Origin of the sequence: Chryseobacterium sp. PTM-20240506, from assembly GCF_048296755.1 — a bacterium.
GTDB lineage: Bacteria > Bacteroidota > Bacteroidia > Flavobacteriales > Weeksellaceae > Chryseobacterium > Chryseobacterium proteolyticum.
The window spans coordinates 2,823,070-2,880,740 of record NZ_CP182581.1; the positions used below are offsets into that span (position 1 = coordinate 2,823,070).

A 57,671-nucleotide genomic window follows, 5' to 3' on the forward strand; every position below is an offset into this window, starting at 1 on the left:
AGATGGGTGTCTCCCAACCTCTGCATATTATAAAAGAACAGCAACACTCAGAAATTAAATATATTTTAAAAACCGCTTCAGGTTTTGGAGGATGTAATGCTGCAATTGTTTTAGAAAAATGTTAAACCGGATAAGATGAAGAAAACAGCTGTTTGCACTATAGAAAACTCTACAATTACCATGAACGGGAATATGGTCTTCTCAAATAAGGAAACAACATTTCAGGAGTTTGCTAAAGAAGCCTACAAGAACCTTGATCTTAATTATCCTAAGTTCCATAAAATGGATCCGCTAAGCAAACTTGCTTTTTTAGCCGCAGAAATGCTTCTGAAAGATCAGGATAACAGCAAAACCGCTTTGGTTTTTGCCAATAAATCATCAAGCCTGGATACGGACTTTAAATATCAGGAAAGCATCAATTCCAACGAGAATTATTTTCCCAGCCCTGCGGTCTTTGTGTATACATTGCCTAACATTTGTGTAGGAGAAATAAGCATCCGACATAAAATGCAGACTGAAAATGCTTTTTTCATTTTAGACGAATTTGATGAAAATTTTTTAAACAATTATGCCCAGCAATTACTGAAGTCGGGAAAAGCAGAAAATGTATTGTGTGGCTGGGTGGAACTATATCAGGAAAGTTATAAAGCTTTTGTATATTTGCTCGCATTATAAAATATCATTGGTAATCTGGCACATTGTTATAGGGTTACCTTAAAATAATAATTATGGAAGATTTAAAATTAGAATTAAAACACAAAATTATAGAAGTTCTTAACCTTGAAGATGTAGCTGTTGAGGAAATCAAAGACACAGACCCGTTATTTGGTGGTGGTTTAGGATTAGACTCTATTGATGCGTTAGAACTGATTGTTCTTCTGGATAAGGATTATGGAATAAAATTAGCTGATCCAAAGAAAGGAAAAGAAATTTTTCAATCTATCGATACGATGGCAAAATTCATCGAAGAAAACAGAACAAAATAATTAATGGGTCATAAAATTGCCATAACAGGAATGGGCATCATTTCTTCCGTTGGCAACAACGTGGAAGAAAATTTTATTTCGCTGACAACAGGCCGGCATGGCATTTCGGACATCCAAATGTTTGAAACCCGCCATGCAGGATATATTAAAACAGGTGAAATAAAACAGTCTAATGAAGAACTTGTACAACACCTTCAGCTGAATGAAGACAACAATGTTACAAGAACCTCTTTATTGGGAATGATTGCTGCAAAAGAAGCTGTAGAAAATGCAGGAATTTCCGATATCAATGCCTTCAGAACAGGCCTGATTTCCTCGACTAGTGTCGGAGGAATGGATATTACTGAAAAGTATTTCTACAACTATGAAGACTTTCCTGAAAAGCAAAAATATATTGATGCTCATGATGCAGGAAACTCCTCTTTAGCCATTGCAGATTATCTGGGCTTAAAAGGAATGGTATCAACAATAAGTACCGCATGCTCATCGGCAGCGAATGCGATCATGATGGGAGCTAAGCTTATTAAAAATGGGGTGCTGGATCGTGTGATCGTAGGCGGAACAGATTCTTTATCCAAATTTACACTCAATGGGTTTAATACCCTAATGATTCTTACTGATTCTTATAATACTCCTTTCGACCAGAACAGAAAAGGATTGAATCTAGGTGAAGCAGCAGCTTTTCTGGTGCTGGAGTCTGATGAAGTTGTAAAAAAAGAGAATAAAAAGGTTCTTGCCTATCTTTCAGGTTATGGAAATGCAAATGATGCCCATCATCAAACCGCGTCGTCTGAAAACGGACAAGGTGCCTATCTTGCGATGCAGCAGGCATTAAAGGTTTCCGGAATCAACAAAGAGGAAATTAACTACATCAATGTTCATGGAACAGCCACTCCCAATAATGACCTGTCGGAAGGAATTGCAATGATCCGTATTTTCGGAGAAGGAAATGTTCCCGAATTCAGCTCCACCAAAGCTTTTACAGGACATACATTAGCCGCTGCGGCAGGAATAGAAGCAGTTTATTCCATTTTAGCCATTCAGCACGGCATTATATTTCCGAATTTGAATTTTAAAACTCCTATGGAAGAATTCAACCTGGTTCCGGTTACTGAACTTAGGAAAAAAAATATCAACCATGTCTTATCCAACTCATTCGGATTCGGAGGAAATTGTTCAACACTAATTTTCTCTAAGCCATGAGTTCAGTGTATATCAATGGAGCTTCATGTATTTCGGTACAGGATACATTAGCTGAAGATTTTTTTGGTCAGTTCAAACCTGAAAACTCTATACCAATTGTAAAGGCAATAGAACCGGCATATAAAGAATTCATTCCCGCAGCAATGATCAGGAGGATGTCTAAAACGGTAAAAATGAGCTCGGTCGCATCTCACTATGCCTTGAAAGAAGCTGGAATAGAAAAACCGGATGCCATTATTGTAGGAACCGGAATGGGCTGTTCTCAGGATTCTGAAAAATTCTTAAAAAATGTAATCGACAATCAGGAGGAGTTTTTAACTCCAACCTATTTTATTCAGTCGACGCACAATACCGTAGCCGGCCAGATTGCTTTGGCTCTACAATGCCACGCTTATAATTTTACTTATGTCAATACTTCTTCAGCTCTAGAGTTTTCCCTACTAGATGCCAAACTTCAGCTTACCGATGATGAGGCTGAAAATATACTTGTTGGCTGTACGGATGAACAGACCGAAAGAACAATGGAACTTTACCAACTCCGCCACATCATTAAAAAAACCGAACATTTTCCTGTTGATTTTTTAACATCAACAACAAAAGGTGTACTATGGGGTGAAGGTTCAAGCTTTTTTGTCATTGGAAAAAATAAGGCGGAAAATTCTTATGCCCAGATCAGGGACATTCAAATAACCAATAAACTTGAACAGCAGGAAACCGAAAGATTTATTGAAGCTTTTCTCGTGAAGAATAATCTTTCTCTTACCGATATTGATGCCGTAATTTTAGGATTCAGTGGCGATCAGGAATCGGATACGTATTATAAAACAGCAATGAACCTGTTTCCTGAATCAGCATTGCTATATTATAAACATTTAAGCGGAGAATACAATACGGCAAGTGGTTTTTCAACATTTATGGCATGTCATATTCTGAAAAATCAACAAATCCCGGAGATCATGATGATCAATTCTATAAAAAAGAATGCGATTAAAAATGTGCTTTTGTATAATCATCTTTTAGGAAATGATCATAGTTTGGTATTGTTAGAAAAGGTATGATAGGATAAAAGGACGGAATTTTTAATCTTTACATTTCAAAATCGTTAAATTGTAAGCGGGTAACATCTGGTATGTTCTCAATTTTTTAGATTTTTCGTTCTGCTGTGTCAAACCCCGGATGAAAAATTTTAGATTGGAAATTCAAAAAAACAATACAATGAAGCATTATTCAATGATCCTGTTTTATATATTCTGTAATGTATTTATTTATGCATTTCACGGGAGCTTTTGGGTATATGTATTCTGCTTTTTGCTTTTTTCGGCATTTGTGGTTTGGGGTTCCTTTGATATTAAGCTGGGCTATTTTGTGAATAGCATTACCCATAAAAAAACAAAAGTTAAAGAGGTTGCCCTTACTTTTGATGACGGACCGACTGAGTTTACACCTCAATTTTTAGATCTGCTTCAGGAACATCACATCAAAGCAACATTTTTTTGTATTGGAAAACAAATTGAGAAATATCCTGATACGTTCAAAAGGATTATTGCCGAAGGTCATAACATTGGAAACCATACGTATACCCATTCTAACTCAACGGGTTTTCTACCGACAGCAAAAATGACTGATGAAATAACAAAATGTGATGAAATAATTGCCTCTGTGGGAAACACCACAACCGTATTATACAGGCCTCCATTTGGAGTGACCAATCCTTCCATAGCTAAAGCAATTAAAAGAAGCGGAAAAATAAGTATCGGCTGGAATGTACGATCGCTGGACACCGTTATAGAAGATGAAAGGAAAATCTACAAAAGGATTACATCTAAAATAAAACCCGGCAGCATTGTGCTTCTCCATGACACTTCAGAAAAGACCTATCGTGTTTTGGTAGATTTATTGCTATTTTTGAAGAATAAAAAGTATTCTGCTTTTACTATTGATTCAATTATAAAATCAAATAAAAAATGATTAAAAATATTGCTTTCGGAGCATTTTTATTGGTTTCAGGTTTCTTTTTTGCTCAAAACACAGCAATGACAGGAAACGAGGCAAAGGCGTTTGTAATGAAGGTATCATCTGAAACACAACAAATCAAAACGTTGCAGAGCGACTTTACCCAAACCAAAAAAATGGATTTCCTGGATAAGAACATTGTCACCTATGGTAAGATGTCTCTTAAATCGCCCAATATGCTAAGCTGGAAATACACCAAGCCTTATCAATACAGCATTGTTTTTAAGGAAAATAAAATCTTTATCAATGATCAGGGGAAGAAATCCTCTGTTGATGCAAAAAGTAAAACATTTGAAAAAATTAACAAACTTATTGTAGGAAGCTCCAATGGAAAAATGTTTAGTGATCCCGAATTCATCGTCACCTACTTCAAAAGCTCTGCTTACAATATTGCAAAATTTACTCCTAAATCTGCTCAGCTCCTGAAGTACATCAAACAGATCGAGTTATATTTTCCTAAAAATGAATCCACCGTTGCCCAGGTCAATATGCTGGAAGCATCGGGAGATACGACGAATATAGTTTTCAAAAACACAAAGATCAATGCCCCGATTTCTGCATCAGAGTTTTCTTTATAGTACTCTTCTACTGTTTTTCTTATCCTGTAAGACCTATCAGCTTAATGATGTAAAACCTGCACCAGGAACTGAGAAATCTGTTGAGAACTTATATTTTTCTTCAAAAGAAGATTATGTGTATAAATGCCAGATCGATATTTATAAAAATCACGTGAGTGGAATTCTTATCATAAAAAGGATCAACGAAACGACACATCGCGTGGCATTGACATCAGATTTTGGGAATAAGCTTATTGATTTTGAAATTTCAGATCAAGATTTCAAAATCAATTATATCATTCCTGATCTCGATAAGAAAATCGTAAAAAACTTCCTGAAGAATGATTTTCAACATCTTCTGAAGCAGACCTATCCGGTACAGGAAAGTTTTGAAAATGATCAGTCAAAGATTTTTGTCTCTCAGGAAGACCACAACAAGTATTATCTGTTTTTTGATAAAAAGGACGGCTTGCTTCATCAGATCATGTATACAAGGAATAATAAAGCAAAAATCGATTTTAGTTTTGAAGCAAAAAAACATATATTCGCGGATAGTATCAATCTTCAACATAAAGATTTCAAGATCAATATAAAGTTAGTTCAAATAACAGAAACCGAGTAACAGATGCAAACCATTCTTACAGACTTTTATACTCTAAAATCGTACGACAAAGCGGAAAACGGAAGCTTCGTTGCCCATATCAGATTAAACAGTGATCACGAAATTTTTAAGGGACACTTCCCGGGAAATCCGGTTACGCCCGGAGTGTGCATGATGCAAATTGTAAAAGAACTTACAGAAGAGATCACCGGTTCAAAGTTGTTCTTAAAAACAGCTTCCAATGTGAAGTTTATGGCCATCATTAATCCTTTTGAAACACCCGACCTTACTGTACAGCTCGATATTAATGAAGGAGAAGATGAGATTAAAGTAAAGAACACGACTTTATTTGGCGAGACTATTGCATTAAAGATGTCTGTACATTATAAAAGATAGAAATTATGAAATTCATCTTATCGCTGGTAGCCGTATTTACATTTTTCTTTCAGTCCTCTGATCTGGAGTCATTGAGAAACAGCTATGCGAAAGCCAATCAATCGAACGCCAATACTCAGTCCTTTATCAATATCGCGGAAAAACAGTCTTCAACTGATCCCGTTATTTCCGGTTATAAAGCAGCTGCACAAATTATGGAAGCCAAGGTAACCACTGAAAAAGGAAAGAGAAAATCTTTTGTAAAAACAGGAGCAACAAGTCTTGAAAGTATTATTAAAAATAATCCTAACAATATTGAATTGAGAGTGATCCGCCTGAGCGTTCAGGAAAATATTCCTAAAATTGTAGGATACCATTCCAGTTTAAAAGATGATAAATTATTCATTCTGAACAATTACAGCAAGCAGAATCAGGCTTTAAAAAGCTATATTCAGAGATTTGCAGCGCAGTCTAAAACTTTTACTCCAGCAGACAAAGCTTCATTAAAATAAAACAATGACCCTTCCTGAAGTACAAAATACAATTTCCGAAAAGAAAATCTGTATTTTAATTCCCACCTACAACAATGAAAGAACACTGGCAAGAGTTATTGATGGTGTTTTAGAATATACTTCAAACATTATTGTGGTCAATGACGGATCCACGGATTCCACAGCTCAGATACTGAACGGCTATCCGCAAATTACAGTCATTACACTTCAGGAAAATAAAGGTAAAGGAAACGGCTTAAGAACAGGTTTCAGAAAAGCAAAAGAATCAGGATTTCATTATGCTATAACAATAGATTCTGATGGCCAGCATTACCCGGATGACATACCGGTTTTTACAGAAGCCCTTATCAAAGAAAAAGAAGATGTTTTGCTCATCGGTAACCGAAATATGTCTCAAGACGGAATTCCTAAGAAAAGCAGCTTTGGAAACAGGTTTTCTAATTTCTGGTTTTGGTTTGAAACTGGTATTAAATTAGAAGATACCCAATCTGGCTACCGTCTGTATCCATTACTAAAGATCCCCAAGAAATATTTTACCCCAAAATTTGAGTTTGAGATTGAAGTTATTGTAAGATCTGCATGGCGGCATATTCCTGTAAAGAATGTTCCTGTTAAGGTTCTATATGACCCTGCAGAAAGGGTTTCTCATTTCAGGCCATTTAAAGATTTTACCCGGATAAGTATCCTGAATACCATTCTTGTTACGATTACCCTTTTCTACATTATTCCAAGAAATTTTATTAATAATTTCCGTAAGAAAAGTCTCAAAAAGTTCATTAAAGAGGATGTGCTTGAAAGTGATGGCAGTAACAGAACGAAAGCTTTTTCCGTTGCATTAGGTGTATTTATCGGACTGTCACCTTTTTGGGGATTTCAGACACTGCTTGTTATTTCCTTATCAGTATTATTTAAATTAAATAAGGTGCTGGCTTTTGTCGCATCCAATATAAGCTTACCTCCCTTTATTCCTTTTATCATTGCAATCTCTTTATTTATCGGTGCTCCTTTCGTACATGGTGAAAGCAATGTTTTTAACCAGGAATTAAATTTCGATCTGGTAAAGAATAACCTCCTTCAATATGTTATCGGCAGTATGATCCTTGCAAGTATAACATCTGCTATTTCAGGTGCTGCAGTCTATCTTTTTCTTAATAAAGTAAATCCTGAATAATTAATTTATTTAAATACAACCCCTGAAAATAACAATAGGGTTAATATAACAGTGATAAATATCGAAACGATAACCAACACCATTTGAGCTGTTGCATAGGTCCTGGCTTTCTCGTCCTCTTTTATTTCAAAGGAAAAATTAATTTTATGAGGACTTTTGATAATCCACCAGATAAACAACAACAGGATCAGGTTAAGAATGATGGGAAAAAATAAAAACATTTTGCTGCCAAATCCATCTGTATTTTTCCCATATCCGTGGATAGGGATAATCTCGGGAATGGAATCATATACACTTATTAAATAACAAGTGTAGCACACAATAATAATAAAAGGAATACTAAATAAGATTTTAATCTTCTTCGAAATCATTGAATCGTTTTTACTTATACTCAGAATAATGTAATATTATTTTGAGCCTGCAATATAGTATTTTAAATAAAAAACTGCATAGCCTTTCGACTTTGCAGTTTGAAGTTATTAATTGATTGTAGTACTATTTTTTAGTTACTTTCTGCGAATATAATTTGCCATTCTTATCTAATAACACAAGAATATAAGTACCTGTGTTCAGCTGTTTAATCGATATTGTATTTCTTTCAACTTTTGTCTGCAAAGCTATTCTACCGCTTGCATCAAATAATCTGGCCTCCACCGGAACGAAATCGGCGTTGGATTTGAAATTTAAAAGGTCCGCACTCGGATTAGGATAAACTGTCAGCAGTTCTTGTGTATTTTGCACTTCCTTCACATCAAGATGTGTTCCTTCCACAACATGCAATGTTGTATCCGGGGTAACATTACTAATAACATCTACCAATCCGGAAGGCCATTTTACGACCACTTTTCCGATCGTTGTTGCTTGCCCGATTCCAAAATGAACATTAAGAGTATTCATATTCATAAAACCTACCCCACTTTGCACATCCCGAATCTGTTTACCCCATTCTCCGTAAATCTCAACTCTTGCCCCGATTCCATTTCTGTTACTCTGGGTTCCCCTCAATGTCACTTTTAACCAGTGATTAGAATTTCCGTCATTAATCATGATCGTTTGTCCACTTTGAATGTCCAGGAAACCATCGTTATTCAGATCACCTATTGGACGCTTGTTAAAGTCAAGACTATAAGGATTAAGGTTAGGAGTGAATTGGAAGTTTCCATTGCCAAACATAATTGTATTTCCAGCTCCCAATACATCTAGAAATCCGTCATTATCAAAATCATAGGCCACATATTCCCTGCTTAGATTGCTTATAATATCATATCCGGAGCCTACAGATACATCAGTAAAGGTACCGTTACCATTATTTTTCATGACTCTGCTCAACCCGTTTGAGGTAGAGTTTATCCCTATGATAGCATCCATCCAGCCATCGTTATTAAAATCCCCCCATGCAGAGGACCATGTCTGTGTAGGATTCGCCATATTAGCCGCCACTGCCACATTCGTAAACGTTCCATCACCATTATTCCGGTGCAGCTCATCTACGTTTCCTCCTGGCCCTGAACCTCCACCACTGCATTTTGCAATATAAAGATCCATATCTCCGTCATTATCATAATCAATCCAGATAGAACCATAATTACCTCCTGAAGGAAAATCTCCCAATCCTCCCTGGTTATGGTTCATATTAGTACCATCATTCAAATAGAACCGGTTCGGCGCATTATCATCACATACAAAAGCATCAAGCTTTCCATCTTTATTAATATCTATAAAATTGGTACGCTGTGTCAGGAATGTTTGGGGTTTTCTGTCAGAAGTGTACCCTGTTCCATCTGCATTGGCCTTTAAAAAACAAATGCCATTTCCCGAACCATATATCAGATCATTAAATCCGTTATTGTCATAGTCTCCAGCTGCTATGCTCCAGCTAGGGGTAACTGTGGTGTTGGGAACGTTATAGGTAACCGGATTAAAAGTTCCTCCCGGCTGCTGGTAGGAGATTGCAATCTGCGTGTTACTCAAAACCGATACAATATCATCCAGATAATCCCCGTTCATATCTACTACACAATTATTATAAGTACCATAAACATTACCGGACTGCGGGGTAAAAGACACCCTGTTGACAAGCGGAGCCGTTTCAGATACCGTGAAATTGAATCCTGAACTGGACCACTTATTATCAAAAACAATATAATATGTTGTGCCGGCCTGTGCTGTAAATGTTACCTGAGAAGCGTTTCCTAAAAAATCATCATTCGCCGTTACACAGGTCAATGCTCCGCAGGTGCCTTTAAATATAATCTCCCGGGTATCAACATTTTGTCCTGTAATGACTGTTGAGACGGTAACACTCCTATCCTGGGTCGCGGTATATTTGTACCATAACCCGGCCGTACCAGGCAGTCCGATATTACATGCCGTAGTAGCTGCAGTTCCGGTAATTACAGGTGCTGTATTTGTTCCCAGCACCACATTCAATGCAGAAGCACACGTTAATTGTGCAATTCCCCAGGTTATATTGAATAACAAAATAAAAAGGGATAAATTTTTTCTCATGTTTTCTTCAGGTTGTTTAGTTTTTAGGGACAGTTTTGGTTCAAAGAATTGATCCATTGATTTAAGAGGGCAACCCCTTCATCATGCACAATCGTTCTCCCCAGCAAAGGCATTCTCTTACTTTCATCTACAGAAGAAAGTCTGAAGCTCATCACTGATTTGTTATGATTTCCAGGTGTTATAATTCTTTCCAATGAGGCATCTATCGGTTCATCTGCCAGTACACAAACTCCCATATTGGTAAGGTTTGTAGTCTGGTTAAAGCTCAATCGGATAGCCCGATAATCACAACGTGCATTCTGCTGATGGCAGTGAGCACAATTAATATCCAGATAGGATCGTAACCGGATATCCACAGGTTTACTCGTATCTTTATAATTCACTGTAGAAACGATGTTTGCAGGATAGCTGACTAGGTAACCCTCGTCAACCAGTTTTTGCAATTGATTTTTAACTCCTCCAGGGTAATTGTATGTTGTATTTAAATTCTGGGGCTTTACCCCAATAGGGACAGGCTTATTGTCTAATTTGTGACATGCATAACATTCCGATTCCGATGGAATTCTGTAGTCAATATTCAGGATTTCATTATTTTCTTTTTTAAATGTAATATTTTTGGAGCTTCCGCTGGTAAAATCGTTTCCGGATACGAGGTTGGCTTCTGTCTGGTTATCATTCCATAAATATTCGGCAAATATCCATCCACTGGATTTTCTTATCATTAATCTCGTTTCCAGAATTTTCGTTGTATTACCGGGCTGTATGGTATTGTAATAAAAACTTTTTATCAATACAGTGCCAACAGGAAAGTCCAATGTTTTGCTATCACCATCAAAAGTAGCTTTTGTACCTTTCGGCATCCAGATAAATCTTTTCTTTAAAGCATAATCTGTAAAAAGCGAACTGGCAGGTTCATAAGGTATTACTTTGGGTGCCGGAACCAGGTTCTTCAATTCGCCGGTGAAAAAAGAATAAGTAGATAATTTTGCATAGGGAATAGCATTAATATCGAAATTAACACGGGGATTTTCAACGCCTATTCCTTCGATTCTCTCATCTTTACAGGAGTACATAATAAGAAAGGACAAAAGAAATAAAAAATAGATTTTCTTCATTCATTTATTAATTTTAAACAAACGAATATAATTAATAAATTCAAATGTTTTAAAATATTTTTCACTTAAAAGTAATTTTTAATTAAAATAATAAAACAAATTGCCCTAAATAAAACAAATTACTCAATAAAATAACTGAGAATACAAGCAATCCCACAAACACATATATTTTTATCCCCAATAAAAATCAGATAAAATATGATCACTAAATATTCAATAGTATTAAAGGGAATGGGAAGGTTTTAAATAGAACAGTCTTAATTCAATTTTCTATCGGATTTTCTCAGATATTTTTCAACTTTCCTTTTGTCCGGGACAGTTGTGATTTCTTTCGTCAGAGCTTTTTCGAAAGCTGCCTTTGCCTTATAAAAGTCTTTCTTACTGAGATAGTACTTCCCCGCCTGGTAATAAACAAGCCAGAAATCTGGGTTTAAGGATTGATAATGCCGGATCCAATCTTCTGACAGCATTTCTCCCGTACGTTCTGAAGCATCATCTATCTTGTTATGAAGCTTTTTGTATTCTTCATAATTTTTAAATTCCCGGGAGTCTAAGAAAGGATCTTTAGATATATTGAGGCTGGAAACAGCAAACTCTCCGGATTTCAAACGATCTGCGGAAAATATCCTGTTTAAATCATAACAAACAAATTCGCCCAACTGATAAGGATTAGAAGAAACCCAGACTAATTTCTTCTGAGGTGAAAATATAACGGCATGATGAGCCAGCAGCTGGTTAAGGGCTTTTTCATTTCCATATCCTATCTTTTCACCTTTTAAACCTGATCTGTCCCTGAGAATCGAAGCCATCTTTTCAGGATTTAATTTTTTGTTCTCCTGAAGAAGCTCCTGAAGTTTTTCATATCGATATCCTGAATGGCTTTCCAGAATATGTTTTCTGTTTTTCTTATCATCTTTATAAGACTCGGATTGAAAATGATTGGTACAAACAATACGACTTGAATTCTGAACCCGGTAAACTCCAAAGTTGTTGGGAGAAACTTCAATTATCACTGCATTTTTATCATTGGCGCTTCCTACCAATATAGATTCTGAAACGAAAACCTTTCTTTTCTTAGCAATAGCAATGGCTTCGTCAATATTTTTAGCATACTGCAAAATCTCCCTGGTTACAAGAGATATTGGGGTTTTTGCGGTTAAGGGAATTTTGGATTTCCCTGCGTTGATGGTCACCGTGATTCCTTCTTTATTCATTCCGGAAACCACCCCGATCATTCCGGGCCAGCTGACAGACATATAGGGAATACCTTCTTCAGGTTCTATAAATTCTACAAGCTTATTTTTTGCAAAATCGTCTCCAACATAAAAATCAAAATTTCTACCAATCAGCAGGTCTCCATCTTCCGTATTATCATTCCAAACTGCCAGGGAGCTGCATCCCACCAAAGCAAGATCCTGCATGGCGTGGCCAATATCATGAGCTCCATGAAGGTATAGGCTTCTTAAATACCTTGGAGCAATAAAGTTGTACTGATCAGAGGAATAACGGGACAATCCGTATAGTTCAGCCTGATAATCTTCCCTTACATTCAGGTACATCTTCCTGTTATACCATTTTAGAAATCCTCGTAGTAATTTTTGCTTAAAATTGGATGGTACAAATCCTTCTACCTTAGAGAAAAAAATGGCTTCCTGCTTCTGCATCAGGTCTTTCGTCAATGCACCATTATTGTATCCCAGCTGTAAAGGATTTCCCTTGATATACAATTCCCAAAGCTGCTGCCGGTTCTTCGTTAAATAATTCTGATTAAAACTAAAGGTAGAATCGTTAATCCTTTCAACTTTGGGAACTTCCAAAGCATATTGTTTTACTTCAGGAAGATGATGTATGGATTTTTGGATACCACATGAGACGAGCGTAATAGTGCATAAGAGCGAGCATACTATCTTACAGATATCAACAATACGTAAGATAGAAAAGGAAGATTGAAAACCCTCATTCCACTTTCTATCATCCCGAATTGAAAACCTGAAATTAACTCTCTTTGTCACTCTTTGTATCCATTTTTTTCAAACGATCATCAATAAGTCCTTTCCCTAAAATCTCGGCACAGGTATTAAAAGCACCTATGGTCACGCCTAAAATACCATGCATATTAACAGTCTGTCCGGTTAAAAAAAGATTATCAATTTTAGTCCTTGGTGAAACCATTGTTTTCAATGGGGTTTCAGAACTTTTTATATATCCGTACATATTTCCTTCAAAACTTCCTATATAATCACGATAAGAAAGCGGTGAAGAGGTGTATATATGTTTAATCGATTGTCTGAGATCCGGAATTTTCTTTTCCAGCGTATCAATCATCCTGTTGGCTTTTTCCTGCTTGAACTTTTCATATTCTTTCCCTCTTTCATGCTCATCCGTTACTGTATTGACTGTTTTCTCCCATTTTTTCACCTCATCAAAATCCATATAAGTAATTGCTGTCATACTTTCTGCAAATTCAGGATGATGCTTCGATGGCGTGGAGCTTAGCATATACGTCTCAGGCCAGGTTTCATTCTTATACTGATAAGCATTCCAAACCTGTTCACTGCAAGAATAATGGTAGATGTTGTGATTAAAATAGGATATAATTCCCGGCTTCAGAACAATATAGACACTGAAGCAGGAAGAAATAGGTTCCCAGCTTAAAACCCTGTTAAGAAAAGATTTTCTTAGTCTTTTCTCGTTGATCAGCTTTAGAGTAGAACGGATTTCCATGTTGGAAATAAACTTTTTAGCAGCATATTCCTTACCCGTTTTAGTCCTTACGGCTACCAAAACATCCTCATTAAAGATCATTTCAGAGACTTCAGAATGCTTGTGAACATCTGCACCATATTCCCGTAATTTGCGGATGAGCAACTTGGAGATCTGGCTTCCTCCTTTCACACATTTATAAGCACTCTGAATACAGGAATTAACGGTAAGTGCATGCACATAAAACGGGGTATTTTCAGAATCTCCGCCATACAGAAAATTAGACCCTAATAATATGGCCTGCAGCTTCTTATCAGAAGTAATTGATTCTATGAATCTCCGGGTATTGAGGTGAAGGATCTCCTCATTGTAATGATCTTTTCCAACCACATTATATCTGGGGAAATGATTACAGACGTATTGTACTCCCTCACAGTATCTTTCAAGGTTTTCTTTTTCATGAGGAAAGAAACGGGATAATTGAAAAACAAAGTTCTCATAACCCTGCGCATGAGGATATTCTGTATCATCTCCGTCAAAAGTTATTTTATCAAATCCGTTTAGATCCATTTGATGGATTTCCAGATCATCCATAATTTCCAGATAGGAAAAAAAACGGTTCAGGTTCTGGCCTTTTGAAAGCCCTCCAAGATAATGAACACCGGTATCGAAAATAAGTTTATTACGGGAAAAGGTCTGTAGATTACCTCCGTACTGATTGTTTTTCTCCAATACACATACCTTAAGACCTTCTTTCGCTAAAATCAAAGCCGAAACAAGACCTCCTAAACCGCTGCCGATTACAAGTATGTCATATTCTTTTTTCAAAAGTAGCGTCTCATTTCTTTAAAGCTAAGAAATTCAGAGGTTAAATTATTAAGCGGACGTATTTATTTTTGCTTCTTCCTTGCATTAAGATTATGCAAGGACAAAAACAAATACAGTAAGCTTCATTGATCTAAACTTCTAAAGAAATCTTAGCAGTTGGAGTTATTGTTAGTTTTTATGCCTTAAAAGTATAGAAAATTAATTAATATCATCCCAGAAATCAAAATAATTGAACCATTGCAGCGGATATTTTTTAATCATATTCTCCAGATTCTCGACATAAGAGTTTAATAACCCCTGAGCGTCCCGTTTTTTTACGTGTGCAACCCTTGCATATAAATGGTAATGGAGATTCTTTTCTTTCATAACATAAACGTACACCACAGGCACTCCTAACCTGGAAGCAATAAGAAACGGGCCTGCCGGAAACTTGGCACTTTTCCCCAGCAATTCGGTTTCCAGGAATTTAGAGCCTTCAAAGTAGCGATCTCCTGTAAAGCAAATCAACTCATTTTTAGATAAGGCGGTATTGATATCGAAAATATGGGACATATCATCTTTAACGTAAATAAATTTGATATTGCTTTTTTTAACAGCAATACTGTCCATATATTCTTTAATGGCTGTAACTTCCTGATCCGTAGTCACTAAATTAATCTGGCAATCGAAATCAATATCTGCAAAAAAATGTTCCGCGATTTCAAAATTTCCGATATGAGCACTGATAAGTACGCCGCCTTTTTTTTCATTAAGAAGGTCCTTAAGATTCTGGATCCCATCAAATTCGTAGGTAAACCGATCCCTTAAGCCAACCGATATGGCTGTCTTATCGATAAGAACCTTTCCAAAAGTAAAGTAACTTTTAAATACAGCGATTTTTGACTTCCAGAAATTATACTTTAATCTTTTGTTGAAGTAATAAAAGATATACTGATTACTCTTTCTTAGAAACAGAAAGTAATAGGTTGCTACAAAATAAAGCACAAAATATGAACTTCTGATGCCGATATTTCTAATACAGTAAACAAATATCTTATATCCTGATATTGTTCCTTTAGACTTACCTTTCCACTTGTTCATTTTTGATCTGCCTGATTTTTATAATAAAAAATAAAGTTCAGTCGATAGTTTATGCGTTTTTGTTAGCTATTTTGTTTTCAATAGTGTTGTAGAAGTCATCAAATGTGACCATCTTTTTAAAATCGGCTTCGCCTAACTTCACTCCGAAGTTAGCCTCAATAATGACAACCATGTCAATATAATCTAAACTGTCTAAACCTAAAGTTGTTTTAAGGTTAGCGTCTTTGTTTATCTCATCGCCATCTACCTCAAATTCATTTACTAAAAAATCATTAACGATAGCAACAATTTTTTCTCTTTCCATCTTTTTTAATCAAATTTTTTTACAATTAATGCCGAATTGGTTCCCCCAAACCCAAAAGAATTCGACAAAAATACGTCAATTTTTTGATTTTTTGTTTTAGATACCAAATTTATCCTTTTTGCCTCTTCATCGGGATTTTCAAGATTGATGTTCGGAGCTACAAAACCATTCTCCATCATCAGCATCGAATAAATCACTTCGCTGGCTCCCGCCATCCAACATTCATGTCCTGTCATTGATTTTGTAGAGCTTACCGGAACTTCGCTGCCAAAAATCTCGTAGATCGCACGTGCTTCATTAGCATCTCCTATCGGAGTAGATGTAGCGTGTGCATTGATATAGTCTATATCTTTAGCACTTAATCCAGATTGGTTTAGAGCTCTGTCCATTGCTAAAGCAGGACCATCTACATTAGGAGTAGAAATATGTCCCCCGTTTGAAGAAAAACCATATCCTATAATCTCGCCTAAAACAGGAACTCCCCTCCTTTGGGCAGATTCAAGGCTTTCGACGATTAAGGTCGCCGCTCCTCCACTCGGGATCAATCCGTCACGTGCAGAATCGAAAGGTCTTGATGCCTTTTCAGGTTCGTCTTCCTTTACAGAGAAAACACCCAGCCCATCAAAACTGGCCATTGAGTATTTATTGGTCTCCTGAGCTCCGCCGCAAACAATCATGTCTTGCAGACCGCTTTTGATCATCAGATAAGCAAGCCCCAGAGAATGTGATCCGCTTGCACAAGCTGCGCTGATGGTAAGGTTAATTCCTTTGAGTTTAAAAATCGTAGATAGGTTCATGGTCACCGTAGAGTTCATAGACTTGAAAATGGCACCTGATCCCATCAATGTAGTATCCTTCTTTTCCCTGGCAATATCAATCGCTTCCACTACAGCCTGAGATACGCTATCGTTCCCATACAAAATACCTACTTCATGATCTTCAAGAAAACTATCGCTGACCTGAGCCTGTTTTAAGGCGTCTACTGTAGCAAGATAAGCATATTCACTTTCTTCTCCCATGCTTACACGCTGTCTTCTGTTCAGAAGACCTTTAAGGTCCGGTTTAGGAACTTGTCCTGTTAACCCTGATCTGTATCCGAATTCCTTTCTTTCCTTTTCCAGAACGATCCCTGATTTGCCTTGATATAGGGACTCTTTCACCTCTTCTAAAGAAGTTCCGATGCAAGAATAAATTCCCATTCCGGTAATCACAACCCTATTTTCCATCTTTCTTATGCTATTGATTATGAATAAATACCACCATTAATATTAATCACTTCTCCTGTAATATAGGAGGATTTTCGTGAAGCCAGAAATGCAACCAGATCAGCCACTTCTTTAGCCTCCCCAAATCTGTTTGCAGGAATCATTGCCTTTAATTCATCTTCATTAAACTCCTGTGTCATATCTGTTCTTATAAATCCCGGAGCTACTGCATTTACCGTGATATTTCTTTTGGCAACCTCCTGCGCAAGTGCTTTTGTTGCACCCACTAAGGCTCCTTTTGCAGCGGAATAATTGGTTTGTCCGGCAGTTCCTTTAACACCGGAAACTGAAACCATATTTATAATCCTGCCATATTTGTTACGCAACAATTTCTGAATGAAAAAATTCGTAACATTGAAAAAACCATTTAAACTGGTATTAATTACACTATTCCAGTCTTCGTTCTTCATCCACATAAACAGACCGTCTCTGGTAATCCCTGCATTATTTACGATCACTTCAACCAATGCATCGGCATTACTTTCCTGCCAATCCCCTAAAACCTTAAGGGTTTCTTCGGCATTTCCCACATCAAACTTAAGAATTTCTCCAGTGGCTCCAAGTTCTTCAACTTTTGCCAATGTTTCCTTTGCTGCCTCTTCATTAGAAGTATAGTTGATCAGTATATGATAATTTTTCTCCTCAGCCAGTTTTATACAGATTGCCCTTCCTATACCTCTGGAACCACCTGTTACAATTGCACATTTCATCTCTTAGAATTAGTTTTAATTTTGAAAAAGTTCTGCATTATAAAACCATTTATTTCCCACCAGGGATCCTGTTTTATCAATAAAACCCCATTTTCCGGATTTCTTCACTCTGGAAACGCCTTCATTAAAACCTTTATTTTTTTCATTGAACCCAAAGCTTACTGAAATATCATAATCCATCGGAATAACAAGCTTACCGGAAGTATCAATGAATCCCCAATTCTTTCCTTTTACTGGAGCCAGGTTATCATTGCTAAAAACCTCAGCATCATTATATGCAGGTTCTACTACAAAGTTTCCTTTCATATCAATATATCCCCATTTTCCTCCTGAATATGCAGGAGCTAAATTTTGATTAAATGCCCTCGCCTTATCAAACTTAGGCTCTATCGCCCATTTTCCTGCTTTGTCCACAAATCCTATTTTTCCGTTTCTGCGGGCGTAGGTAATGGGCTGGTTTCCAAAATCCCAGATCTTATCCGCACCTTCAGCGATGGAAAAAATACTTCCATCAATAATACCATAAGCTTTTCCTTTCTGCGCCCAGGTTGCTCCGTTCTTATATTCTCCGATATCGTTATATTCCACAGGAACAATCACTTTTCCGGCTGTATCAATAATTCCCCATAATCCTTTCTGAGAAATCCTCGCATAACCATTTTGAAAGGGTTTGATAACATCATATTCTGCGGGTATTACAACCTTTCCGCCCGTATCAAATGCTCCGATTTTATTTGAAACTTTCATTAAGGCAAGTCCATTGTTAAAATCGTATAATTTATCCGAATACGGCATGTTTAGCTTTTCTCCATTCTTATTGATATAGAACCAAATTCCGTCACGTTCCACAGCACAAAGTCCATCATTGAAATCCCTCGCCTTCGTGAAGGAAGGTTCGATAGCCATTTTACCATCTTTCCCTACAAAACCCCACATATCTTTGATTTTCACAGCTGCTAATCCGTCAGAGAAACTTCTTGCTGTTTCATATGCAGGTTCAATTACGTAATTTCCCGATTTATCAATATATCCTATTTTCGCCTTTTCTTTTACCAATGCAAGCTGCTGAGCAAATATACTTTGCCCCAATACGATAAGAGAAAGAATCAACACTTTTTTCATCCTTTGTTGTTTTTAAAATATTGTTTCACCTCTTCCAGATAAGGGTACATCACCATATCGTCAGAGAATGCCGGGATGATTTTTCTGATATCATCATATAAGCTTTTTGTTGAAGAGGACACTTTATTCTGGAAGCCAAGATATTCGATTGCCTGAACAACTGTGATCGCTTCTATACTTAACACCTCAAAAGCATTTTCTATTACTTTTCTGCAAATAACCGCTGCATTCGTTCCCATACTTACAATATCCTGGTTATCATTATTGTTAGGAATACTGTGGACATACATAGAATTCGACAGCATCTGGCTTTCAGCAGTAGTAGAGGTAGCTGTAAATTGAACACCCTGCATTCCGAAGTTAAATCCTAATTTTCCTAAATTAACAAAAGGAGGTAAAATTTCATTGATCTTGGAGTTCAAAAGATAGTTCAATTGTCTTTCTGCAAGCATCGTTAATTTAGTTACGACCAGCTTTAGTTTATCCATCTCCAGCGAAATGTAATCACCATGGAAGTTTCCACCATGATATACATGTTTATCTTCAACGTTGATGATTGGATTATCATTTGCGGAATTGATCTCATTCTCAAGGACTTTCTCTGTGTATTCCAAAGTATCCAGTACAGGTCCCAAAATCTGAGGAACACATCTTAATGAATAATATTCCTGAACCTTTTCTTTAAATACTTTTTCCTGTTCTTCGAAGTGGGTATACAAATGATCTTCTCTTTTTCTGATCAGTTTACTGTCAGATAAATGGGCTCTCATTTTTTCAGCAATTTTCTGCTGTCCATAATGTCTTTTAGTCCCGTTTAAAACCTCTGAGAAATGATCATCATAAGCCTGAACAATCTCATTAATCGCGCAGGAAAGCTTTATGGATATTTCAGTAAGCTGGTTCGCTTTATAAGCATTTACAGCTCCGATACCAGACATTACAGAAGTTCCGTTCATTAAAGCTAATCCTTCCCTGATCTCAACTTTTATCGGCTCTAATCCTTCCGTTTCAAAAACTTTTTTTGTTGGTTGCCTATCTCCTTTATAAAATACTTCCCCTTCACCAATCAGAACCAATGCCAAATGGGCAAGCTGGACCAAATCCCCACTTGCTCCCACTCCTCCATGTTCAAAAACAAGAGGGATAACATCTCTGTTTATCAATTCTTTAAGTAAATAAACAACAGAACTATGAACACCGGAATTTCCCAAAGACAGAGTATTAAGTCTCGCCAACATACAAGCCTTAACTTCGGCTGCAGGAAGAGGATTCCCAATTCCTGAAGAATGGCTTCTGATCAGGTTATACTGAAGCTGATGGGTGTCTTCATCACTGATTTTAAATTGAGCCATTGGCCCAAAACCTGTGTTTACACCATATATTACTTTATTCTTTGAAAATTCTTTTAAAAACTGAAAGCTTTCTTCCACTCTTGTTAAAAGTGTATCATCCAGTTCTATTTTCTCATTTTCAATAATAATTTTTTGAAAATCCCTCAGTTCTAAAAAGTTGTCTATTTTCATTAATCAGAAGTAATAGTAGATAATTTTATAAAATATTAATTAATTGTCACTAATTTTGCGGCAAAGATAGAAGTTATTATTAAAATAAAAAATCAAAGATGGGTAAAGAGTTTGTAGACGTTCTTGTAATCGGTGCCGGACCTTCAGGATGTGTATCTTCCTCATACTTAAAGAAGAACAACATCAATGTAAAGGTTGTTGAGAAAGCCAGATTCCCAAGATTGGTCGTTGGCGAAAGCCTAATTCCCAGAGTAATGGATCACTTTGATGAAGCCGGACTTTTCCCTGCCCTGGACAAAATGAACTTTGAAAAAAAGCTGGGAGCCCGCTTTCTGAGAGGTAATGAAGTCTGCCTGTTTGATTTCAGTGACAAATTCGGAGAAGGTTGGGACTGGACCTGGCAGGTTCCCAGAGCTGATTTTGATAATACACTTGCCAACGAAGTCATCAATAAAGGAATTGACCTTGAATTTGAAACAGAAGTAATCGACATCAGGTTTGAAGGAACCGATTCTGTGACCACTGTAAAAAATAAGAATGGCGAGATGAAAGAGATTCATGCAAAATTCGTTATTGACTCCAGTGGTTATGGAAGGGTGTTGCCTCGTTTACTTGATCTGGAAAAACCTTCAAAACTATCTCCTCACTCCGCTATTTTTTCGCATGTTGAAGATATCAATAGAGAAACGGGAACGGAAGGAACCTTAATCTCTTTCGATATCATTGAAACTGAAGTATGGCTTTGGGTCATTCCTTTTTCTAATGGAAATACAAGCGTAGGAATTGTAGGTCCTACAGATTATATTGAAAAGCTTGCAGAAAATGGTGACACAACGGAAGCTCTCAGAAAAGCAATTTCACTCTCGGATTATTATGTGAAACGTTTTGGAAACGTAGACTTTATCTTTGAACCTAAAAAACTAGTTGATTACTCTTGCTCTGTAAAAAAACTATACGGTGACGGGTTCGCCCTTACCGGAAATGCATCAGAATTTTTAGACCCTGTTTTTTCATCGGGGATGGCTTTTGCTACAGAATCCGGAATGCTGGCAGCCAAACTTGCCATCAGACAATTGAACGGGGAAACTATTGACTGGCAAAAAGAATATTCTGATTACATATTATACGGTGTGGATGTTTTCACCACTTATGTAAAAGAATGGTATACAGGAAACTTACAGGAGCTGTTTTTCCACAGACCGGAAAACGAAGATGTCAAAAGAAAAATATGTGCGGTCCTGGCGGGTTATGTATGGAATAAAGACAATCCTTTTGTAAAGAAGCACGATACCGTCATAAAAAACCTTGCTAACCTGATTAAAATAGAGAAACAACAACAAGAATTACAATAAAAAGCGGCCTAGTTTCAGGCCGCTTTTCTATTAGTTTAAAGTACTTTATTTCTTTTATCTATCTCATATCAATAAAAGTAATCGGTTTCCTGCTGTTGGGATTATGTACAACTTTAGATAAAGTCTCAAATTCCACAATTTCAATCTTAGGACTTACCCTTAGCTTAGCCCGGAAGTGGTCCCGTACTTCGCTTACGAAATCTTCAGACTCACTATCCGTACTGATTTTAATAATGATCTCATCCAGCCCGATTTCATTAGATTGAATAACAATCTGATAACATTGTAAATTATTAAAATCATTCAAAATATCATTCATCGCAGGTGGATAAAGTGTTGTCCCTTTATATTTGATCATCTGCTGCTTCCTTCCGATCACAGGTCCAAGACGCATGGTGTTACGCCCGCATTGACAAGGCTCATAATGTGCTTTTACAATATCTCCTGTTTTAAATCGAAGCAATGGTATAGCTTCCACATCCAGAGTAGTAATAGTCAATTCACCACTTTCACCTTCCTGTACAGGATTTTCATTATCATCAAGTATTTCTGTAATGATCAGCTCCGGATGCTGATGTCCACCCACCTGAAACTCACATTCGGTAAATGCCGTACTCATTTCTGTGGAGGCATATGTAGAAAAAAGTTTAATATTCCATTTCTCCTTGATTTTCTGCGAAAGAATATTATCTGTAAAATCCTGGTTTTTGATACTTTCCCCAATACAAACAGCTCCATAAACGCTGGAATTTTTATAATCAATCCCATTCTTTTCTGCATAATCGATCATTTTTAGGAGAAAAGAAGGAACTGTGATCAGGTATTTAGGCTTATACCTGAAAATAGAATCCCATTGTAATTCCGGAATTCCAGGTCCCATCCTTACAACACTGGCACCCATTTTCCGCAGTCCCAGAAAATAAGCTAAACCCGCCATAAATCTTTTATCGATCGTAGTAATCATCTGCACTACATCTCCTTTCTGTACTCCCGCACAGGCAAAAGAAATAGCTTCATTATAAGCCAACCTTTCGAGATCTTTATCAGATAGCCCAAAGGTTACCGGATCTCCTAATGTTCCTGAAGTCGTACTGTAATCTACAATCTCCCCTGGAGGAATACAGAAGAAATCATGGTTATGCTGCTGCAGATCATTTTTGGAGGTGGTAGGAATCTTCCGTAAATCTTCCAAAGATTGAATATCACCACTGCTGATATTATTTTCTTTAAATAATCTCTGGTAAAACGGCGAGTTCTTTTCAAGATAAATTAGAAGTTCCTGAAGTTTTTTTTCCTGAAACTGTTTAATTTCGGGAAGGTTTGATTTTTCGATTGATGGATAGAATTCCAATGATTTTATTTTTATGTAACAAATTTATTAAATAAAATATTGTAGAATGTATTCGGGTACAATGTATTCATGATTTTTAATTGTCGTGTATCCCCGATATGTTATCTGTGAAATGTAAAAGTTTGTGTATTCATGTTTCCTGCAGTATTGGTTGTTGTCACTTTTAGTGTATGTACACCCGAACCTTTAGGACATTTTTCATCAAAAAGATAAACGAAATTATCTTTTATTCTTGCAAAACGAAGCCATTTCCCATCCAGTTCCGCACGAAATGATTCTATATCTCCAATATCCGTTTTCCCTCTGAGGATCAAAGAACTGCCTGCTATAAGCGCACCTTCTTTCCAGTTTGGAGAAACCGATGGCACACTACTATCCAAAAGAATTCTTGCTACCCCCAATCTCTTAAACTGTCCTTCGACATAGCTACCATTCCACTTTCCTTTAATGAACTCTTTATCACTTCCATAGTTAAGCTCAATTACCAAGCGGTTCTTTTCGTCATCATTTAATTTCCGGTTGGGTTTTATTTTCAGAGCATAATGATCATGAATGGGAACATAGAGATTGTGTAATATGACAGCATTTGAAACTGCATCCGCATCAGATCTTTCAGACATTTTAAAATTAATTGCGTCATAAAGAGCATTTTCGCTCAAATTGATTTCCGCATTCTCTGTTTTTATTGTCCTTGCTTCATTAGGATGTATTGTCTGGGCACTCTCAACTATTCCTTCTGAGGTTTTAATCCATTGGATTTGGGTTATTAGCCGACTGGTATTTCCATTAGTATCTTTTAATACAATTTCAATATTATGAATCGCATCATCAGGAAGGCTTATAATCCCATTTGATCCGGAACTATAATCGGGAAGCTTCATTCCCGGTAATACTGACAAATGCTGAATACTCATTTTATCACGAATGAACTTTGCGTAATCGATACAACCATTGATATACCGGGTATCGTCATAACTCACTTTATCTATTGTAAAGCTGTATATCAATTGATTATCCATCAAAAGCTGTGCTTTATAGATCCCGAGATTAAAGCCCTTATTAGCTTTATCCACAGCTTTAATGGCTAAGCTCACGACCGGAGAATTGACATATATGATATTGGCCGTATAAGTATTTCCTGATTTTTTAACAGAGACATCATTCGCTCCAGGTTCATAGCTACTGAACCGTCTGTCATACCAATACAAACCACTCACTATGGGGGCAACATTGTCCGGAATGTTAAAACCAAACAACAACGGATTCAGGCACTCTTCCGTTTTTGTATCTCTGATTTCAAAATGCAGATGGGGTCCGGCGGATCCGCCGGTATTTCCACTTAAAGCGATCATCTGCCCTTTCGCTACAGGAAACTGGCGTGGAGAAAAAGTAATATCCTGCTCCCACTTTTCATCTTTATACTGCTTTTCTTTTACGAATGCGTCAAGCTGATCAAAATATTTGTTTAAATGGGCATAAACAGTAGTATAACCATTAGGATGTGTAATATAAACAGCATTGCCAAAACCATAGCGTTCAACCTTTATTCTGCTTACATAACCTTCCGCAGCAGCTACTACGGGAAGATTTTCCTGACTGTTCGTCCGTATATCCAGCCCCATGTGAAAATGATTTGACCGTACAGCACCGAAATTAGCCGCCAGCTGTATCGGGATATTTAAAGGATTTCTAAAGTAGTTTTGAGGATAGCTATTTTGAGCCAGCATCAGGTTCCCGCTCACAAAATAAATAATAAGCAATAATCTGGAAATGGTTTTCATTCAAATGGTTTTTATGTGTTATCTTAAAATTACGAAATTTTGGTTAATTATCAGAAAAGGATAAAACCAAATGATAAAATGTATAATTTGAAAGTGGGTTCTAGCCCATTTTTATTAATATAAGAATAATTTTAATGAATAAAGGTCATAGAAGTATCCAGCAAAAACCTTAAAAAAGCTCAATTTTGCATTTCAAAATTCACAAATAATCAATCCCTTTATTTATATTTCTGAAATTGAAGTTTTTAATAGATGATATCAAAATAAAACATATATTATAAACCGACAAAAAATCACTAAATTTGCCAACTTAATTAATCAACGATATTGAGATAATACAATGAGTCAATTTAAAGAATACAAAAACCTCAACCTTATTGATATAGCCGACAATGTTTCGGAATTTTGGAAACAAAATAAAACCTTCAATAAAAGTGTTGAAATTCGCGAAGGTAGCCCTGAGTTTGTATTTTATGAAGGTCCGCCTTCAGCAAACGGTATGCCCGGGATTCACCATGTAATGGCAAGAGCGTTGAAAGATATTTTCTGCCGTTACCAGACTCAGAACGGTAAACAGGTTTTCCGTAAAGCGGGTTGGGATACACACGGGCTTCCTGTGGAGCTTGGTGTTGAAAAGGAATTAGGAATTACGAAAGAGGATATTGGCAAAAAGATTTCTATTGAAGATTATAATAAAGCATGTCGTGAAGCGGTAATGCGTTATACAGACGTGTGGAATAACCTTACAGAAAAAATAGGATATTGGGTGGATCTTGATGATCCATATATTACCTATAAATCAAAATATATGGAGACCGTTTGGTGGTTACTAAAACAATTATACAACAAAGAGTTGTTGTATAAAGGTTATACGATCCAGCCTTACTCTCCAAAAGCAGGTACAGGACTTTCTTCGCATGAGTTGAACCAGCCCGGAACATACCGTGATGTTTCGGATACTACCATAGTAGCTCAATTCAGAGTAAAAAAAGAAACCAGTGATTTGTTCAACGATGTAGAAGGTAATGTAGACATCTTGGCCTGGACCACTACTCCATGGACGCTGCCGTCAAATACAGCTCTTGCTGTAGGAAGAGACATTGAATACGTTGTTGTTAAAACTTTCAACCAATATACTTTTGAGCCTGTAACGGTTGTGTTGGCAAGAGTTCTTTTGGAAAAGAACTTTGGTAAAAAATATTCAGCAGGAACAGCGGAAGATTTTGCCAACTATACATCGGAGAGCAAAACAATCCCTTACCAGATTCTGAAAGAGTTTAACGGAGAAAAGTTAGCAGGAACTCAGTATGAGCAGCTCATCCCATGGTTTACGCCGTCTGAAACCCCTGAAAAGGCATTCAGAGTGATCATCGGTGATTTTGTGACAACTGAAGACGGTACCGGTATCGTTCATATCGCTCCTACTTTTGGTGCGGATGACGCCAGAGTTGCTAAAGAGGCAGGTATTCCTCCAATGTTGGTAAAAGATGAAAACGACAATCTTGTTCCGTTAGTAGATCTGCAGGGTAGATTTATAAGAGGAGAAAATGTTCCGGAAGTATTCTCAGGAAAGTATATCAAAAATGAATATTATGATGACGGGACCGCTCCTGAAAAATCTTGGGATGTTCATTTGGCAATTGTATTAAAAGAAGAGAATAAAGCTTTCAAAGTAGAGAAATACGTCCACAGTTATCCTCATTGCTGGAGAACTGACAAACCTGTATTATATTACCCATTGGATTCGTGGTTTGTAAAAATGACAGCCGTAAAAGACCGCCTGGTGAATCTGAACAAGGAGATCAACTGGAAGCCAAAAGCTACCGGAGAAGGACGTTTTGCCAACTGGTTAGAAAATGTTAATGACTGGAACCTTTCACGTTCCCGTTACTGGGGTATTCCATTACCTATCTGGAGAACGGATGACCTGAAAGAAGAGATAGTAATCGGTTCTGTAGAGGAACTATACAACGAGATCGAAAAATCCGTTGAAAAAGGATTCATGAAAGAAAATCCTTTCAAAGGGTTTGAAATAGGAAACATGACGGAAGAAAACTACTCTTTGGTAGATCTGCATAAAAATGTGGTGGACAAAGTTGTTTTGGTATCTGCATCAGGAAAACCTATGAATCGTGAAAGCGACCTGATCGATGTATGGTTTGACTCAGGCTCTATGCCTTATGCCCAATTGCATTACCCTTTTGAAAATAAAGAATTAATAGATAATAAAAAGGCCTTTCCGGCGGACTTCATTGCCGAAGGTGTGGATCAGACCCGTGGTTGGTTCTATACCCTTCACGCAATCGGAACAGCCGTTTTTGATTCAGTTGCTTATAAAAATGTTATGAGTAACGGACTTGTTCTGGATAAAAACGGTCAGAAAATGTCTAAGCGTTTAGGTAATGCGGTAGATCCGTTTGAAACTCTTTCCGTTTATGGCCCGGATGCTACACGTTGGTACATGATCTCCAACGCAAATCCTTGGGAGAATTTGAAATTTGATATTGAGGGCATCGATGAGGTAAGAAGAAAATTCTTCGGAACCCTTTATAATACTTATTCCTTCTTTGCATTATATGCGAATGTGGATGGATTCAATTACTCAGAAAAGGATGTGGAAAACCGTCCGGAAATAGACAGATGGATCCTTTCTGAACTGAACCTTTTAATTAAAGAGGTTAAAGCATTCTACGAGGATTATGAACCTACAAGAGTGGCAAGAGCGATAAGTAATTTTGTAAATGACAACTTAAGTAACTGGTATGTAAGATTATGCAGAAGACGTTTCTGGAAAGGAGACTACTCCGATGACAAGATCTCCGCTTACCAGACTTTATATACATGTCTTGAGGTAGTTGCTAAATTATCTGCACCAATTGCTCCGTTCTTTATGGATCAGTTGTATCAGGATCTGAATAAGGTAACAGGAAAAGAAAACTGTGATTCAATACACCTTACAGATTTTCCGGTTGCTGATGAAAGTTTAATCGATCAGGATCTGGTTGAAAAAACCCATTTAGCGCAGCAAATCACAAGCATGGTATTCTCTCTTAGAAAAAAAGAGAATGTAAAAGTACGCCAGCCTTTACAAAAGGTATTGGTTCCTGTATTAGATTCCAAAGCTGAAGAACAGATTCTTGCAGTTGCGGAACTGATCAAACAGGAAGTGAATGTAAAAGAATTACAATTAATCAATGCAGAAGAAGCTTCTCATTTAATTGTAAAGCAAATTAAACCGAACTTTAAGGCATTAGGCCCTAAATTAGGGAAGGATATGAAAGTAGTTGGAAATAAAATTGCTAATTTCTCATCAGAACAAATTGCTGATTTAGAAAAAGAAGGCAAAATAGCTATCCAAGGTTACGAAATAACAATGAATGATGTTGAAATTTCAACAAAAGACATTCCGGGATGGACAGTGACTTCTGATGGAAAAACAACTGTGGCATTAGATTTGACGTTGACAGACGAGTTGAAATCTGAAGGTGTGGCAAGAGAGTTCATCAATAGAATTCAAAACCTGAGAAAAGACAAAGACTTCGAGTTGACAGACAGAATAAATATCTTCATAGAAGAAAATTCACCATTCCTTGATAATATCAAGAAAAATGAAGAATATATTTCTGCAGAGGTCTTGTCAAATAAAATAGAAATTGTATCTTCACTTTCAAATTTTAACGAAATTGAGATAGATGAGGTTAATTTTAAGGTAAATGTTGAAAAAAATTAACATATAGTTATTGCATTTCAAATTCCATTTCATAATTTTATTAAAAAAGAGAAAAGAACATGTCAGACGAAAGAGTAAGATATAATGATTCTGATTTACAAGAGTTTAAAGCGATCATTAAAGAAAAAATAGAAAAAGCAGAAAAAGATTTACAACTGATAAGAGAAAGCTTTATCAATGACCAGAATAATGGGACTGATGACACATCGCCTACATTCAAAGCGTTTGAAGAAGGAGCTGAAACTCTTAGTAAGGAACAAAACTCGATCTTAGCAGGAAGACAGGAAAAATTTGTCCGTGATCTTAAGAACGCTTTAATCAGAATAGAAAATAAAACGTATGGTGTTTGCAGAGTAACAGGGAAACTGATTCCAAAAGAAAGACTATTGGCAGTTCCTCATGCTACCTTAAGCATCGAAGCGAAAAATATGCAGAAATAACCGTAAGGTTTGTAAAATAAATTTGGGTTTATATTGTATTAGCAGTAATACTTTATAAACCTAATTTTTAATTTATATCCATGAGCGAATATTTAATTTTAGGGTTGATCCTGATTGTGGTTTTATGGTTTTTCAACAGGGAGAGGATTAAGAATAAATTCTTTCCTGATCAGCACAAGAACTATACAATAGACGATCAGTTTAATTCCGATAAACGCGAAAGGGAAAAAGAAATTGACAAACTTTTAGGTAAGATGGGCAAAAACGGCATCAATGATCTTTCTCCAAAAGACAGAAAAAGACTTGACGAATTATCTAAGAAGTAAAAATCTAAATCCAGAACAATGGAATCTATAATAGTACATCCCAAAAATCCTATGGAGCTGAGTGCACTGAAAAGTGTTCTGAAGGAAATGAACATTAAATTTGAAAAGGCTCATGTTAAAAGTTCATTTAACGGACAAAAAGTGATCAAGAAAGCAAGCGATAATAAAAATGTAAAACCGGCTGCAAAATCCTCAAAACCTAAAGGACAGTAATGAAAAAGATATTAGCTATTACATTTTTGGTATTGTTAATCGACCAGGCTTCAAAAATATATATAAAAACTCATTTCAACCTTGATGATAGCGTTTCCGTTCTTCCGGGTTTCAAGCTTACTTTCGTAGAGAATCCAGGAATGGCTTATGGACTTCACTTTGGCGGTGTTATAGGTAAATATTTTTTAGTTATTCTAAGAATATTCCTGATCGGAGGGATGATTTATATGTTCAAAAAATGGCTTCAGCAGGGAGCCTCCAATTATCTTATCATTCCAATGGCTGTAATTTTTGCAGGAGCCATCGGTAATCTTATCGACGGAATGTTTTACGGGTTAATTTTCGATAGCGGCACCGTTTATGATCCTAGCATCGACCGCTGGATCGGATACGGAGGTATTTCGAAAATAGCTTCTGCAGGACAAGGATATTCGTCTTTCATGAGAGGCTGTGTAGTGGATATGCTTCACTTCCCACTGGTAGACTGGAATGTACCGGAAAGCTTCCCTCTTATTGGTGGAAAGCACATTGAATTTTTCAAATATATCTTTAATGTCGCGGATTCTGCCATTACTGTAGGAGCCATATTATTATTGATTTTCAGAAAAAAGGCCTTTCCAAACGGACTGGAATTTTAGAAAATAATACAGATGAAAAAACTGATTAAAAATACTCTTAAAATTTTCCTGCTTCTTCTCGTAGCAGGAATTATTTTTATTGCCTTTGCCAACTATAATATCAAAAAACAAAGTGCCCCATACATTTCAGATAACTTATCAGTATTACCTTCGACCAAAACAGCAATCCTCCTTGGAACAAGTAAAACACTAAACAGCGGTATGCCCAATGCATACTTCTACAACAGAATACAATCCGCTATAGATCTCTATAAAAGTGGTAAGATACAATACATTATTGTAAGTGGAGATAACAGTACTGCGGACTATAATGAGCCTGAGGATATGCAACTTGCTTTAATGAAATACGGAATTCCAAAGGATAAAATAATTCTGGATCACGCAGGTTTTAGAACACTAGATTCTGTAATCAGAGCTAAAGAGATTTTTGGACAAACCAGATTCATCATCATTTCCCAAAAGTTCCACAATGAAAGAGCCGTATTTTTAGCCCGTAAAAACGGAATCGAAGCCTATGGTTATAATGCAAATGATGTGAATAAATATGCGGGTTTAAAGACCAATCTAAGGGAGTATATTGCTAAAACCAAAGTATACTGGGATCTTTTATTTGGGGTACAACCGAAATTCGGTGGGGAAAAGATTGTGATTCAATAGTTTTTGTGTCCCCAGATTTTGAGGATTGAGCATATTTTTATTTTAAATTAATTTTAACTTTGGGCTAAAGCCATACGGATGATCATTTTTTTTGAAAGCGGACTAAAGTCCGCTCCTATTGATCCTTCTTTTTTGTAAAAAATTCCCGAGATTTATCCAAAAATCTTTTAATCTTTTAATCTTTTAATCTTTTAATCTTTTAATCTTTTAATCTTTTAATCTTTTAATCTTTTAATCTTTTAATCTTTTAATCTTTTAATCTTTTAATCTTTTAATCTTTTAATCTTTTAATTATTATTCCCGCCAAACCTCGTAAATTTGTGGTTCGTTAATTTTTATAAATAATAAAACAAAATGTCAAGAATTCTTACCGGCATTCAAGCCACCGGAACACCGCACCTTGGAAACTTATTGGGTGCTATTATTCCTGCTGTTGAACTATCGAAACAGGAAGGAAATGAATCATTTTTATTCATCGCTAATCTGCATTCATTAACTCAGATAAAGGATGCAAAAGAGCTGAAACAAAATACCTACGAGATTGCTGCGGCTTGGCTTGCTTGTGGGCTGGATACTGAAAAAACATTTTTTTACAGACAGAGTGATATCCCTGAAACCTGTGAACTATCTTGGCATTTATCATGTTTTTTTCCTTATCAGAGATTAACCCTGGCGCATTCATTTAAGGATAAAGCAGACAGGCTTCAGGATGTGAATGCCGGTCTTTTTACTTATCCTATTTTAATGGCTGCAGATATTTTATTGTACGATGCAGAAATAGTTCCAGTAGGAAAGGATCAGCTTCAGCATTTGGAAATTGCCCGGGATGTAGCCTCAAGGTTTAATAATCAGATGGGAGAGGTACTGGTACTTCCTCAGGCCGAACTTCAGGAAAATACAAAATATGTCCCTGGAACAGATGGTCGTAAAATGTCTAAATCCATGGGAAATATTATTAATATTTTCTTACCGGATAAAGAACTGAAAAAACAGGTGATGAGCATTGAGACAGATTCCAAATCATTGGAGGAACCGAAAGATCCTGAAACCGACAAAGTATTTGCAATTTATCAATTGATTGCAACTCCTGAACAGACAGAGGAGCTAAGAGCAAAATATCTTGTAGGAAACTTTGGATATGGACATGCAAAAACAGAACTTTTAAACCTGATTACCACTCGTTTCCAGAAGGAAAGAGAAACATTTACCTACTATATGACCCACCTGGATGAATTGGAAGCAAAACTTCAGGAAGGTGCTGCAAAAACAAGAGTGATTGCAGTGGAAACCATTAAACGTGTAAGGGAAAGTCTAGGACTTTAATATATAGGCTAACTTTTATTCTTTGACAGAATGAAGCTATGCATTCCGTCTTCAAAATCATAAACAATATCCCATCCGGGATATTGTTTTATTATGGTTTTAATGATAGAAAGTCCCAATCCGGTAGAACTGCTGTCCGTGCTTTGCTTAAAAAACCTGTTGAAGATTTTTTTTCCATCCAGAGGATTCATTGATCCGGTATTCTGAAAAATCATCCTGCCCTTTTCGGTAATAATATTTAAAATTCCATTTTGATGGTTATACCTGACTGCATTTTTAAGTAAATTAGAAAGTAAAATATTGGCTAAGTCAGGGCTGAAGATAGTTTCAAATATTTCTTTGTCCAACAGGTTTACTTTAATCTCTTTGTATTCTATAAAATCTTCATAGCTATTGACCAGCTCTTTGATCATCGCAGTAAAATTTACATGGGACAAAGTACTGAACTGATTGTTCTCAATTTTAGACAGCATAAGCAGTGATTTATTCAGGCTTGCCATCCTTCCCAGATCATTCTTGATGTCAGTAAAGAAATTCATATCCTTTTCATCAAACTGATCATTCTGTATTGCCAGATCTATTTTATTGATTGCAATTGCCAAAGGTGTCTGCAATTCGTGAGATGCATTTTCAATAAACTGTTTTTGTTGATTAAAGGCGAGCTCGTTACGATCAATCATTTCGTTGATCTCTCTATCCAGCTCTTCAAACTCTTTGATGGAATATTTTGGAGACTCTTTATCAGAAGAAATCCCAAACTGATATTTTTTGAGCTTATCCAGAATACGGTAAAAAGGCTTCATCGCTTTGTGAAGCAAAAATCCGTTGATCCCGATAATACTTACTACCAATAACAGGTACAAAACAATCAGAGCTGTTGTAAGGTCATATACCAGCTCATCTTCTTCTACCGTGGACGTTCGGATAGTCAATTTCTGATACTTTCCAAACTGGTCTATAAAATCTGTCTCAAGAACTCTGTAAGGCTGCTCTTCATCATCGTATTCCATGTAATACATCTTATTAAAAAGCTTGTTCTTTTCCTGATGCTCTGCTGCAGAAATAGGATTGATCTTAAATTCATTAAAACCAAACTCATTATTCTTTAACAAGTGCTCATCCAGATATACTGCCTTAATAATCTGTATTTTTCTGTTTTTCAATCCATCATCCACATTATCATACACTTCGTCCAGAATATAGGCGTAAAATAATGCCGCCCACACTGCAATGATCAATAGCAGAATGGTTATCAGGTATTTTATGGTATAATATTTCAGAGAAACTTTCATTATACAAATTTATATCCTATTCCGTAAATCGCCTGAAAATCAGCTTCAGCGCCTAACGCTTTAAGCTTTTTACGAAGGTTTTTTATCTGTGAATAAATAAAATCCAGGCTATCCGCCTGATCAATATAATCGCCCCAGATTGCTTCTGCAAGCATTGTTTTTTGTAATGTTTTTTCAGGATGTATCACGAAATAATACAAAAGATCATACTCCTTACGGTTAAGGATCAATTCTTCATTACCTATCTTTACTTTTCTGTTGTCAGGATCCACAAAGATGTTTTTATAAGTGATTATATTCTCTCCATCCTGATTTTTCCTTCTGATGACCGATTTAATCCGGGCCATCAATTCTGCCAGGTGAAAAGGCTTGGCAAGGTAATCATCTGCCCCTATTTCCAATCCGCTTACTTTATCGTCGACAGAATCTTTTGCAGAAAGGATGATTACAGGATCTTTTTTGTGCATACTTTTAATTTCTTTAAGAAGATCCATCCCACTTCCGTCTGGCAGCATAATATCCAGGAGAATACAGTCATATTCATATGAAATGATTTTATCCAAACCTGAACTATAGTCAGAAGCGGACTCTACTATAAAGTGCTGTGCTTCAAGAAAGCTTTGCACGGTATTTCTTAATTCCGCCTCATCTTCAACAAGTAAAATTTTCATAGTAAGTATTATTCTGACTTTCTGATCAAATATATAAAATTATAACCTCCTGTTCCCGGGAGGCTATAATTTATCAAGATTAAAAATTATTTGTGATAGAACTACCATCCACATGAAAACTAAGCGTTTGCCCATTCAGCACATGGATTTTGTATTTATTCTTTATATCTTTTACCGATTCAATGATCATACATGGATGGTATATAGCAAGAAAAGTAAGTATATTTCTTCGGCTTTCTTTGTTGATTATATTCCAATTTACCATAACATAAAAATTTAATATAGTATTAGTCATCAATCTTACTAAAATTCCCATTTTTGTCGAATTTCAGGTCAACGCCATTGGATAGTTCAGCTTTATAAGACCATCTTTCTTTTTCAATTTTTATAATCGAAGTGTTTGGAAAGCTTTTAACCACATAATTTCTTATACCTGCAGGAATAAAGCCATACGGGAGCTTCTGATGCTTACCATCCACTTCCTTCCAGTTTCCCTGGCTGTCAAACTCTATTTTCACACCGTTGGAAAGGTATACTTTGTATTCGTCTACTCCATATATTTCACGGTCCTCTATAACGGAACCTACTGCAATACCTTTAAAATTTCCTGCCAGAAACTTCTTTGCAGTAACAGGTAATTGATTGGGACTGATTGCTCTATCCTGTGCAAATATGAAACCTGCTGATAAAACTAAGATAAAGGTTAGTAAGCTGGTGATTTTCTTTAAACTTTTCATAATATAAAATTTTATTCATTTATTATGAAGCAAAATTCTATATTAATTTAGGAAAGAATTAGGAAAAAAATGTAAGCAGCAAATTTTAAAGATATTCTTTGATTTGAAGAAGATGCTTAATGGTCTTTACATTTTCTTCTGTCCGGTTTTCGTTCAGGACATCAAAGAAAATAACATCCATTCCAAAATTCATGGCTCCTACCGCATCTGCAATCCAATCATCCCCTATCAAGATACTTTCTCCCTTATTCGCGTGTGCACGACCTAAAGAATACTCAAAAATTTCAGGATTAGGTTTCCTCACCCCTACTGCATCAGCACTGGTGATCGTATTAAAATAATGATCAATCCCTGAAAGTATACATTTTCTTTCCGTGACTTCCTTAAAGCCATTGGAAATAATGTGCATTGTATATTCTTTTGATTTTAGATAATCAAGAACATACAAAGCTCCCTCTACCAGTTCATTGTGATTAAGAATTTTATCCAGAAAGTGTTCTTCAAAATAATCTGACAACTGCTCATCTTCAACTCCAAAATGTTTAAAAGTATTAAGAAAACGGTGTTTTCTTAAATATTCTTTACCTATTATGCCGTCTCTGATTTTTTCCCATAAGCTCTCATTGATTTCATGATACACTTCATGAAATTCCTCGAAATCTATATTGTATTTGAGTGTTATTTCCTGCTTTTCGAAAAGATCCCTGATGGTAAGGTAAGCGTTCTTGCGATGATCCCAAAGCGTATTGTCCAGGTCAAAAAAAATGTGCTGAATTTTCATACAGCACAAAATTAATACTTTAATTTTTAGAGATCGAATAATTTTTATCTTTGATTTTTACTATTCCAAGATTTTTTGAAAAGTTGAGTAGAAAATCAACAGTTTGTTTTTTTGGTTTCAAAGTTTTCACTTTTAAGGAATCATTTTTTTTCATAGGCGAAACATGTTTATCCTTAAAACGGGAATTTTTTATAATTATTATCTGGTAAGGATAATATTATTCTCTTCCATGATTTTTCTCAGGTTGATCAGCGCATACCTTACACGTCCCAATGTAGTGTTAATGCTCATATCCGTGTGATCTGCAATCTCTTTAAAGCTCAACCCATCAAAAAATCTTAACTTAATAACCTCTTGCTGATTCTGAGGCAGGTATTGCAGCATTCGCAATAAATCTTCCTGAATCTGATTAGTCACTAATTGATCTTCAATATTTTCTGAAGGCTCTCTGATTAAATCGAAAATAGAATATTCGTCAGTTTCAAAAGTTGTTTCCGAAACCTTGATATTTTTCGATTTCAATCTGAAATGGTCAATAATAAGATTATAGGCAATTCTTTTAGCCCAAAGAATAAATTTTCCTTCTTCGTTATAACGTCCTTCTTTCAACATCACGATGATTTTCATGAATGTATCCTGGAAAACATCATTAGCTAGGTCTTCATCATTAATTTTGTAAAAAATGAATGTAAACAATTCTCTCTGATGACGATGAATAAGAGTTGATAAAGCTCCTTCGTCTCCTTTTTGGTAAAGGGAAATTAATACGCAATCCGATTTTGATTTCATGACTTTCTTCTCAATATAATATATATTTGCCGACAGTTTTTCTTCCAGATATTTTATCTGGTTTTAGCTGTAAATACAAAACAGTTTTTCAGAGTAAAGTCCAATCAATAAGCAGTTCGTTTATTTATGGATGTAAATATAATAAAATTTTAATAACTGTTAACCTATTATTAATATTTAGAAAAAATTTTTAAAAAAAATCACTTAAACATATCATGAATGAAGACAGTTGGGATATTTAATGTAAAATTTACATTCACTCCTTTTAGCTGTTTTCCGTTCAATTCAGCGTCTCCAAAGGGAAAAGCATACCCTGCAGTTAAATCCAACAGCCCGAATAAAGTAACCCCTACTTTGGGTGCAATATATTTATTGGTCCCTTCAACTCCTGCTAAAAAATAATAAGAGTGATAAAAATCTACATTTTTTTCAAAATTAAGCAAGACATCTGCCTGAATTTTGGGCATGATGGCAAATTTAGAATTAGCGGAACCCATTAATGCGGAAGCTCCTAATCTGTAAATAACATCGTCATTCTTAAGGAAAAGTAATTTTCCACCCAATTCTCCGAAGCTTTGGTTTTGATATGTATATCCAACACTAATCATTTTGTGCATGGTATATTGTGCACTTGCGTAGGTGGATAAAAAAAATATGGATACAACCGTTATTACCCATCGGAAATTCATCATCTTTTTATTTATTTAAGGTGTAAAATTAAAAAAAACTGCCTTATCTTGTTAAAGATAAAGCAGTATAAATATCTTAAAGAAAAAATTAAATACCAAATGCTGTTTTAATCTCTTCTACTTTGTCTAATTTCTCCCAGGTGAAGAATTCCAGGTCTTTAAGCGTAAGCTCATTTTTATGACCTTTATTAAACGTTTTATCAGCAATGTAGTGTTCTTTACCCATATGTCCGTAAGAAGCTGTTTCCTGATAAATAGGGTTTCTTAATTTCAGATTTTCTTCAATTGCGTAAGGTCTCAGATCGAAAATTGCAGAAACTTTCTTCGCAATTTCCCCATCATGAAGATCTACTTTTGAAGTCCCATATGTGTTGATATACAGACCACAAGGCTCAGCAACACCAATTGCATAAGAAACCTGCACCAATACTTCATCTGCAACACCTGCAGCTACAAGGTTTTTAGCAATATGCCTTGTTGCGTAAGCAGCACTTCTGTCTACTTTTGAAGGGTCTTTTCCGGAAAATGCCCCACCTCCGTGAGCTCCTTTTCCACCGTATGTATCCACAATGATCTTTCTACCTGTAAGACCGGTATCACCATGAGGACCACCGATTACAAATTTCCCGGTAGGATTGATGTGATATTTGATCTGATCGTTGAATAAAGCTTTGATTTCCTCCGGCTGTTGAGCCACTACTCTTGGGATCAGGATATTTTTGATATCCTCACGGATCTTGTTCAACATTTCTTCTTCGGCTCCAAAGTCATCATGTTGAGTAGATACCACGATAGAGTCAATTCTTACCGGTTTATGATCGTCAGAATATTCAATAGTCACCTGGCTTTTCGCATCAGGACGTAAATAAGTAATTTCTTTATTTTCTCTTCTTACTGCAGAAAGCTCTTTTAGAATAGTATGCGCAAGGTCAAGCGCCAAAGGCATATAATTAGCGGTCTCATTAGTAGCATAACCAAACATCATTCCCTGGTCTCCTGCACCTTGTGCATTAGCCTTGCTTTCAAAAGTCTCATCTGCTACTTTTCTATCAACCCCCTGATTGATATCCGGTGATTGCTCATGGATCGCAGAGATTACCCCGCAAGAGTCTCCATTGAACATATACTCTCCTTTTGTATAACCTATTCCATTGATTACTTCTCTGGCAATGGTCTGAACATCAAGATAAGCATCTGACTTAACCTCTCCTGCCAATACTACCTGTCCGGTAGTAACAAGTGTTTCACACGCTACTTTTGAGGATTTATCGTATGCTAGAAAATGATCAATCAAAGCGTCAGAAATCTGATCCGCAATTTTATCAGGATGCCCTTCTGAAACGGATTCAGATGTAAATAAATAAGACATATTATTCTTTGTTTTATTAGATTAAAAATATGAGGAATAACGTGAATAATTGCATGGAAAGCTCAAAAAGAATACTGTTTTAGCTTTTTTTTATAGAGGTTGCAATCAGGTCAAATTTTTCCTCGTTTGTAAACAGGGGCAAAGTTAAGGACTATTTTTCAATAGCCAAAACTTTTAAGAAATAATTATAAATTTCTTGAAACAAGCGATTTATCCCGATTGAGTATAAAAAACTATTGTGGTTTTATGCTTACGAAATCTTTTGGACTTTCATTATAATTAAGTCTTTCTTTTAAAGAAGACTGGATTGAAGAAGACAATTCGTCAATAATCTTTTGTTTGAAAGTCGGTTTGTAATAAATGATGCTTATTTCCCTGTAAGGGAAAGGCTTCTTAAATCTGAAAACTTTACCTTTCTGCTCTTCAGAAAGCTGGCTTAAAGCCAATTCCGGCAGAATACTTATTCCTCCTACCTTATCAACCATATGAACCAGTGTCTGGATATTGGAAGCAAGGAAGTCGAGATTTTTTGGCTTGAGTGTATTTTCTTTCAGATGACAAATGTTTTCAAACTGATTTCTCAAACAGTTCCCTTCTTCCAGAAGCCATACTTTTTCAACATTAAGCTCCTCAGGAATAATATAGGAATTCTTTTTATTAGCTTGTGTATCAGAGCTGTAGATCATCAGCTCTTCATTGAACAGAAAATCCTGATAGAATTCATCCGCCGTATCATACGGAGTTGAAATAATTCCAGCATCCAGTTCCCCAGCCTTTAAAGCCTTGATAATACTGTCTGTTGTCATTTCCTTCACGTTCATCTGAATTTTAGGATTCTCATCAAGGAATTTAAAAATTTCTGTAGGTAAAATAAAGGAAGATACTGTAGGAATAATTCCCAGGTTAATTGTTCCTCCTAAAATGTTATTAAGCAGGTTTGCTTTATTTCTCAGCTCATTGACAGATTCTATAATCACCTTCGCCTGATCAATGATCTGAAGCCCTACATCTGTGGTACGGATCGGGTGCGTAGTCCTGTCGAACACCTTTACATCCAGTTCATCCTCAAATTTCTGTATCATCGCACTTAGTGTAGGTTGCGTAATGAAGCATGCTTGAGCTGCTTTCCCAAAATGTTTGTACTTATCTACAGCGATAAGATACTCCAATTGCTGAATGTTCATCTGATTAATATTATCTATTACAAAGATATGATGTTTTTGCTATAAGCAATTAAAAATTCAAGTAAATTTGATAATTCTTACATCCAAAAACACAACAAATAAATCAAAATCTTAACTATATGGATTCTAAAAAATTAACATTAAGCAGCGGTGCTCCGTACTTTGAGCATCAGGATTCTCAGACGGTAGGTCCCAGAGGTCCTGTCCTATTGCAGGACTTTATTCTTCAGGAAAACCTTGCCCATTTCGTAAGAGAAAGAATTCCCGAAAGAATTGTTCATGCAAAAGGAAGCGGCGCTTATGGAACATTTACCGTAACACACGATATTAGTAAATATACCAAAGCAAAATTATTTTCGAAGGTGGGAAACTCCTGCAGAATGTTTGCAAGGTTTTCTACCGTAGGTGGTGAGAAAGGAAGCGCAGATACCGCAAGAGACCCGAGAGGTTTTGCATTAAAATTTTATACTGAAGACGGAAACTGGGATCTTGTAGGTAATAATACTCCTGTGTTTTTTATTAAAGATGCCAAAAAATTCCCTGATTTTATTCATACTCAAAAAAGAGTGCCGAAAACAAATTTAAAGAGTGCCACAATGATGTGGGATTTCTGGAGCCTGAATCCTGAATCCCTTCATCAGGTTCTGATCTTAATGTCCGACAGGGGTACGCCTCATGGTTACAGGCATATGCACGGTTTCGGATCCCATACCTTCTCTATGATCAATGCAAACAATGAAAGAGTTTGGGTTAAATTCCATTTCAAAACAAAACAGGGAATTAAAAACTTCAACAATGAGGAAGCCGTAAAGATGGCTGGTGAAAATCCAGACTTTGCCCAGGAGGATCTTTGCAATGCTATAGAAAATGGTGATTTCCCGAAATGGACCTTATATATCCAGGTAATGACTGAAGAGCAGGCAAAAGATTTCAGATGGAATCCTTTTGATGTAACCAAGGTTTGGTTCCAGAATGACTTCCCTCTAATTGAGGTTGGAGAAATGGAACTGAATGAAGTACCTGTTAATTATTTTGCACATGTAGAACAATCCACATTTTCCCCTAGCAATCTGATCAATGGAATTAGTTTTTCTCCGGATAAAATGCTTCAGGGAAGATTATTCTCATATCCCGATGCTCACAGATACAGAGTAGGAGTAAATGCTCATCAGCTGGAAGTGAACCGTTGCCCTTTTGCTACCAACAATTACCAGAGAGATGGTTTTATGGCTGACTCCAGTGAATATGCTGATAAGCCTAACTACCATCCTAACAGCTTTGATGACATCAAGCCGGATCCTTCTTATAAAGGTTATGATTATGAACTTGATAGCGCTCATGTAGCTTTCTACAACAGAAATGAAAATGATGATGATCATTATACACAACCCGGGCTGCTTTATACAAAAGCAATGAATACTGAAGACCGGGAACGCCTTGTCCATAATATTGTGGGAAGCATGAAGGGGATTGACGGACCAAAGAGAGATGAAATCATAAATCGTCAGCTGTGTCATTTTTTCAGAGCGAATATTGAACTTGGCATGAAAGTAGCATCACAGCTAAATATCAATATCGATAGCAATATGATGAATCACATCAAATAAGCAAACAAAATAATATTTCAACAAAAAAGGAAAAAATATCAACTTTTTTTCCTTTTTTTTGTAAAAAAATGATAATTTGCAAGGGTTAGTATTTAAAGTGGAAAAATGAGTTACGAAAATATATTATTAAAAAAAGAAGATAAATTAGCTATTATTACAATAAACAGACCTGAAAGTCTCAATGCACTAAACGCTAAAACCATCCAGGAAATAAGTTCAGCTTTAGACGACCTGGATTTGGACAAGTCTTGCAGGGTGATTATTCTTACAGGAAGTGGTGAGAAATCTTTCGTTGCAGGAGCAGACATCAAAGAATTCAGTGATTTCGGACAGGAAAGGGCTGAAGAATTGGCAAAAAACGGTCAAAATTCTCTTTTTAATAAAATAGAAAATCTCTCTAAACCAGTCATTGCAGCAGTCAATGGCTTTGCTTTAGGTGGAGGTTTAGAGCTTGCTATGGCATGCCATATCAGATATGCTTCGGAAAATGCTAAATTAGGACTTCCGGAAGTAACCTTAGGACTGATTCCTGGTTACGGAGGAACGCAAAGGCTTCCTAAGCTTGTCGGAAAAGGTATTGCCAACGAAATGATCTTCTCAGCCAAAATGATTCCCGCTCAAAGAGCCAAAGAAATCGGATTAGTGAACGAAGTATATCCTATTGAAGACTTATTAACCAAAACAAAGGAACTAGCAAACGTTATTGCCTTCAATTCACCCATGGCAATTTCCAAGGCTATTCATGCAGTGAATTTATCGGATACGGATAAAGGCTTTGATACTGAGATTAAGTATTTTGGCGAGCTTTTTGAACTAGCTGATAAACAAGAAGGAGTAAGTGCTTTTCTGGAAAAAAGAAAGCCTAACTTCTAAGATTATTTTTACAAATTATTTCGAAAAAAAACAATGCTGCGGTATGAATAAGTTTGATAAAGCTTATCTAAAAATGGCTCAGGAATGGGCAAAACTTTCCTACTGTAAAAGAAAACAAGTAGGAGCTCTTATCGTAAAAGATAGGATGATTATTTCAGATGGTTATAACGGAACTCCTTCGGGATTCGAGAATTGTTGTGAAGATGCAGAGGGAAAAACACATTGGTACGTATTACATGCAGAAGCAAATGCTATATTAAAATTAGCTGCTTCTACCCAATCTGCAAAAGGAGCAACGCTGTATTTAACGCTTTCTCCATGTAAAGAGTGCAGCAAGCTAATTTTACAGGCTGGGATTACAAGACTGGTATATATCAATGAGTATTCGGATGACGATGGGATATCATTCCTTAAAAACCATAATATTGAAATAGAACAAATTTCTGATTGTGAACTAAAAAAATAACACAAATGACTTGGGATGAAAAAATTAAAGATTTTGAAATCTTTCTTCGTTTCGAAAGAAATTTTTCAGAAAACACTCTAGACGCTTATGTTAGAGACATTAAAAAATTAAAGGAGTACGCTGAGGAAGACCTCGACAACATCGGACCGGATGTGATCGGATACGATAATTTACAGGAGTATATCTTCAATCTTTCCAAACAAAAATTCAGTGAGCGGTCGCAGGCCAGATGGATATCTTCTATCAAGGCTTTTTTCAAGTTCCTTCTGGAGGATGAGGCCCGTGAGGATAATCCGGCAGCATTGCTTGAAGGCCCTAAATTGGGATTATACCTTCCCGATACACTAAGCCTTATGGATATCAACAAGATTATCGGAGCCATTGAAGTGAACTCGGATCTGGGAAGAAGAAATCAGTGTATTGTAGAAGTACTTTATGGTTGTGGACTTCGGGTATCAGAACTTATTGATCTGAAAATTTCAAACATTAATTTTAAAGAAAATTACATTAAGGTGAACGGGAAGGGAAATAAAACCCGTTTCGTTCCTTTGGCCGATTACACTGCTGAATTATTGAACAGTTACATCAAAGAGGTGCGTTCTAAAAACAAGATCAACAAGAAATATGAAGATTCATTATTCCTGAACAGCAGAGGAACTTCCATGTCCAGAGTGATTGTATTTCTTATTATTAAAGAACTCACGGATAAAGCCGGTGTAAGTAAAAAAATATCCCCACATACCTTCAGACATTCATTTGCTACACATTTACTACAAAACGGAGCTGACTTAAGATATATTCAGGAAATGCTTGGTCATTCAAGCATTACGACAACTGAAATTTATACTCATTTAAAAACCGAAGAACTACGGGATGTCATTTTAAATTACCATCCCCGAAATATTAATATTGCTTAATGAAATTATTGAAATATTGTCCAAACTGTGGCAAAGAATCTCTACACTGGGATGGCGAAAAAAAATGGAGCTGCCCTCTATGCAATTTCACGTTATATAACAATGTAGCAGGAGCTGTAGCCGTTGTTATAAGATATGGTGATGAAATTTACCTGACAAGAAGAAACCGGAATCCTAAGAAAGGAAAGCTGGACCTAGCAGGTGGTTTTGTTGACCCGAAAGAAAGTGCAGAAGAAACCTGTAAAAGAGAACTTTTTGAAGAGCTACAGCTGAATATCGATATTTCAAATTTAAAATACCTTACCAGCCTACCTAATATCTATCAATATAAAGAGATCGACTACAATACGATCGATTTATTTTATGAATACCGCGTGGATAAAAAATTCGAAGTTAACATTGAATTATCCGAAATATCGGAAGCACAGTGGATTCCACTAAAAGATATTAAACTGGAGGATATTGCTTTTGATTCTCAGAAAATATTTTTTAAGCAATATTTAAACAATCTATAATTACACAATTTAAAATATTGATAGCAGGGCCAAAGCTCTGCTATTATTATTTTACGACGCTACAAACCAGCGTATCAGTAAGTTTTGGATTTCAGCATTTCCTCGAAATAATTGATCAGCAGTTTTCGCTCTGCTTCAGATAAATTAGCCTCCTTATGATACACAATATATCCGGGCATCGGCATTGTCCTGCTTTGAAGTGTTGGAATAATACTGTTAAGCATACTTATCTTCAAATCTGAATTGTAAGTTTGCCAGATCGAAAAGTTCAGATGCTCTCTTCCATCATTAACATGGCTTTTTATAGACCATGATATAGGCGCTATATAAGAATACTTAGGATATACCGTTTCGTTGGAATGACAGTCATAGCAAGCTCCTTTTATAAGTTTAGTGATCTTTTCGGGTGTTTGTTTTGCATCTACAAAATTTACCTTATGATCAACGGGCATATTGGTCCTGTCTATAGGGATAAACTGAATGAGTGCAAAAACAACCAGGCTCCAGAATACAATCTTCTTTATCGTTTTCATACGTTCTCTATCTCACAGGTTGCAATACGGAATTACCGGACTTAAGTGCAGGATTATCCTTTTCAACAGGCTTTTCAACAACCGGTTTAGGAATATTTAATCCTTTTGTATCCAGCACTCTTGTATCCTTTAAATCCCAATCTTCATTGCTGTCCCATAAAGGTCTTACAACAACAGCTTTATAGAAAATATAAGAGTCTTCCGCAAACACGTCGTTTTGAAAGTCTGCTTCATCCCAATATTTATTATCATTGTTGTCAACCAGAATCCTCACAACATAATCTCCGGGTTTCAGAATATCGAATTTAACAGCGTCCCCCTTTGTATATTTCTGGTAAACCACTTTTTCAGATGTATCCAATAGCTGAAGCCAATAATTCGAAGCGGGGGCATTTTGGAGCTTGAATGCAAGACTGCCGTAGTTTTCTACCTTGTCTGCTTCAAAGTCAAACCGCTTTGATGTTGGGTTTTTATCATAGAATGACAGAACAGTTGTTTTAGGAACAACCAGCTGATATTTTTTTCCCGGAACAAAATCGGATTGAATCAGGATCTGATACGGATTGGTTTCGGAAATTTTTGCCGTGAAGTTCTGTGTTGTTAAACTATCACTTTTCAATACCCATTTATCCGTATTTATTTTATCAATGATGTAATTGGAAGTAATCCTGAAATCTGTTTTAGGAGGTAAAAGAGATCCGTCATTGTTGTCAAGGGTCATTCCGTTTTTCGCATTGTATTTATAAAAGACAGAAACCGTATCCTTTTTATTATCAGCATCATAACTAAACTTCAAATTTTCAGTAGTCGTCTGTCCTACATTGCTTTTCACCGCGTCAAACCATATCTTAACAGAATCCGATTTAGGTCTGTGGGTTACTTTTATATCCTGAAGCTTATCGTTAATAGAAAGAACCTGTACATTATCCGGCTTTCCTTCAAACGTCATCGTGATACCTCCCGGTGTTTCCTTCATCTCTACATACTTCAATGGTTTTCTCGATGGATATACCTTTAAGTTCAATCCCGAAATGGATTTTTCAAAGTCGATAGGCTCTTTCTGGAATCCTACTTTTTCTTTTCCGGGATCATACATGGAATTACCATTTTCATCTTCAAAGGCAATGATCTTGTATTTCCCCGGCGACAAATAATTAAGCTCATAATAGCCATCGTCATCTACCTTTGTGATATAGTAAGGTTTTTGTTTATAATTCATGGTATCCTGAACCTTGTACAAACCTACAACCATTTTATTTTCTGTGCTTGTTTCCTTTTTAAAGGATATTGCATCTCTTACATCACCACTGATATAAAGATCATCCAGTTTCTCACCCGTAGAAAAAGCAAAGTTGAAATAACGAAGTGTGTTAGACTCATTATTATCTACTATAGAATTTCCAAAATTAAAATTATAAGTGGTATTGGCCTGTAAGGTATCTTCCCACTGGATCAAAAGATATTTATTGGCAATATTCGAAGGTAAGATCCGCTTGATTTTTTTAATAGGCGGAGAGATAATTAAATTTTTGTTGATATCTTTCAGCGTTACATATTCATCAAAATCGATACGAAGTTCTTTAACATCTCTTCGAACATTGACTCTGGTTGTATCTATATTTGAGCTTAAAAACTTTGGAGCCAGCGTATCTTTAGGACCTCCTACCGGAGAACCTACTCTTGCACAGGACTGTACAAGAAAACCAATAATGAATAGTAGAAAAAGTCTTTTCATGAATATGTTTAAGCAAAAGTAAACATTATTCTCCAAAAACTTCATGTCCATTTTTTAAAGAATCCTGATTATCGTTCATGACACTATGCAGCTTATCTTTTTGCGCAGGAAAATCTTCAAATAATCCGGATAATGCCAATGCTGTATACACCCTGTTTGAATATTTGTTTCCAATGGCAACAATGGTCACCTTTGAATTTAACAAATGGGCAAAAACAGAATTCGTTCCATGCCACCATCCGTTGTGATAGGTAAGCTTCTCTCCGTTATCAAAAATCTTCATCCGGAAACCTAATCCGTAATTATTCATTCCGGCTTTTTCATTACTGTAAGGTGTAAAAACCATCTGCATAAGTTCCGGCTTTAAGAAATCCTTGGAAAACATTGCTTTTGAAAAATTAAAAAGATCCCTTGGAGTAGTATATACATTCTTGTCTCCGTAAATAAGGTCAAGTCTGTCCAAAGGATATAGCTTACCTCGTCCGTAATAAAAAGACTGTGCAGCGGTAGGTATATCTTTCTCCTGGAAGATATAGGTATTTTTCATTTTAAGAGGATCAAATACCATTTCCTTCATGGCCTGAGGAAACGGAGTTTTTGTAATCTTCTCAATCAGCAATGCCAATAAAGCAAAATTTGTATTGCAATACATAAAACCAGTATCTGTGTCTCTTGCCAGTTCAGGTTTATATTTGATGATCATATTCAATACATCCTGATTGGTCATGAATGTTTTGGAAAGCTCAACGGGAGCCGGTTGAATTTTAGTAATAAAATATTCGTATTTGGGTAAACCGCTTCTCTGTGATAACAAGTTCTGAACGGTTACATTCGGATAAGGAAATCCCGGGAAATATTGTGTTAAATGATCAGACAATTTTATTTTTCCTGCCTCAATTAACTTCATCATCGCCATCGCCGTCATCGTCTTTGAAACAGAAGCAACATGAAGAGGTGTATTTTTATCAATAGGCATTTGATTTCCTTCTCTTCCAAAACCTCTGTAATTTTCATATAGAATGTCATCTCCTTTAGCAACAAGTATTCCACCACTTAAGTCACCGGCATCCCATACTTTTTTATAATACTGATCAATATATTGTACCAGAGAAGCTTTATTAGGCAATTGATCATCTGCTTTTGTAAAAACCTTGCTCAGGTCCACATTTCCGTAGTTGGGTAGGTTAGTAGTATTTTCTGCTACAGCTTCTTTAGTTTCGGATTTATTCTTACAGGAAAACAAAAATGCAAAAGCAGCTAAAAAAAGGACAAAATTATGCTTCTTCATGAGTATCAAAAATGAGCGGCAATTTAATAAAACTCAAAATAAATATTGACTCCTCAATACGAATTATGAATTATTTAACAGTATCGTTAAAAAAAATAAACTGCATTACACAGTTTATTCTTAATTGAGCCATTTTTAAAGTAAATAGTTTGTGTTCTTTGATATTTTTATCACGGGCAATATCACTGAAAAATGAGTAGCCCTTAACAATCTTATTATTCTTTCAGCACCTTAAAAGTACAGAATTTAACTCCTGTACCAGAAAGATTATCTATGATCACTTTATTTCCATCTGTCCCTTTAATAACTAATTTAGACACAACTCCTTCACTTGTCGTACAGTGAAAGGCGCCATCTCTAAATTCGTAAGTTCCGGAAAATGTTCCATTAGGTGCAGAAGTTGAAAATGTCTGATCTTCATTAAACTGAATATACCAGCCCTTACCATCAGCTGGTAAAAATTGTTCTCCCAGCCTTGGTATCGAATACTCTTTAACAATCCACTTTCCCTGATAATTCGATTGTATCGCACTTGTTTCTTGATTTGATATGGTATCATTACTCTCAACAGTGCAAAAGTTGAAAGAAAATAAGACTAATACCATCGGTAAAAATAACTTTTTCATAATCTGTATTTTGGTTAATTCGCTGTAATTATTAAACAAAATGACTCAATTCAATTAATAATTTAAGTTAGAATAGCATAATAAAAATAAATTATTTATATTCAAATAGCTGATTATCAGAAACTTAAATTAACATTCACTAATGTAGTTATTTTTTTCAAGGAGGTCACTAATTATACAGCTATTTGAAAAGCCTTTGTGAAAAATCTGTAAAAAATCGTGTAGCCATGGACATATGACAGCCTATGATATTTGTCAGTTTTATTCTTTTTACAGTATATTGATAATAAAAAAGTGCTATCAATTGATAGCACTTTTTTATTATTGTTTTACTCTTAACCAGCGAACCTAGCGACAATCTTATCCACAATAACCTGGGCCAATTTTTCTTTGCTTTGATGCGTCCATCCCGCTATATGCGGTGTTACAATTACTTTTTCTGATTCCAGCAGATATTGCAGGTCTTCATTTTCCCCTGCCTCTAAGTTTTCAAAAGAAGATTTCTCATACTCTAATACGTCAAGACATGCCCCTTTTACTTTCCCAGCTTTTAAAGCCTCAACTAAACTTTTCGTTTCTATATTTTTCCCTCTTGCCGTATTTATAAAATAGAAATCATTTTTCATATCGGAAATGAACGGTCCATCGATCAGATAATAAGATTCGTCGGTCAAGGGAATATGTAAGCTTAAAACTTCAGCCCTTTCCTTCAGGTCTTTTAAAGAAACCTGTGTAGCGTATTCATCAGAAAGACCGGGTAAAATATCATGGAAAATCACAGTACAGCCAAAACCGGAAAGTCTTTTAGCAGTCGCCTTCCCCATATTTCCATAACCAATCAGCCCAACAGTTTTTCCTAGCAATTCGTCACCTCTGTTTTCTTCGCGCAGCCAAATTCCGTTTTTCACTTCCTGGGAAGCTATAAACAGGCGATTCATAAGAATCAGCAACATTCCTACAACATGCTCTGCCACGGAGTCCCTGTTTCCTTCCGGGGAGTTAATCAGCTGAATTTCCAACTTTTCAGCGGCGGGAATATCAATATTCTCCATTCCTGCTCCTACTCTTGCAATGAACTTCAGCTTTTTCCCTTTTTCAAGGAAGTGCTTATCCAAAGGAATCCTGCTTCTTATAATCACACCGTCATAATGATGAATTTTTTTACAAACCTCATCATAAGAAGACGTAAAGTCTTCTTCCAGGATAAAATTTTTTGCGAGAAGCTGCTCCGTGATAAGGGGATGATTTTTATCTAAAAGAAGGATTTTCATAATATTTAAACACTGATGACACAAATTTTATTAACCAATAACACCAATTAGAATCACTGTGTATGCAATTCCGAATATTTCATTCTCAGAAATACCTGCTTTCATAATTTTTGATCATATGTTGGCAAAAATCAGTGGTCAAGTTTGTACCAACCACTTGTTTACTCGTATTTATTTCGGTTCCTGGAAAAGCTTTTTAAGCTCCACCGATTCCAGAGGTTTCATTCTACCGGAAAGAATCAATGAAAGTTCTTTTCTACGAAAAGCAGCAGCAAACCTTTCTTTTTCTTCTTCTGTTTCAGGAATCATTTCAGGAATAGGAATCGGACGATTAAATTCATCCACTGCAACAAACGTATAAATACCTGCATTGGTATGCATTTTCTTTTGATTGATGGGATCATCCAACCAAACATCAACATACACCTCCATGGAAGTAGAAAATGCCCTTGAAACTTTTGATTCCAGAACAACTACTCCACCTTCAGGAATAGGATGATTGAAAGAAACATGGTTTACGGATGCTGTCACTACTCTTCTTTCACAATGTCTTGCAGCCGAAATTGAGGCACACCGATCCATTTTTGCCAAAAGCTCTCCACCAAAAAGGTTTCTTAAAGAATTTGTTTCATTGGGAAGAACAATATTAGTCATAATCGTCAGGGATTCCGACGCCTTTTTTATTTTTTTTGCCATGTTGCCTTAGTGTTGTTTTGAGTGTTTTTAAGGTTTGCTCCTTTTTCAATCTGCTTTGGTAAAGAATCTTTTTTCAGGGAATCTAAAGTTTTCATCTGAACAGAATCTTTTTTAATCTTTACCGTGTCTTTTACTATTCTTCTTGTTTTTGTCTGTACAGAAACACTATCGAATGATTTTTTCCCAAACAATAGTTCCTGCTGTGAGAATGCTACATACAAAATTCCTAAAACAGGAATAATGAACAGAAAGATCCAAAGAATGGATTTATTAAATTTATAATCGCTCTCTTTATTTTCTGAAACCAAAGGCTTCTGTGCACTATTAATATCCGAAAGCCTGATCTCTTCCAGGCCATAATATTCAGGATGGTTGGACTCCAGTCTTTTTCCTTTGAAATGGGGCTCACCATCTTCAATAAAAATTGTTCCCAGATTCTGAATTTCCAAAATCTGATCCGCCTGGAGTTTTTTCTTCCAGAAATCAGTCTGAATTTGCAATTCATTCTGTGCAGACTCAATTGAAATTTGTTTTTGACTACTTATAAAGGATACCAGTTCTTCTGATTCCACCTCATAATCTGATGCAAAGGCTATCTGACTGGAGGGAGGAAGTATACTTCCGTTTTCAGAATTAATAATCGCTTTTGAGTTCTCCAGAGAAAACACGCCAAACGCTGGAACTGTAACAGAACCAAATTGTTTCAGATATTCTAGAATGTAAGCTGAAATATTCATCTGGCAGCAAATTTATAACTTTTTCAGGACTTTTTATGACATTTATTTGGATAAAAAAAGACTGCCTGAGCAGCCTTATCATGTATAATTTCCAAGTTTAGATATCTTTTTTGCATATTTCAAAAAAAACAGCAACTATTTTTACATTATTCTTATTGTATTTTCCAACTTATTCCAAACATAAAATTAATTCCCGCTTGTGAAAAATAATACGGCTCACCGCCATACACAGCACCGTTATTGACATATTTTTTATTGAAAATATTATTAACCAAAAGCTTTAAAGCAATATCATTGTTGGCAATCCTGAGCTGATATTGTGCATTAAAATCGGTAAGAAAGTAATCCTTAAGCTGTAAATTCGGATCTTCAGTGTTATCAAGATATTGTTTTCCGACATATTGATTCATCAATGAAAACTGGAAATTTTTATCAGGATTAAATTTTAATCCCAGATTAGCAACAACATCTGGAGAGAACGAGATCTGTGTATTTCCCAATTCTTTAACAACCGCTTTATTTTCTATTTTAAAGTCCTGGTTCCTGTTTTGACTTAAACTAACATTCCCTGAAATCTCCCATTGCTTTGAAACTTTTGCGACTGCCCCTATCTCGATACCTCTCCTATAGCTTTCACCCGAATTTGTACGGATAAAAGCTCCAACATTATTCAGTTCTCCGTTAAGCACCAGCTGATTTACATAATACATATAATACAAATTAGCCGTCAATGAAATAATACCAAGCTGTTTTTCAAACCCTGCTTCGAAATCATGAAGCTTTTCAGCTTTTACTTCATTATTGGCAATAAGATCGTCCCGGTTCGGTTCCCGTTGAGCATGTGCATAGGATAAAAATATTTTACCATTTCCTATTCTGTAGTTTATCCCTGCTTTCGGATTGAAGAACAACCAGTTTTTCTTGATATTAGCACCTTCATCATCACCTTCCAATAAAATCTTTGTATCGTAGTCAATATTTCTAAGCTGCAAATCTCCAAAGAACTCAAAATCATTGACCCTAAACAAAGCTTTTGCAAATCCTGCCACCTCATTTTTTACCGAACGCCCTCTGTAATACTCATGCTCATCAATAGGAAAGAACACACCCGTCACATTCCCATAATGTCTTCCATAGTACTGATTTGCCACGGCACCGAAATTAAGATCCAGGTTTTCGTATTTTCCGTAAAGGGTTGAAACAATTCCGTAAAAATCATTGTTCAGCCATTTCTTTCTGATAAAATCTGATGTTTCTATGGTCTGCCCTCCTTCTATGATATTGGGTAAATTATACCTTGAAAACGGATCTCCCTGCTTATAATTTTCATAATACCCTTTTCCTTTGGTATAATGCAAAGTTGTCTCTAAATTCCAATGATCATTAAACCCCTGTTCCCATAATAACTGATAATGATTTTGCCTGTAGTTATCAGTTTCATTATTGTAAAAACCTGTGATATTCCCATCAGCGCCATAAATTGCACCTGAATAATTAAACTTCGGATCTGTCTCCCATGTTTTCCTGTCTATCCCGTTCCAGGCCTGATATGTTTTCTCCTTCCCTCCAAAAGCCATCAGACGAACCCTTGTTTTTCCTTCTTCAAATAAGGCAGTGAAATTATAAGAATCTAATCTTGATGAAGCCCTGTCAATATATCCGTCAGAACTGATGTGGGTATACCTACCCATCAATGACAGACGATTATTCCAAAACTTTCCGGAACCTACCTCAGCAGAATATTTATAGGTATTAAAAGACCCGTAACTGTCATCTGTTTTTACATAAAACTTATCTTCCGGATCTTTGGATATAACATTGATACTCGCACCGAAAGCCGAAACCCCATTATTGGAAGTTCCTACTCCTCTCTGAATCACAATCTGTGATGCCGAGCTTGTCAAATCCGGGACATTCACAAAAAAAGTACCCTGGCTCTCCGAATCGTTAAACGGAACTCCATTCATCATAACATTTATTCCCCTTCCAGCAACTCCACGAATTCTAAAACCAGTATATCCCACCCCGTTTCCGGCATCTGAAGTGGAAATTACAGAAGTCTGATTTTTTAAAAGTATGGGAAGATCCTGTCCGAGGTTCCTGCTGTCCAGGTCTCTTTGTACATTAATGATCTCCTTTGCAACGGGAAGTCTCCTGGTAAAATTAACCGCTTCAATTTCCTTGATTTTTAAGGAATCTGTATTTTGGGTTTGGGAGAAAGCCATTGAACTGGCAGTAAGCCCTAAAAAAAATAATCCTTTCATTCTATAAATTTTAAAATTTAATGAATAAAAGGGGATCAATAAGATATTATACAATTCCGGCAAAAGCCGGAGCGTCCCTAAACAGCATTACCTGTTCCAGGTTCAGTGGGTATAATCTCAGCCTGTAAAAGCACCCCTTTATTTCAGCCGCGAAATTACAAAAAATATATGAGATGGGAGAGGCATGTGGATACCCGGGGCTCACATTGCTTAGTACGCTTTATTCTTCGAATCTATATAATAATAGTTTGTTCCATCTTTTGTTACTTCAAACATCTTTCCCAATTTCCAACTGAAATTTCTTTTAATATTGGAATACTCAAAAGGGATCACAATTTTATTATGAACATCAATTACTCCAAAGCGGTCATTATGAGAAGCGACGATCATAGGATCAGAAACATCATCTCCTTCCATGATATGCAGATATTCATATTGAGGATAGATCTGATATTCTCTGTAATCAGCAGCATTCATAAATTTTGAAGGTTCAATAATTCCGTAAAAGCCATTTAAAATATAGGCCTGATATTGTTGCTGTTTAAATTCCATCTTACATTGTCCCAGATCGGAATTTTTGTACTGATATACTCTTTTTCCGGTCTGATCTATTCTATAAGAAATCAGATCTTTTTCAACTGTAGCATATTCTTTTGTTCCGAATTTTCTGACCTTTTCATTAGGGGAATACAGTAAATTACAGTCTTCAGCAAAAAAAACAGCTATATGGTATTCAGGCTGAATAATGAATTTTCCTTTTTGGTTGACATAACCGAATTTGCCATCCTTCTTTTGTGGAATCAGAACAGGAATCTCGTCATTAATAACAACCAGATCGGGATTGATTTTTGGTTCGGATGCTTTTTTAACAACCGCTTTGGAAACTTTTTTAACCGGATATTTTTTCACAGATTTAGCCTGTGAAAAAACAAAAATCGAAATAAAAAGGGATAGCAGACCCATTACATTTTTCACTTTCATCATTTATTTTTTGCAAAAGTACAGCCAAAATAGAAAATATAAAAATCATATTTATAAAGAATCTAAATAATTTCATCCTTATAAAATATTAAAAATTCGTACTTTTGGGAGCATTTTTAAATGTTTGATAATTTTAAAACGTCTTTGGAATACAAGATTTGATATTGACATGATCAGAAAGTTTTCCAACGTTACAAAGAGAGTTTTTGCGGCAAGACAGACTACAGGTAAGCCATTTACACTTTTCGATAAGGTCCTTTATACTTAGCTTTGGCATGAAACATTATCTTTCATTTTATAAAAGCAATGTAGATTGTACTTATTTTAACTGGTCCGTGTTACATATCAAAATGCAAAGCTCAAAAACGGCATATTATGGTTTAATTCTGACTGGTAAGGAAAAGTGGCGTTATCAATCTACCTTTAATTAATATCGAAAAGACTTCTATATGAATAATTATAAGGATTACATCAAAGAGATTGAGGAAAGAAAAAACCAGGGGCTTCATCCAAAGCCGATTGATGGTGCAGAATTGCTAAGCGAAATCATCGCACAAATTAAAGACCCGGCTAATGCAGACCGAGCAGATTCTCTTAAGTTTTTCATCTACAATACCCTTCCGGGAACGACCAGTGCAGCAGGTGTTAAAGCAAAATTTTTAAAAGAAATCATTCTGGGCGAATCTGTGGTAGAGGAGATATCACCTGCATTTGCTTTTGAGCTTCTATCTCACATGAAAGGTGGACCTTCGATTGAAGTACTCCTTGATCTTGCTTTAGGAAATGATATTTCTATCGCAAAAGAAGCAGCAAACGTTCTTAAAACACAGGTTTTCCTATATGACGCAGATACCAACCGTCTGAAAGAAGCATTCAATAATGGTAATGAAATCGCACAGGAAATTGTTGAAAGCTATGCAAAAGCTGAGTTTTTCACAAAATTACCAGAGATTGCTGACGAAATCAAGATTGTTACTTATATTGCCGGTGAAGGTGACATCTCAACAGACTTACTTTCTCCGGGTAACCAGGCTCACTCCAGATCTGACCGTGAGCTTCATGGTAAGTGTATGATCACGCCTCAGGCACAGGAAGAAATCAAAGCTCTGCAGGCACAGCATCCTGACAAAAGCGTAATGCTTATTGCAGAAAAAGGTACTATGGGTGTAGGTTCTTCAAGAATGTCCGGAGTAAATAATGTGGCTTTATGGACAGGTAAGCAGGCAAGTCCATATGTACCGTTTGTAAATATTGCCCCGATCGTTGGAGGTACAAATGGTATTTCTCCCATATTCCTTACAACCGTAGATGTTACAGGAGGTATAGGTATCGACCTTAAAAACTGGGTGAAAAAACTGGATGAAAATGGCAATCCTCTTCGTAATGAAAATGGTGAGCCAATCCTTGAGGAAGCCTATTCTGTAGCTACAGGAACTGTACTTACAATCAACATTAAAGAGAAAAAATTATATAAAGGTGATCAGGAGCTTATTGATATTTCGAAGGCTCTCACACCTCAGAAAATGGAGTTTATTAAAGCCGGAGGCTCATATGCCATTGTTTTTGGTAAAAAACTTCAAACATTCGCTGCACAACTTTTAGGAATAGAAACTCCTCTTGTTTTTGCTCCTTCAAAAGAAATTTCCCATGAAGGGCAAGGCCTTACGGCAGTAGAAAAAATATTCAACAGAAATGCTGTTGGAACAACACCAGGTAAAGTATTACATGCAGGTTCTGATGTTCGTGTACAGGTAAATATCGTTGGATCACAAGATACAACAGGTCTTATGACTTCTCAGGAACTTGAGTCGATGGCGGCTACAGTGATCTCTCCGGTAGTAGATGGTGCATATCAATCAGGATGTCATACCGCTTCAGTATGGGATAAAAAAGCTCAGGCAAACATTCCTAAACTTATGAAGTTCATGAACGAGTTCGGATTGATTACAGCCCGTGATCCTAAAGGTGAATATCATGCAATGACCGATGTAATTCATAAAGTTCTTAATGATATCACGGTAGACGAATGGGCAATTATCATCGGTGGTGATTCTCACACGAGAATGTCTAAAGGTGTTGCTTTCGGGGCTGACTCTGGAACAGTAGCCCTTGCCTTAGCCACAGGTGAAGCATCTATGCCGATTCCTGAATCTGTAAAAGTTACCTTTAAAGGAAACATGAAAGAACACATGGATTTCCGTGATGTGGTTCATGCAACACAAGCTCAGATGCTGAAACAATTCGGTGGAGAAAATGTGTTCCAGGGTAGAATTATTGAAGTCCACATCGGAACTCTTCCTGCTGATCAAGCATTTACCTTTACAGACTGGACTGCTGAAATGAAAGCAAAAGCATCCATCAACATTTCTGAAGACAATACCCTGATCGAATCATTGGAAATCGCAAAAAGCAGAATCCAGATTATGATCGATAAAGGAATGGATAATAAAAATCAGGTTCTTCAGGGATTGATCAATAAAGCAAACAAAAGAATTGCAGAGATCAGATCCGGGGAAAAACCGGCTTTAACTCCTGATGCGAATGCTAAATATTACGCTGAAGTTGTTGTAGATCTTGATGTTATTGTAGAGCCGATGATCGCTGACCCTGACGTAAACAATGAAGACGTTTCCAAAAGATATACACATGATACCATCAGAGCTCTTTCTTATTACGGAGGAGAGAAAAAGGTAGATCTTGGATTTGTAGGATCATGTATGGTTCATAAAGGAGATTTAAAAATTGTTTCCCAAATGCTAAGAAACCTTGAAAAACAGCAAGGTAAAGTAGAATTTAATGCTCCTCTTGTAGTAGCTGCTCCCACTTATAACATAATTGATGAACTTAAAGCTGAAGGGGATTGGGAACTACTGGAAAAATATTCTGCCTTCGAATTTGATGATAATGCTCCTAAGGGAGAAGCCCGTGTAGAATATAAAAACGTAATGTACCTTGAACGTCCGGGATGTAACCTTTGCATGGGTAATCAGGAAAAAGCAGCTAAAGGAGATACTGTACTGGCAACTTCTACCCGTCTTTTTCAGGGAAGAGTAGTTGAAGATTCAGAACGTAAAAAAGGAGAATCTCTGCTTGCATCAACACCTGTTGTCGTTCTATCTTCTATCATTGGAAGAATTCCTAATATAGATGAATATAAAGCAGCAGTTGAAGGTATTGACCTTACTAAATTTGCTCCACCTATTAAAGAACTTGTTCAGGTTGGTCATTAAGAGCTTGAAATAATAAGTCGAAAGACTCTTTTA

At 36.2% G+C, this 57,671-nt stretch carries 56 protein-coding genes (1 of these 56 running past the window's edge); 26 read left to right on the forward strand and 30 right to left on the reverse strand.

The window, feature by feature from the left end:
- The 11 genes from ACNFU2_RS12445 to ACNFU2_RS12495 all read left to right on the forward strand — a co-directional run.
- Positions 1–125, forward strand: partial view of a beta-ketoacyl synthase N-terminal-like domain-containing protein gene (locus tag ACNFU2_RS12445; protein WP_273649901.1) — the 3' end only. Its footprint begins 1,009 nt before the window's first position; the window shows 125 of its 1,134 coding nt (coding positions 1,010–1,134); its start codon lies off the left edge, out of view; it ends in the stop codon at positions 123–125.
- A gap of 10 nt (positions 126–135) precedes the next feature.
- Positions 136–675 carry a 3-oxoacyl-ACP synthase gene (locus tag ACNFU2_RS12450; RefSeq protein ID WP_273649903.1) on the forward strand — a complete coding sequence of 180 codons (540 nt, stop codon included), beginning with the start codon at positions 136–138 and terminating at the stop codon, positions 673–675.
- Between the two features lie 53 nt (positions 676–728).
- On the forward strand, positions 729–986 hold the full coding sequence (locus ACNFU2_RS12455; protein WP_172281119.1) for a phosphopantetheine-binding protein: 258 nt from the start codon (positions 729–731) through the stop codon (positions 984–986).
- A 3-nt stretch (positions 987–989) separates the two neighbouring features.
- Positions 990–2,189 carry a beta-ketoacyl-[acyl-carrier-protein] synthase family protein gene (locus ACNFU2_RS12460; protein WP_273649905.1) on the forward strand — a complete coding sequence of 400 codons (1,200 nt, stop codon included), beginning with the start codon at positions 990–992 and terminating at the stop codon, positions 2,187–2,189.
- On the forward strand, positions 2,186–3,247 hold the full coding sequence (locus tag ACNFU2_RS12465) for a beta-ketoacyl synthase chain length factor (protein WP_273649907.1): 1,062 nt from the start codon (positions 2,186–2,188) through the stop codon (positions 3,245–3,247). The genes ACNFU2_RS12460 and ACNFU2_RS12465 overlap by 4 nt, the downstream gene beginning before the upstream one ends.
- 157 nt (positions 3,248–3,404) lie before the next feature.
- Positions 3,405–4,157: a polysaccharide deacetylase family protein gene (locus ACNFU2_RS12470; protein WP_273649909.1), complete on the forward strand. Its 753-nt coding sequence runs from the start codon at positions 3,405–3,407 to the stop codon at positions 4,155–4,157.
- Entirely contained in the window at positions 4,154–4,780 is a 627-nt protein-coding gene (locus ACNFU2_RS12475; RefSeq protein WP_273649910.1) for a LolA family protein, read from the forward strand. The genes ACNFU2_RS12470 and ACNFU2_RS12475 overlap by 4 nt, the downstream gene beginning before the upstream one ends.
- On the forward strand, positions 4,746–5,381 hold the full coding sequence (locus ACNFU2_RS12480; protein ID WP_273649912.1) for a hypothetical protein: 636 nt from the start codon (positions 4,746–4,748) through the stop codon (positions 5,379–5,381). The genes ACNFU2_RS12475 and ACNFU2_RS12480 overlap by 35 nt, the downstream gene beginning before the upstream one ends.
- 3 nt (positions 5,382–5,384) lie before the next feature.
- Positions 5,385–5,756 (forward strand): 3-hydroxyacyl-ACP dehydratase, encoded by a 372-nt coding sequence (locus ACNFU2_RS12485; protein ID WP_172281131.1) that lies wholly within the window; start codon positions 5,385–5,387, stop codon positions 5,754–5,756.
- A gap of 5 nt (positions 5,757–5,761) precedes the next feature.
- Complete coding sequence (locus ACNFU2_RS12490; RefSeq protein ID WP_273649915.1) at positions 5,762–6,247, forward strand: hypothetical protein; 486 nt, start codon at positions 5,762–5,764, stop codon at positions 6,245–6,247.
- A 4-nt stretch (positions 6,248–6,251) separates the two neighbouring features.
- A complete protein-coding gene (locus tag ACNFU2_RS12495; protein ID WP_273649917.1) occupies positions 6,252–7,418 on the forward strand; it encodes a DUF2062 domain-containing protein in 1,167 nt (388 codons plus the stop codon).
- 5 nt (positions 7,419–7,423) lie between these two features.
- On the opposite strand, the gene ACNFU2_RS12500 is transcribed toward ACNFU2_RS12495, so the two are convergent.
- From ACNFU2_RS12500 to ACNFU2_RS12550, 11 genes are all read right to left on the reverse strand, one after another.
- Positions 7,424–7,789: a hypothetical protein gene (locus ACNFU2_RS12500; RefSeq protein WP_273649919.1), complete on the reverse strand. Its 366-nt coding sequence runs from the start codon at positions 7,787–7,789 to the stop codon at positions 7,424–7,426.
- Between the two features lie 124 nt (positions 7,790–7,913).
- Positions 7,914–9,926 (reverse strand): FG-GAP-like repeat-containing protein, encoded by a 2,013-nt coding sequence (locus ACNFU2_RS12505; protein ID WP_273649921.1) that lies wholly within the window; start codon positions 9,924–9,926, stop codon positions 7,914–7,916.
- Positions 9,927–9,949: 23 nt separating this feature from the next.
- Positions 9,950–11,041: a hypothetical protein gene (locus ACNFU2_RS12510; protein WP_306612956.1), complete on the reverse strand. Its 1,092-nt coding sequence runs from the start codon at positions 11,039–11,041 to the stop codon at positions 9,950–9,952.
- 257 nt (positions 11,042–11,298) lie between these two features.
- Positions 11,299–12,966, reverse strand: coding sequence for a C45 family autoproteolytic acyltransferase/hydolase (locus tag ACNFU2_RS12515; protein ID WP_273651066.1), 1,668 nt, complete (start codon positions 12,964–12,966; stop codon positions 11,299–11,301).
- 70 nt (positions 12,967–13,036) lie between these two features.
- The gene (locus ACNFU2_RS12520; protein ID WP_418121924.1) at positions 13,037–14,572 is read right to left on the reverse strand and encodes a phytoene desaturase family protein; all 1,536 of its coding nucleotides are present in this window, start codon (positions 14,570–14,572) and stop codon (positions 13,037–13,039) included.
- Between the two features lie 198 nt (positions 14,573–14,770).
- The gene (locus tag ACNFU2_RS12525; protein WP_273649927.1) at positions 14,771–15,652 is read right to left on the reverse strand and encodes a lipid A biosynthesis acyltransferase; all 882 of its coding nucleotides are present in this window, start codon (positions 15,650–15,652) and stop codon (positions 14,771–14,773) included.
- 49 nt (positions 15,653–15,701) lie between these two features.
- Positions 15,702–15,956, reverse strand: a complete 255-nt coding sequence (locus tag ACNFU2_RS12530; RefSeq protein ID WP_172281149.1) for an acyl carrier protein — start codon at positions 15,954–15,956, stop codon at positions 15,702–15,704.
- Positions 15,957–15,961: 5 nt separating this feature from the next.
- The gene (locus ACNFU2_RS12535) at positions 15,962–17,182 is read right to left on the reverse strand and encodes a beta-ketoacyl-[acyl-carrier-protein] synthase family protein (protein ID WP_418121927.1); all 1,221 of its coding nucleotides are present in this window, start codon (positions 17,180–17,182) and stop codon (positions 15,962–15,964) included.
- Between the two features lie 17 nt (positions 17,183–17,199).
- Positions 17,200–17,931 (reverse strand): 3-oxoacyl-ACP reductase FabG, encoded by a 732-nt coding sequence (fabG, locus tag ACNFU2_RS12540; protein WP_418121929.1) that lies wholly within the window; start codon positions 17,929–17,931, stop codon positions 17,200–17,202.
- 15 nt (positions 17,932–17,946) lie between these two features.
- The gene (locus ACNFU2_RS12545) at positions 17,947–19,053 is read right to left on the reverse strand and encodes a WG repeat-containing protein (RefSeq protein ID WP_273649932.1); all 1,107 of its coding nucleotides are present in this window, start codon (positions 19,051–19,053) and stop codon (positions 17,947–17,949) included.
- Entirely contained in the window at positions 19,050–20,576 is a 1,527-nt protein-coding gene (locus ACNFU2_RS12550) for an HAL/PAL/TAL family ammonia-lyase (RefSeq protein WP_273649934.1), read from the reverse strand. The genes ACNFU2_RS12545 and ACNFU2_RS12550 overlap by 4 nt, the downstream gene beginning before the upstream one ends.
- Before the next feature lie 98 nt (positions 20,577–20,674).
- Here ACNFU2_RS12550 and ACNFU2_RS12555 point away from each other — a divergent pair, with 98 nt between their 5' ends.
- Complete coding sequence (locus tag ACNFU2_RS12555; RefSeq protein WP_273649936.1) at positions 20,675–21,928, forward strand: NAD(P)/FAD-dependent oxidoreductase; 1,254 nt, start codon at positions 20,675–20,677, stop codon at positions 21,926–21,928.
- Positions 21,929–21,986: 58 nt separating this feature from the next.
- Here ACNFU2_RS12555 and ACNFU2_RS12560 read toward each other — a convergent pair whose 3' ends face one another.
- Together ACNFU2_RS12560 and ACNFU2_RS12565 are read right to left on the reverse strand one after the other, a co-directional pair.
- Positions 21,987–23,279, reverse strand: coding sequence for a phenylacetate--CoA ligase family protein (locus ACNFU2_RS12560; protein ID WP_273649938.1), 1,293 nt, complete (start codon positions 23,277–23,279; stop codon positions 21,987–21,989).
- Between the two features lie 101 nt (positions 23,280–23,380).
- Complete coding sequence (locus ACNFU2_RS12565) at positions 23,381–25,060, reverse strand: M23 family metallopeptidase (protein ID WP_306612962.1); 1,680 nt, start codon at positions 25,058–25,060, stop codon at positions 23,381–23,383.
- A 340-nt stretch (positions 25,061–25,400) separates the two neighbouring features.
- On the opposite strand from ACNFU2_RS12565, the gene ileS reads away from it, so the two are divergent.
- From ileS to trpS, 7 genes are all read left to right on the forward strand, one after another.
- Complete coding sequence (ileS, locus tag ACNFU2_RS12570; protein ID WP_273649942.1) at positions 25,401–28,790, forward strand: isoleucine--tRNA ligase; 3,390 nt, start codon at positions 25,401–25,403, stop codon at positions 28,788–28,790.
- A gap of 59 nt (positions 28,791–28,849) precedes the next feature.
- Positions 28,850–29,230, forward strand: coding sequence for a TraR/DksA family transcriptional regulator (locus tag ACNFU2_RS12575; protein ID WP_034740299.1), 381 nt, complete (start codon positions 28,850–28,852; stop codon positions 29,228–29,230).
- 80 nt (positions 29,231–29,310) lie between these two features.
- The gene (locus ACNFU2_RS12580) at positions 29,311–29,556 is read left to right on the forward strand and encodes a DUF6576 domain-containing protein (RefSeq protein ID WP_172281168.1); all 246 of its coding nucleotides are present in this window, start codon (positions 29,311–29,313) and stop codon (positions 29,554–29,556) included.
- 18 nt (positions 29,557–29,574) lie between these two features.
- Positions 29,575–29,769 carry a DUF2683 family protein gene (locus tag ACNFU2_RS12585; RefSeq protein ID WP_172281170.1) on the forward strand — a complete coding sequence of 65 codons (195 nt, stop codon included), beginning with the start codon at positions 29,575–29,577 and terminating at the stop codon, positions 29,767–29,769.
- Positions 29,769–30,407 (forward strand): lipoprotein signal peptidase, encoded by a 639-nt coding sequence (locus ACNFU2_RS12590; RefSeq protein WP_172281172.1) that lies wholly within the window; start codon positions 29,769–29,771, stop codon positions 30,405–30,407. The genes ACNFU2_RS12585 and ACNFU2_RS12590 overlap by 1 nt, the downstream gene beginning before the upstream one ends.
- 12 nt (positions 30,408–30,419) lie before the next feature.
- A complete protein-coding gene (locus tag ACNFU2_RS12595; protein ID WP_273649949.1) occupies positions 30,420–31,064 on the forward strand; it encodes a SanA/YdcF family protein in 645 nt (214 codons plus the stop codon).
- A 354-nt stretch (positions 31,065–31,418) separates the two neighbouring features.
- Positions 31,419–32,387 carry a tryptophan--tRNA ligase gene (trpS, locus tag ACNFU2_RS12600; protein ID WP_273649951.1) on the forward strand — a complete coding sequence of 323 codons (969 nt, stop codon included), beginning with the start codon at positions 31,419–31,421 and terminating at the stop codon, positions 32,385–32,387.
- 8 nt (positions 32,388–32,395) lie between these two features.
- Here trpS and ACNFU2_RS12605 read toward each other — a convergent pair whose 3' ends face one another.
- From ACNFU2_RS12605 to ACNFU2_RS12640, 8 genes are all read right to left on the reverse strand, one after another.
- On the reverse strand, positions 32,396–33,679 hold the full coding sequence (locus ACNFU2_RS12605; protein WP_273649953.1) for a sensor histidine kinase: 1,284 nt from the start codon (positions 33,677–33,679) through the stop codon (positions 32,396–32,398).
- On the reverse strand, positions 33,679–34,350 hold the full coding sequence (locus tag ACNFU2_RS12610) for a response regulator transcription factor (RefSeq protein ID WP_273649955.1): 672 nt from the start codon (positions 34,348–34,350) through the stop codon (positions 33,679–33,681). The genes ACNFU2_RS12605 and ACNFU2_RS12610 overlap by 1 nt, the downstream gene beginning before the upstream one ends.
- Positions 34,351–34,637: 287 nt before the next feature.
- A complete protein-coding gene (locus ACNFU2_RS12615; protein WP_273649957.1) occupies positions 34,638–35,087 on the reverse strand; it encodes a PepSY-like domain-containing protein in 450 nt (149 codons plus the stop codon).
- 85 nt (positions 35,088–35,172) lie between these two features.
- On the reverse strand, positions 35,173–35,868 hold the full coding sequence (locus ACNFU2_RS12620; RefSeq protein WP_418121936.1) for a YjjG family noncanonical pyrimidine nucleotidase: 696 nt from the start codon (positions 35,866–35,868) through the stop codon (positions 35,173–35,175).
- 198 nt (positions 35,869–36,066) lie between these two features.
- Complete coding sequence (locus ACNFU2_RS12625; RefSeq protein WP_089028087.1) at positions 36,067–36,657, reverse strand: RNA polymerase sigma factor; 591 nt, start codon at positions 36,655–36,657, stop codon at positions 36,067–36,069.
- A 200-nt stretch (positions 36,658–36,857) separates the two neighbouring features.
- Positions 36,858–37,349, reverse strand: coding sequence for a hypothetical protein (locus ACNFU2_RS12630; protein WP_418121939.1), 492 nt, complete (start codon positions 37,347–37,349; stop codon positions 36,858–36,860).
- 85 nt (positions 37,350–37,434) lie between these two features.
- Positions 37,435–38,715, reverse strand: coding sequence for a methionine adenosyltransferase (gene metK, locus ACNFU2_RS12635; protein ID WP_273649962.1), 1,281 nt, complete (start codon positions 38,713–38,715; stop codon positions 37,435–37,437).
- A gap of 233 nt (positions 38,716–38,948) precedes the next feature.
- Positions 38,949–39,899: a LysR substrate-binding domain-containing protein gene (locus ACNFU2_RS12640; protein WP_172281186.1), complete on the reverse strand. Its 951-nt coding sequence runs from the start codon at positions 39,897–39,899 to the stop codon at positions 38,949–38,951.
- 119 nt (positions 39,900–40,018) lie between these two features.
- Between ACNFU2_RS12640 and ACNFU2_RS12645 the strand changes: the two genes are divergently transcribed.
- The 5 genes from ACNFU2_RS12645 to ACNFU2_RS12665 all read left to right on the forward strand — a co-directional run bounded on the left by ACNFU2_RS12645 (position 40,019) and on the right by ACNFU2_RS12665 (position 44,277).
- A complete protein-coding gene (locus ACNFU2_RS12645; RefSeq protein WP_172281188.1) occupies positions 40,019–41,506 on the forward strand; it encodes a catalase in 1,488 nt (495 codons plus the stop codon).
- A gap of 105 nt (positions 41,507–41,611) precedes the next feature.
- Positions 41,612–42,379 (forward strand): enoyl-CoA hydratase-related protein, encoded by a 768-nt coding sequence (locus ACNFU2_RS12650; protein ID WP_273649966.1) that lies wholly within the window; start codon positions 41,612–41,614, stop codon positions 42,377–42,379.
- Positions 42,380–42,422: 43 nt separating this feature from the next.
- Entirely contained in the window at positions 42,423–42,845 is a 423-nt protein-coding gene (locus tag ACNFU2_RS12655; RefSeq protein WP_172281192.1) for a deoxycytidylate deaminase, read from the forward strand.
- Positions 42,846–42,850: 5 nt separating this feature from the next.
- Positions 42,851–43,762 (forward strand): site-specific tyrosine recombinase XerD, encoded by a 912-nt coding sequence (gene xerD / locus ACNFU2_RS12660; protein ID WP_172281194.1) that lies wholly within the window; start codon positions 42,851–42,853, stop codon positions 43,760–43,762.
- The gene (locus tag ACNFU2_RS12665; protein ID WP_273649969.1) at positions 43,762–44,277 is read left to right on the forward strand and encodes an NUDIX hydrolase; all 516 of its coding nucleotides are present in this window, start codon (positions 43,762–43,764) and stop codon (positions 44,275–44,277) included. Before xerD ends, ACNFU2_RS12665 begins: the two co-directional genes overlap by 1 nt.
- Before the next feature lie 74 nt (positions 44,278–44,351).
- Here the strand turns inward: ACNFU2_RS12665 and ACNFU2_RS12670 are convergent, their stop codons facing one another.
- The 9 genes from ACNFU2_RS12670 to ACNFU2_RS12710 form a co-directional block, all read right to left on the reverse strand.
- Positions 44,352–44,810, reverse strand: coding sequence for a heme-binding domain-containing protein (locus ACNFU2_RS12670; RefSeq protein WP_172281198.1), 459 nt, complete (start codon positions 44,808–44,810; stop codon positions 44,352–44,354).
- Between the two features lie 7 nt (positions 44,811–44,817).
- On the reverse strand, positions 44,818–46,545 hold the full coding sequence (locus ACNFU2_RS12675) for an Ig-like domain-containing protein (protein WP_273649971.1): 1,728 nt from the start codon (positions 46,543–46,545) through the stop codon (positions 44,818–44,820).
- 25 nt (positions 46,546–46,570) lie between these two features.
- Positions 46,571–47,833, reverse strand: coding sequence for a serine hydrolase domain-containing protein (locus ACNFU2_RS12680; RefSeq protein ID WP_273649973.1), 1,263 nt, complete (start codon positions 47,831–47,833; stop codon positions 46,571–46,573).
- A gap of 215 nt (positions 47,834–48,048) precedes the next feature.
- Positions 48,049–48,438 carry a hypothetical protein gene (locus ACNFU2_RS12685; RefSeq protein WP_306612980.1) on the reverse strand — a complete coding sequence of 130 codons (390 nt, stop codon included), beginning with the start codon at positions 48,436–48,438 and terminating at the stop codon, positions 48,049–48,051.
- Between the two features lie 356 nt (positions 48,439–48,794).
- Positions 48,795–49,730 carry a 2-hydroxyacid dehydrogenase gene (locus ACNFU2_RS12690; RefSeq protein WP_273649977.1) on the reverse strand — a complete coding sequence of 312 codons (936 nt, stop codon included), beginning with the start codon at positions 49,728–49,730 and terminating at the stop codon, positions 48,795–48,797.
- 171 nt (positions 49,731–49,901) lie between these two features.
- Positions 49,902–50,426 carry an acyl-CoA thioesterase gene (locus ACNFU2_RS12695; RefSeq protein WP_273649979.1) on the reverse strand — a complete coding sequence of 175 codons (525 nt, stop codon included), beginning with the start codon at positions 50,424–50,426 and terminating at the stop codon, positions 49,902–49,904.
- Positions 50,411–51,163: a hypothetical protein gene (locus ACNFU2_RS12700; protein ID WP_273649981.1), complete on the reverse strand. Its 753-nt coding sequence runs from the start codon at positions 51,161–51,163 to the stop codon at positions 50,411–50,413. Before ACNFU2_RS12700 ends, ACNFU2_RS12695 begins: the two co-directional genes overlap by 16 nt.
- Before the next feature lie 152 nt (positions 51,164–51,315).
- Complete coding sequence (locus ACNFU2_RS12705) at positions 51,316–53,427, reverse strand: TonB-dependent receptor (protein WP_306612983.1); 2,112 nt, start codon at positions 53,425–53,427, stop codon at positions 51,316–51,318.
- A 210-nt stretch (positions 53,428–53,637) separates the two neighbouring features.
- Positions 53,638–54,411, reverse strand: coding sequence for a WG repeat-containing protein (locus tag ACNFU2_RS12710; protein WP_172281210.1), 774 nt, complete (start codon positions 54,409–54,411; stop codon positions 53,638–53,640).
- 121 nt (positions 54,412–54,532) lie between these two features.
- On the opposite strand from ACNFU2_RS12710, the gene ACNFU2_RS12715 reads away from it, so the two are divergent.
- Positions 54,533–54,676: a hypothetical protein gene (locus tag ACNFU2_RS12715; RefSeq protein WP_172281212.1), complete on the forward strand. Its 144-nt coding sequence runs from the start codon at positions 54,533–54,535 to the stop codon at positions 54,674–54,676.
- Positions 54,677–54,857: 181 nt separating this feature from the next.
- Positions 54,858–57,638, forward strand: a complete 2,781-nt coding sequence (locus tag ACNFU2_RS12720; RefSeq protein WP_172281214.1) for a bifunctional aconitate hydratase 2/2-methylisocitrate dehydratase — start codon at positions 54,858–54,860, stop codon at positions 57,636–57,638.
- Positions 57,639–57,671 lie beyond the last annotated feature (33 nt).

What these genes read in the sequence shown, in the direction of transcription:
- ACNFU2_RS12450 (WP_273649903.1), top strand. Translation starts at nt 136, where the DNA reads ATGAAGAAAACAGCTGTTTGCACTATAGAAAACTCTACAATTACCATG.
- ACNFU2_RS12455 (WP_172281119.1), top strand. Translation starts at nt 729, where the DNA reads ATGGAAGATTTAAAATTAGAATTAAAACACAAAATTATAGAAGTTCTT.
- ACNFU2_RS12460 (WP_273649905.1), top strand. Translation starts at nt 990, where the DNA reads ATGGGTCATAAAATTGCCATAACAGGAATGGGCATCATTTCTTCCGTT.
- ACNFU2_RS12465 (WP_273649907.1), top strand. Translation starts at nt 2,186, where the DNA reads ATGAGTTCAGTGTATATCAATGGAGCTTCATGTATTTCGGTACAGGAT.
- ACNFU2_RS12470 (WP_273649909.1), top strand. Translation starts at nt 3,405, where the DNA reads ATGAAGCATTATTCAATGATCCTGTTTTATATATTCTGTAATGTATTT.
- ACNFU2_RS12475 (WP_273649910.1), top strand. Translation starts at nt 4,154, where the DNA reads ATGATTAAAAATATTGCTTTCGGAGCATTTTTATTGGTTTCAGGTTTC.
- ACNFU2_RS12480 (WP_273649912.1), top strand. Translation starts at nt 4,746, where the DNA reads ATGCCCCGATTTCTGCATCAGAGTTTTCTTTATAGTACTCTTCTACTG.
- ACNFU2_RS12485 (WP_172281131.1), top strand. Translation starts at nt 5,385, where the DNA reads ATGCAAACCATTCTTACAGACTTTTATACTCTAAAATCGTACGACAAA.
- ACNFU2_RS12490 (WP_273649915.1), top strand. Translation starts at nt 5,762, where the DNA reads ATGAAATTCATCTTATCGCTGGTAGCCGTATTTACATTTTTCTTTCAG.
- ACNFU2_RS12495 (WP_273649917.1), top strand. Translation starts at nt 6,252, where the DNA reads ATGACCCTTCCTGAAGTACAAAATACAATTTCCGAAAAGAAAATCTGT.
- ACNFU2_RS12500 (WP_273649919.1), bottom strand. Translation starts at nt 7,789, where the DNA reads ATGATTTCGAAGAAGATTAAAATCTTATTTAGTATTCCTTTTATTATT.
- ACNFU2_RS12505 (WP_273649921.1), bottom strand. Translation starts at nt 9,926, where the DNA reads ATGAGAAAAAATTTATCCCTTTTTATTTTGTTATTCAATATAACCTGG.
- ACNFU2_RS12510 (WP_306612956.1), bottom strand. Translation starts at nt 11,041, where the DNA reads ATGAAGAAAATCTATTTTTTATTTCTTTTGTCCTTTCTTATTATGTAC.
- ACNFU2_RS12525 (WP_273649927.1), bottom strand. Translation starts at nt 15,652, where the DNA reads ATGAACAAGTGGAAAGGTAAGTCTAAAGGAACAATATCAGGATATAAG.
- ACNFU2_RS12530 (WP_172281149.1), bottom strand. Translation starts at nt 15,956, where the DNA reads ATGGAAAGAGAAAAAATTGTTGCTATCGTTAATGATTTTTTAGTAAAT.
- ACNFU2_RS12535 (WP_418121927.1), bottom strand. Translation starts at nt 17,182, where the DNA reads ATGGAAAATAGGGTTGTGATTACCGGAATGGGAATTTATTCTTGCATC.
- fabG (WP_418121929.1), bottom strand. Translation starts at nt 17,931, where the DNA reads ATGAAATGTGCAATTGTAACAGGTGGTTCCAGAGGTATAGGAAGGGCA.
- ACNFU2_RS12545 (WP_273649932.1), bottom strand. Translation starts at nt 19,053, where the DNA reads ATGAAAAAAGTGTTGATTCTTTCTCTTATCGTATTGGGGCAAAGTATA.
- ACNFU2_RS12550 (WP_273649934.1), bottom strand. Translation starts at nt 20,576, where the DNA reads ATGAAAATAGACAACTTTTTAGAACTGAGGGATTTTCAAAAAATTATT.
- ACNFU2_RS12555 (WP_273649936.1), top strand. Translation starts at nt 20,675, where the DNA reads ATGGGTAAAGAGTTTGTAGACGTTCTTGTAATCGGTGCCGGACCTTCA.
- ACNFU2_RS12565 (WP_306612962.1), bottom strand. Translation starts at nt 25,060, where the DNA reads ATGAAAACCATTTCCAGATTATTGCTTATTATTTATTTTGTGAGCGGG.
- ileS (WP_273649942.1), top strand. Translation starts at nt 25,401, where the DNA reads ATGAGTCAATTTAAAGAATACAAAAACCTCAACCTTATTGATATAGCC.
- ACNFU2_RS12575 (WP_034740299.1), top strand. Translation starts at nt 28,850, where the DNA reads ATGTCAGACGAAAGAGTAAGATATAATGATTCTGATTTACAAGAGTTT.
- ACNFU2_RS12580 (WP_172281168.1), top strand. Translation starts at nt 29,311, where the DNA reads ATGAGCGAATATTTAATTTTAGGGTTGATCCTGATTGTGGTTTTATGG.
- ACNFU2_RS12585 (WP_172281170.1), top strand. Translation starts at nt 29,575, where the DNA reads ATGGAATCTATAATAGTACATCCCAAAAATCCTATGGAGCTGAGTGCA.
- ACNFU2_RS12590 (WP_172281172.1), top strand. Translation starts at nt 29,769, where the DNA reads ATGAAAAAGATATTAGCTATTACATTTTTGGTATTGTTAATCGACCAG.
- ACNFU2_RS12595 (WP_273649949.1), top strand. Translation starts at nt 30,420, where the DNA reads ATGAAAAAACTGATTAAAAATACTCTTAAAATTTTCCTGCTTCTTCTC.
- trpS (WP_273649951.1), top strand. Translation starts at nt 31,419, where the DNA reads ATGTCAAGAATTCTTACCGGCATTCAAGCCACCGGAACACCGCACCTT.
- ACNFU2_RS12605 (WP_273649953.1), bottom strand. Translation starts at nt 33,679, where the DNA reads ATGAAAGTTTCTCTGAAATATTATACCATAAAATACCTGATAACCATT.
- ACNFU2_RS12610 (WP_273649955.1), bottom strand. Translation starts at nt 34,350, where the DNA reads ATGAAAATTTTACTTGTTGAAGATGAGGCGGAATTAAGAAATACCGTG.
- ACNFU2_RS12615 (WP_273649957.1), bottom strand. Translation starts at nt 35,087, where the DNA reads ATGAAAAGTTTAAAGAAAATCACCAGCTTACTAACCTTTATCTTAGTT.
- ACNFU2_RS12620 (WP_418121936.1), bottom strand. Translation starts at nt 35,868, where the DNA reads ATGAAAATTCAGCACATTTTTTTTGACCTGGACAATACGCTTTGGGAT.
- ACNFU2_RS12625 (WP_089028087.1), bottom strand. Translation starts at nt 36,657, where the DNA reads ATGAAATCAAAATCGGATTGCGTATTAATTTCCCTTTACCAAAAAGGA.
- ACNFU2_RS12630 (WP_418121939.1), bottom strand. Translation starts at nt 37,349, where the DNA reads ATGATGAATTTCCGATGGGTAATAACGGTTGTATCCATATTTTTTTTA.
- metK (WP_273649962.1), bottom strand. Translation starts at nt 38,715, where the DNA reads ATGTCTTATTTATTTACATCTGAATCCGTTTCAGAAGGGCATCCTGAT.
- ACNFU2_RS12640 (WP_172281186.1), bottom strand. Translation starts at nt 39,899, where the DNA reads ATGAACATTCAGCAATTGGAGTATCTTATCGCTGTAGATAAGTACAAA.
- ACNFU2_RS12645 (WP_172281188.1), top strand. Translation starts at nt 40,019, where the DNA reads ATGGATTCTAAAAAATTAACATTAAGCAGCGGTGCTCCGTACTTTGAG.
- ACNFU2_RS12650 (WP_273649966.1), top strand. Translation starts at nt 41,612, where the DNA reads ATGAGTTACGAAAATATATTATTAAAAAAAGAAGATAAATTAGCTATT.
- ACNFU2_RS12655 (WP_172281192.1), top strand. Translation starts at nt 42,423, where the DNA reads ATGAATAAGTTTGATAAAGCTTATCTAAAAATGGCTCAGGAATGGGCA.
- xerD (WP_172281194.1), top strand. Translation starts at nt 42,851, where the DNA reads ATGACTTGGGATGAAAAAATTAAAGATTTTGAAATCTTTCTTCGTTTC.
- ACNFU2_RS12665 (WP_273649969.1), top strand. Translation starts at nt 43,762, where the DNA reads ATGAAATTATTGAAATATTGTCCAAACTGTGGCAAAGAATCTCTACAC.
- ACNFU2_RS12670 (WP_172281198.1), bottom strand. Translation starts at nt 44,810, where the DNA reads ATGAAAACGATAAAGAAGATTGTATTCTGGAGCCTGGTTGTTTTTGCA.
- ACNFU2_RS12675 (WP_273649971.1), bottom strand. Translation starts at nt 46,545, where the DNA reads ATGAAAAGACTTTTTCTACTATTCATTATTGGTTTTCTTGTACAGTCC.
- ACNFU2_RS12680 (WP_273649973.1), bottom strand. Translation starts at nt 47,833, where the DNA reads ATGAAGAAGCATAATTTTGTCCTTTTTTTAGCTGCTTTTGCATTTTTG.
- ACNFU2_RS12685 (WP_306612980.1), bottom strand. Translation starts at nt 48,438, where the DNA reads ATGGTATTAGTCTTATTTTCTTTCAACTTTTGCACTGTTGAGAGTAAT.
- ACNFU2_RS12690 (WP_273649977.1), bottom strand. Translation starts at nt 49,730, where the DNA reads ATGAAAATCCTTCTTTTAGATAAAAATCATCCCCTTATCACGGAGCAG.
- ACNFU2_RS12695 (WP_273649979.1), bottom strand. Translation starts at nt 50,426, where the DNA reads ATGGCAAAAAAAATAAAAAAGGCGTCGGAATCCCTGACGATTATGACT.
- ACNFU2_RS12700 (WP_273649981.1), bottom strand. Translation starts at nt 51,163, where the DNA reads ATGAATATTTCAGCTTACATTCTAGAATATCTGAAACAATTTGGTTCT.
- ACNFU2_RS12705 (WP_306612983.1), bottom strand. Translation starts at nt 53,427, where the DNA reads ATGAAAGGATTATTTTTTTTAGGGCTTACTGCCAGTTCAATGGCTTTC.
- ACNFU2_RS12710 (WP_172281210.1), bottom strand. Translation starts at nt 54,411, where the DNA reads ATGATGAAAGTGAAAAATGTAATGGGTCTGCTATCCCTTTTTATTTCG.
- ACNFU2_RS12720 (WP_172281214.1), top strand. Translation starts at nt 54,858, where the DNA reads ATGAATAATTATAAGGATTACATCAAAGAGATTGAGGAAAGAAAAAAC.